Annotated in this window: 52 protein-coding genes (2 of these 52 only partly in view); 31 read left to right on the top strand and 21 right to left on the bottom strand. The window is 62.7% G+C overall.

Annotated features, from left to right (window positions below; genetic code table 11):
• From C816_RS01640 to C816_RS01655, 4 genes are all read left to right on the top strand, one after another.
• Window positions 1–982 carry the 3' portion of an ABC transporter ATP-binding protein gene (locus C816_RS01640; RefSeq protein ID WP_016320659.1) on the top strand. Its footprint begins 140 nt before the window's first position, so the window shows 982 of its 1,122 coding nt (coding positions 141–1,122); its start codon lies off the left edge, out of view; its stop codon occupies window positions 980–982.
• Between the two features lie 125 nt (window positions 983–1,107).
• A complete protein-coding gene (locus C816_RS24110) occupies window positions 1,108–2,430 on the top strand; it encodes a hypothetical protein (protein WP_016320660.1) in 1,323 nt (440 codons plus the stop codon).
• 80 nt (window positions 2,431–2,510) lie between these two features.
• Window positions 2,511–3,059, top strand: a complete 549-nt coding sequence (locus tag C816_RS23330) for a hypothetical protein (protein ID WP_016320661.1) — start codon at window positions 2,511–2,513, stop codon at window positions 3,057–3,059.
• A 1-nt stretch (window position 3,060) separates the two neighbouring features.
• Window positions 3,061–3,831 carry an HAD family hydrolase gene (locus C816_RS01655; protein WP_016320662.1) on the top strand — a complete coding sequence of 257 codons (771 nt, stop codon included), beginning with the start codon at window positions 3,061–3,063 and terminating at the stop codon, window positions 3,829–3,831.
• A gap of 50 nt (window positions 3,832–3,881) precedes the next feature.
• Here C816_RS01655 and C816_RS25295 read toward each other — a convergent pair whose 3' ends face one another.
• The 4 genes from C816_RS25295 to C816_RS22220 all read right to left on the bottom strand — a co-directional run bounded on the left by C816_RS25295 (window position 3,882) and on the right by C816_RS22220 (window position 7,592).
• The gene (locus C816_RS25295) at window positions 3,882–4,007 is read right to left on the bottom strand and encodes a hypothetical protein (RefSeq protein WP_016320663.1); all 126 of its coding nucleotides are present in this window, start codon (window positions 4,005–4,007) and stop codon (window positions 3,882–3,884) included.
• 10 nt (window positions 4,008–4,017) lie between these two features.
• The gene (gene feoB, locus C816_RS01660) at window positions 4,018–6,021 is read right to left on the bottom strand and encodes a ferrous iron transport protein B (RefSeq protein WP_016320664.1); all 2,004 of its coding nucleotides are present in this window, start codon (window positions 6,019–6,021) and stop codon (window positions 4,018–4,020) included.
• Window positions 6,018–6,248 carry a FeoA family protein gene (locus C816_RS01665; protein WP_016320665.1) on the bottom strand — a complete coding sequence of 77 codons (231 nt, stop codon included), beginning with the start codon at window positions 6,246–6,248 and terminating at the stop codon, window positions 6,018–6,020. Before C816_RS01665 ends, feoB begins: the two co-directional genes overlap by 4 nt.
• Window positions 6,249–7,415: 1,167 nt before the next feature.
• Complete coding sequence (locus tag C816_RS22220; protein WP_016317937.1) at window positions 7,416–7,592, bottom strand: DUF4177 domain-containing protein; 177 nt, start codon at window positions 7,590–7,592, stop codon at window positions 7,416–7,418.
• A 486-nt stretch (window positions 7,593–8,078) separates the two neighbouring features.
• On the opposite strand from C816_RS22220, the gene C816_RS25505 reads away from it, so the two are divergent.
• The 4 genes from C816_RS25505 (at window position 8,079) to C816_RS01680 (ending at window position 14,069) form a co-directional block, all read left to right on the top strand.
• Window positions 8,079–8,270, top strand: a complete 192-nt coding sequence (locus C816_RS25505; protein ID WP_155978913.1) for a 4Fe-4S binding protein — start codon at window positions 8,079–8,081, stop codon at window positions 8,268–8,270.
• Between the two features lie 461 nt (window positions 8,271–8,731).
• Complete coding sequence (gene thrS / locus C816_RS01670; RefSeq protein WP_016320666.1) at window positions 8,732–10,492, top strand: threonine--tRNA ligase; 1,761 nt, start codon at window positions 8,732–8,734, stop codon at window positions 10,490–10,492.
• Window positions 10,493–10,870: 378 nt separating this feature from the next.
• The gene (locus tag C816_RS01675) at window positions 10,871–11,878 is read left to right on the top strand and encodes a TAXI family TRAP transporter solute-binding subunit (RefSeq protein ID WP_016320667.1); all 1,008 of its coding nucleotides are present in this window, start codon (window positions 10,871–10,873) and stop codon (window positions 11,876–11,878) included.
• 160 nt (window positions 11,879–12,038) lie between these two features.
• Window positions 12,039–14,069 carry a TRAP transporter permease gene (locus C816_RS01680; RefSeq protein WP_016320668.1) on the top strand — a complete coding sequence of 677 codons (2,031 nt, stop codon included), beginning with the start codon at window positions 12,039–12,041 and terminating at the stop codon, window positions 14,067–14,069.
• 254 nt (window positions 14,070–14,323) lie between these two features.
• Here C816_RS01680 and C816_RS01685 read toward each other — a convergent pair whose 3' ends face one another.
• From C816_RS01685 to C816_RS01695, 3 genes are all read right to left on the bottom strand, one after another.
• On the bottom strand, window positions 14,324–14,872 hold the full coding sequence (locus C816_RS01685; RefSeq protein WP_016320669.1) for a sporulation initiation factor Spo0A C-terminal domain-containing protein: 549 nt from the start codon (window positions 14,870–14,872) through the stop codon (window positions 14,324–14,326).
• A 231-nt stretch (window positions 14,873–15,103) separates the two neighbouring features.
• On the bottom strand, window positions 15,104–16,303 hold the full coding sequence (locus C816_RS01690; protein WP_016320670.1) for a dicarboxylate/amino acid:cation symporter: 1,200 nt from the start codon (window positions 16,301–16,303) through the stop codon (window positions 15,104–15,106).
• A 110-nt stretch (window positions 16,304–16,413) separates the two neighbouring features.
• The gene (locus tag C816_RS01695; protein ID WP_016320671.1) at window positions 16,414–17,709 is read right to left on the bottom strand and encodes an L-cysteine desulfidase family protein; all 1,296 of its coding nucleotides are present in this window, start codon (window positions 17,707–17,709) and stop codon (window positions 16,414–16,416) included.
• Between the two features lie 93 nt (window positions 17,710–17,802).
• Between C816_RS01695 and C816_RS23340 the strand changes: the two genes are divergently transcribed.
• A complete protein-coding gene (locus C816_RS23340) occupies window positions 17,803–17,973 on the top strand; it encodes a hypothetical protein (protein WP_155978868.1) in 171 nt (56 codons plus the stop codon).
• Between the two features lie 84 nt (window positions 17,974–18,057).
• On the opposite strand, the gene C816_RS01700 is transcribed toward C816_RS23340, so the two are convergent.
• Window positions 18,058–19,209 carry an AfsR/SARP family transcriptional regulator gene (locus C816_RS01700; protein WP_016320672.1) on the bottom strand — a complete coding sequence of 384 codons (1,152 nt, stop codon included), beginning with the start codon at window positions 19,207–19,209 and terminating at the stop codon, window positions 18,058–18,060.
• A 282-nt stretch (window positions 19,210–19,491) separates the two neighbouring features.
• Here C816_RS01700 and C816_RS01705 point away from each other — a divergent pair, with 282 nt between their 5' ends.
• From C816_RS01705 to C816_RS01770, 14 genes are all read left to right on the top strand, one after another.
• Window positions 19,492–20,460, top strand: a complete 969-nt coding sequence (locus C816_RS01705; protein WP_016320673.1) for a transglutaminase-like domain-containing protein — start codon at window positions 19,492–19,494, stop codon at window positions 20,458–20,460.
• Between the two features lie 101 nt (window positions 20,461–20,561).
• Window positions 20,562–21,605 (top strand): type II secretion system F family protein, encoded by a 1,044-nt coding sequence (locus tag C816_RS01710; RefSeq protein ID WP_016320674.1) that lies wholly within the window; start codon window positions 20,562–20,564, stop codon window positions 21,603–21,605.
• A 4-nt stretch (window positions 21,606–21,609) separates the two neighbouring features.
• A complete protein-coding gene (locus tag C816_RS01715; RefSeq protein ID WP_016320675.1) occupies window positions 21,610–21,933 on the top strand; it encodes a hypothetical protein in 324 nt (107 codons plus the stop codon).
• Window positions 21,930–22,412: a DUF4860 domain-containing protein gene (locus C816_RS01720; protein ID WP_016320676.1), complete on the top strand. Its 483-nt coding sequence runs from the start codon at window positions 21,930–21,932 to the stop codon at window positions 22,410–22,412. The genes C816_RS01715 and C816_RS01720 overlap by 4 nt, the downstream gene beginning before the upstream one ends.
• On the top strand, window positions 22,409–22,948 hold the full coding sequence (locus C816_RS01725) for a hypothetical protein (RefSeq protein WP_016320677.1): 540 nt from the start codon (window positions 22,409–22,411) through the stop codon (window positions 22,946–22,948). Before C816_RS01720 ends, C816_RS01725 begins: the two co-directional genes overlap by 4 nt.
• A complete protein-coding gene (locus C816_RS21455) occupies window positions 22,941–23,375 on the top strand; it encodes a hypothetical protein (RefSeq protein WP_016320678.1) in 435 nt (144 codons plus the stop codon). The genes C816_RS01725 and C816_RS21455 overlap by 8 nt, the downstream gene beginning before the upstream one ends.
• A gap of 20 nt (window positions 23,376–23,395) precedes the next feature.
• Window positions 23,396–24,454 (top strand): type IV pilus twitching motility protein PilT, encoded by a 1,059-nt coding sequence (locus tag C816_RS01735; protein WP_040654759.1) that lies wholly within the window; start codon window positions 23,396–23,398, stop codon window positions 24,452–24,454.
• A 223-nt stretch (window positions 24,455–24,677) separates the two neighbouring features.
• Window positions 24,678–25,175 (top strand): flavodoxin, encoded by a 498-nt coding sequence (locus tag C816_RS01740; protein WP_016320680.1) that lies wholly within the window; start codon window positions 24,678–24,680, stop codon window positions 25,173–25,175.
• A gap of 23 nt (window positions 25,176–25,198) precedes the next feature.
• Window positions 25,199–25,933 carry a carboxymuconolactone decarboxylase family protein gene (locus C816_RS01745; RefSeq protein ID WP_016320681.1) on the top strand — a complete coding sequence of 245 codons (735 nt, stop codon included), beginning with the start codon at window positions 25,199–25,201 and terminating at the stop codon, window positions 25,931–25,933.
• A gap of 821 nt (window positions 25,934–26,754) precedes the next feature.
• Window positions 26,755–28,506: an ABC transporter ATP-binding protein gene (locus C816_RS01750; protein WP_016320682.1), complete on the top strand. Its 1,752-nt coding sequence runs from the start codon at window positions 26,755–26,757 to the stop codon at window positions 28,504–28,506.
• Window positions 28,499–29,296, top strand: coding sequence for a YlmH family RNA-binding protein (locus tag C816_RS01755; protein WP_016320683.1), 798 nt, complete (start codon window positions 28,499–28,501; stop codon window positions 29,294–29,296). The genes C816_RS01750 and C816_RS01755 overlap by 8 nt, the downstream gene beginning before the upstream one ends.
• Window positions 29,297–29,452: 156 nt before the next feature.
• A complete protein-coding gene (locus C816_RS01760) occupies window positions 29,453–29,665 on the top strand; it encodes a DUF4177 domain-containing protein (protein ID WP_016320684.1) in 213 nt (70 codons plus the stop codon).
• Window positions 29,662–29,877, top strand: coding sequence for a DUF896 domain-containing protein (locus C816_RS01765; protein ID WP_016320685.1), 216 nt, complete (start codon window positions 29,662–29,664; stop codon window positions 29,875–29,877). The genes C816_RS01760 and C816_RS01765 overlap by 4 nt, the downstream gene beginning before the upstream one ends.
• Window positions 29,878–29,880: 3 nt before the next feature.
• Window positions 29,881–31,128: a 5-bromo-4-chloroindolyl phosphate hydrolysis family protein gene (locus C816_RS01770; RefSeq protein ID WP_016320686.1), complete on the top strand. Its 1,248-nt coding sequence runs from the start codon at window positions 29,881–29,883 to the stop codon at window positions 31,126–31,128.
• Window positions 31,129–31,296: 168 nt separating this feature from the next.
• On the opposite strand, the gene C816_RS01775 is transcribed toward C816_RS01770, so the two are convergent.
• Entirely contained in the window at window positions 31,297–31,740 is a 444-nt protein-coding gene (locus C816_RS01775) for a DUF2178 domain-containing protein (RefSeq protein ID WP_016320687.1), read from the bottom strand.
• Complete coding sequence (locus C816_RS01780; protein ID WP_016320688.1) at window positions 31,727–31,942, bottom strand: helix-turn-helix transcriptional regulator; 216 nt, start codon at window positions 31,940–31,942, stop codon at window positions 31,727–31,729. Before C816_RS01780 ends, C816_RS01775 begins: the two co-directional genes overlap by 14 nt.
• Window positions 31,943–32,191: 249 nt before the next feature.
• Here C816_RS01780 and C816_RS01785 point away from each other — a divergent pair, with 249 nt between their 5' ends.
• The gene (locus C816_RS01785; protein WP_242832127.1) at window positions 32,192–33,181 is read left to right on the top strand and encodes a metal ABC transporter substrate-binding protein; all 990 of its coding nucleotides are present in this window, start codon (window positions 32,192–32,194) and stop codon (window positions 33,179–33,181) included.
• 83 nt (window positions 33,182–33,264) lie between these two features.
• The gene (locus tag C816_RS01790; RefSeq protein ID WP_016320690.1) at window positions 33,265–34,653 is read left to right on the top strand and encodes a DUF1576 domain-containing protein; all 1,389 of its coding nucleotides are present in this window, start codon (window positions 33,265–33,267) and stop codon (window positions 34,651–34,653) included.
• Between the two features lie 68 nt (window positions 34,654–34,721).
• Here C816_RS01790 and C816_RS01795 read toward each other — a convergent pair whose 3' ends face one another.
• From C816_RS01795 to C816_RS01815, 5 genes are all read right to left on the bottom strand, one after another.
• On the bottom strand, window positions 34,722–35,969 hold the full coding sequence (locus C816_RS01795) for a tetratricopeptide repeat protein (protein ID WP_016320691.1): 1,248 nt from the start codon (window positions 35,967–35,969) through the stop codon (window positions 34,722–34,724).
• Between the two features lie 29 nt (window positions 35,970–35,998).
• Window positions 35,999–37,612: a hypothetical protein gene (locus C816_RS01800; RefSeq protein WP_016320692.1), complete on the bottom strand. Its 1,614-nt coding sequence runs from the start codon at window positions 37,610–37,612 to the stop codon at window positions 35,999–36,001.
• 394 nt (window positions 37,613–38,006) lie between these two features.
• Complete coding sequence (locus C816_RS01805) at window positions 38,007–38,549, bottom strand: rubredoxin-like domain-containing protein (RefSeq protein ID WP_016320693.1); 543 nt, start codon at window positions 38,547–38,549, stop codon at window positions 38,007–38,009.
• A 353-nt stretch (window positions 38,550–38,902) separates the two neighbouring features.
• On the bottom strand, window positions 38,903–39,919 hold the full coding sequence (gene iolG / locus C816_RS01810; RefSeq protein WP_016320694.1) for an inositol 2-dehydrogenase: 1,017 nt from the start codon (window positions 39,917–39,919) through the stop codon (window positions 38,903–38,905).
• Window positions 39,920–39,938: 19 nt separating this feature from the next.
• Entirely contained in the window at window positions 39,939–40,724 is a 786-nt protein-coding gene (locus tag C816_RS01815; protein ID WP_016320695.1) for a TIM barrel protein, read from the bottom strand.
• A gap of 212 nt (window positions 40,725–40,936) precedes the next feature.
• Between C816_RS01815 and C816_RS01820 the strand changes: the two genes are divergently transcribed.
• Window positions 40,937–41,974 (top strand): LacI family DNA-binding transcriptional regulator, encoded by a 1,038-nt coding sequence (locus tag C816_RS01820; RefSeq protein WP_016320696.1) that lies wholly within the window; start codon window positions 40,937–40,939, stop codon window positions 41,972–41,974.
• Between the two features lie 38 nt (window positions 41,975–42,012).
• Window positions 42,013–42,240, top strand: a complete 228-nt coding sequence (locus C816_RS01825; RefSeq protein ID WP_016320697.1) for a hypothetical protein — start codon at window positions 42,013–42,015, stop codon at window positions 42,238–42,240.
• 56 nt (window positions 42,241–42,296) lie between these two features.
• Here the strand turns inward: C816_RS01825 and C816_RS23345 are convergent, their stop codons facing one another.
• From C816_RS23345 to recQ, 3 genes are all read right to left on the bottom strand, one after another.
• Complete coding sequence (locus tag C816_RS23345) at window positions 42,297–42,452, bottom strand: hypothetical protein (protein WP_155978870.1); 156 nt, start codon at window positions 42,450–42,452, stop codon at window positions 42,297–42,299.
• 36 nt (window positions 42,453–42,488) lie between these two features.
• On the bottom strand, window positions 42,489–44,558 hold the full coding sequence (locus C816_RS01830) for an elongation factor G (RefSeq protein ID WP_016320698.1): 2,070 nt from the start codon (window positions 44,556–44,558) through the stop codon (window positions 42,489–42,491).
• Between the two features lie 234 nt (window positions 44,559–44,792).
• Window positions 44,793–46,616, bottom strand: coding sequence for a DNA helicase RecQ (recQ, locus tag C816_RS01835; RefSeq protein WP_016320699.1), 1,824 nt, complete (start codon window positions 46,614–46,616; stop codon window positions 44,793–44,795).
• Window positions 46,617–46,825: 209 nt separating this feature from the next.
• Here recQ and C816_RS01840 point away from each other — a divergent pair, with 209 nt between their 5' ends.
• Together C816_RS01840 and C816_RS01845 are read left to right on the top strand one after the other, a co-directional pair.
• Window positions 46,826–47,203 carry a BlaI/MecI/CopY family transcriptional regulator gene (locus C816_RS01840; RefSeq protein ID WP_016320700.1) on the top strand — a complete coding sequence of 126 codons (378 nt, stop codon included), beginning with the start codon at window positions 46,826–46,828 and terminating at the stop codon, window positions 47,201–47,203.
• Window positions 47,200–50,412, top strand: coding sequence for a M56 family metallopeptidase (locus C816_RS01845; RefSeq protein ID WP_016320701.1), 3,213 nt, complete (start codon window positions 47,200–47,202; stop codon window positions 50,410–50,412). The genes C816_RS01840 and C816_RS01845 overlap by 4 nt, the downstream gene beginning before the upstream one ends.
• A gap of 258 nt (window positions 50,413–50,670) precedes the next feature.
• Here the strand turns inward: C816_RS01845 and C816_RS01850 are convergent, their stop codons facing one another.
• The 3 genes from C816_RS01850 to C816_RS01860 form a co-directional block, all read right to left on the bottom strand.
• A complete protein-coding gene (locus tag C816_RS01850) occupies window positions 50,671–51,738 on the bottom strand; it encodes a hypothetical protein (protein WP_016320702.1) in 1,068 nt (355 codons plus the stop codon).
• Window positions 51,739–51,894: 156 nt separating this feature from the next.
• Window positions 51,895–53,019 carry a PTS sugar transporter subunit IIC gene (locus C816_RS01855; RefSeq protein ID WP_016320703.1) on the bottom strand — a complete coding sequence of 375 codons (1,125 nt, stop codon included), beginning with the start codon at window positions 53,017–53,019 and terminating at the stop codon, window positions 51,895–51,897.
• 37 nt (window positions 53,020–53,056) lie between these two features.
• The gene (locus tag C816_RS01860; RefSeq protein ID WP_016320704.1) at window positions 53,057–54,211 is read right to left on the bottom strand and encodes a pyridoxal phosphate-dependent aminotransferase; all 1,155 of its coding nucleotides are present in this window, start codon (window positions 54,209–54,211) and stop codon (window positions 53,057–53,059) included.
• A 219-nt stretch (window positions 54,212–54,430) separates the two neighbouring features.
• Here C816_RS01860 and C816_RS01865 point away from each other — a divergent pair, with 219 nt between their 5' ends.
• On the top strand, window positions 54,431–55,090 hold the full coding sequence (locus C816_RS01865; RefSeq protein ID WP_016320705.1) for a vitamin B12 dependent-methionine synthase activation domain-containing protein: 660 nt from the start codon (window positions 54,431–54,433) through the stop codon (window positions 55,088–55,090).
• On the top strand, window positions 55,080–57,253 hold the 5' portion of the coding sequence (locus tag C816_RS01870; RefSeq protein WP_016320706.1) for a homocysteine S-methyltransferase family protein. 181 nt of this gene lie beyond the right edge of the window; 2,174 of the gene's 2,355 nt are visible here — the first part of the coding sequence; it begins with the start codon at window positions 55,080–55,082; its stop codon lies beyond the right edge, outside the window. Before C816_RS01865 ends, C816_RS01870 begins: the two co-directional genes overlap by 11 nt.

Genomic DNA, 57,253 nt, shown 5'->3' on the forward strand with positions numbered 1-57,253 from the left:
CGTGGTGTCCGGCCTGGAGAAGCCCCAGAACGGCATCATGACCATCGACGGCGTGGAGATGATCAATGCCGACGACGCCTACTACGCCGAACCCAGCAAGCGCGGGCTGAACCTGGTGTTCCAGTCCTACGCCCTGTGGCCCCACATGACGGTGTACAACAACATCTCCTTCGGCCTGAAGATCCAGAAGATGAGCCACGATGAGATCGACCGCCGGGTCATGGACTCTTTGAAGATGATGCGCATCGACATGTACAAGGACCGCTATCCCACCGAGCTCTCCGGCGGCCAGCAGCAGCGCGTGGCCATCGCCCGCGCCGTGGCCTCCAGTCCCAAGCTGCTGCTGCTCGACGAGCCCCTGTCCAACCTGGACGCCAAGCTCCGCATCGACATGCGCGCTGAGCTGCAGCGTCTCCACAAGGAGCTGGGCACCACCATCATCTACGTCACCCATGACCAGGTGGAGGCCCTGACCATGTCCACCAAGATCGCCCTGTTCAAGGCCGGCGAGCTGAACCAGGTGGCCACGCCCATGGAGCTGTATAACAACCCCATCGACCTGGAGGCCGCCGACTTCATCGGCAACCCCCGCATTAACCTGATCTCCGGCAAGGCCGAGATGAAGGGTGGCGATCTGGTGGTCAAGAGCGAGCTGGGCGGCCATACCTTCCCCGCCGACCACCTCACCACCGAGCAGAAGCCCGCCAGCGGCGAGTTCGACTGTGTTCTGGCCGTTCGCCCCGAGCAGATTCTCATCTCCCGGGAGCCCGTGGAGGGCGCCCTTCCCGTCAGCGTGTACGCCAGCCAGCCCGCTGGCTCCGAGACCATCGTCACCCTCAAGGCCGGCGAGGAGGAGTTTTTGTCCAAGGAAATCGGCCAGGTACACTATGACATCGACCAGAAGGTGTGGGCGATTATTGACCAGAATAAGATCAACGTGTATAATAAGGAGACCAGCCGCCTGATTAAGCGCGCGGTGTGATCCCCCGGCTATCCGGATCAAAGCGCTCCCGAGCGGCGGGGAGTACCGCCGTCCGGCCCCGCTTGATTATACAACTCCGGCGCCATTCCCCAATCACTGTGCAAAAATGAAAGGAGAAGAACCCGATGAAGAAGAAGTTATTGGCACTCTTACTTGCGGCTGTCATGGTGCTGAGCCTTGCGGCCTGCGGCGGCAAGTCCGACACGCCTGCCGCTGACAACCCCGGCGCCTCCCAGCCCGCCGATGGCGGCAGCGGAGACAATGCCGCCGAGCCCGCCGCCGGGCAGTTCGGCTACGACCGCGCCACCGGTACCGAGGTCTACGGCCCCTACTGGGATGAGTGGAGCGACATGACCGACGAGGAGCTCTATGAGCTGGCCAAGGCGGAGAACAACCCCATCAACGTCTACGCCACCTCCTCCAAGATGATGAAGGTTGTGGACAGCTTTAACGAGAAGTGGCCCGGTCTGGAACTGGTGATCTCCGACCTGGACTCCGACGAGGTTCTCAGCAAGGCCGAGATTGAGAACCAGACCAACAACATCACCGCCGACGTGCTCCAGACCAAGGACGTCAACGGCGACGTGTTCTTTGAGTATTACAGCAAGGGGATTCTGGAGCCCTTCTATCCCCGCGACATCTGCTCCCACATCGAGGAGGAGAACCTGAAGTTCAGCTTCCCGCTGTATGCATCCCAGGCTTTCTGGTACTACAACACCGAGGCATTCCCCGACGGACAGCCCATCACCAGCTGGTGGCAGATCATTGAGAAGAACCCCGACGGCAGCCAGAAGTACCGCATCTTCGCCAAGGAAATCGGCCAGGAGACCGCCTACCTCAGCCTGTTTGCCAGTTTTATCTCCAATGCCGAGGAGATGGAGCAGGCCTATAAGGACATCTACGGCACCGATCTGGAGTATACCTACGATGCCTCCAGCTTCCCCTTCGAGGTTCCCGCCAACAACGCCGGCGTGGAGTACCTGTGGCGCTTCACCCAGGCCAAGATGACCTTCATCGGCGACGGCGACGAGCTGGTGCTGGCCGTCCATAACTCCACCAAGGATGATCCCGCCCTGTGCCTGGCCTCCGCCGGCAAGATCGAGAACCGCGAGGAGTCCGGCTACAACATCGCCTGGTGCACCAACCTGACTCCCTACACTGCCCTGCTGAACACCGAGTCCATGTTCATGGTCAAAAACTGTGACAGCCCCGCTGGCGGACGTCTGTTCATCCGCCACGTTATGGGCGGCGTCGACGGCGAGAGCGGCGGCTTCAAGCCCTTCACCAAGGAAGGAAACTGGCCCCTGCGTGACGATGTGGAGGACAAGAAGAATCCCGTCTCTCTGCACGATCTGGGCGCCCGCGCCAACGATCTGGACGCCATCTACAGCATCTTCCCCGACGTGCAGGATATGTGGACCTACTGGCGTGACCAGGCTCCCAAGTAAGTAAGACATTCGCCGCGAAAGAGCGGCTCCGCCGGGCGGGCGGCCCATCGGCCGCCCGCCCATTTCCAAGAGGAGGAACTATGCTGGGCAGAGGCAATCCCATTCAGGAAAGTCAAATCGACGAAAAGATCGGCCGGGCGGCGGACAGCTTCTGGTCCGCCTTTCAGATGATGGAAAACGGCAGGGTGAAGAGCACGCTGATGCTGTACTCCTTTTGTCTGTGCTGGGTGTTTGCCGCTGTTCACGGCGCGGCCATCGCCCTTTTGATCGGCCCGCTGCACACGCTGATGGCGGGGGCGCCGGTTTTCCTTGAGAATCTGGTCACCGCCCTGGTTCCCGCGGTGCTGGGTACGGCGGTGTGCAGCCTGACCTGGCGTCTGCCCGGCGACAAACGAAAGCTGCCGGCGGCCTATCTGTGGCTGACGCTGCTGATGCTGGCCTGCCTGATCGCCCTGCTGGTCCTTCTGAACGGAGAGCGGGGGGCGCAGATCCTGGCTCTGCAATTTTTCGGGATGTTCGTGCTGGTCCCCCTGGTTCTGGGGGATGGGCTGTCGATCCTCCTGTTTTACCGATACTGGAAACATAAGCCCCCAGTCAAAGACATGGCGGAGCTTAGGAAAGGGCCGTAAGATGATGATTGATACTGTATTGTTCGATATGGGCGGAACGCTGGAGGACATCTTTACGGACGACGAGAGCCGTGAGGCCTCCGCGCGGGAAGTCCTGCGCATTTTGAAGGAGAAGGGCATCGCTGTATCCGACGATCCGGCCTCTGCCCAAAAGAAGCTGGCGGACGGCTGGGACCGCTACGCCGCCTACCGGGGCCCCACGGACCGGGAGCTGAAGCCGGAGGAGATCTGGGGACAGTATGTCCTGACGGATTTCGGCCTGGACCAGGAGACCGTGGCCCCCTTTGCCGAGGAGCTGGCCCACATGTGGGAGGTCACCTACTACCACCGCACCCTCCGCCCCCGTGTGGCGGAGATGCTGGCCGGGCTGAAGGACATGGGGATGAAGCTGGGCGTCATCAGCAACACCGCCAGCCTTTACCAGGTGTTCGACATTCTGGAGGAGTACGGCATTCGGGATTATTTCCAGGATGTGACGCTGTCCTCCGTCACCGGCTACCGCAAGCCGGATAAGAACATTTTCATGGTCTCTCTGAATCAGGTCCGGTCGGACCCGTCCACCTGCGCCTACGTGGGCGACACGGTGTCCCGGGACGTGATCGGCCCCCAGCGCATGGGCTTTGGCATGACATTCCACATCAACTCCAAGCTGACAAAGTGCAAGGACGTGGACGTGCCCAAGGAGATCCGGGCCACCTATGAGATCGACGACATCTACCAGGTCTATGCCATCCTGCGGGACCTGGAGAAGGAACAGCACAAAGCTGTGTGACAAGGAGAATAAACGCCCTCCCCGGCCGGGGAGGGCGTCTTTTTGCCTGTTTAGGACCGGCGGCATCCGGTGCAGCGGGCACAATCCCCGCCGCAGCCGCCTCTGCGGCGGCGGCAGGCGCGCAGGGCCAGGGCCAGCCAGAGGCCCAGGGCCGTTAAAATCAGAATTTCCAGCATGGACGCCTCCTCACAGCAGCAGGGCGATGCGGTACACCAGCAGGGAGACCGCCCAGGCCACGGCGCACTGGGCCGCGGCCACGCCGGCGGCCTTCCAGCCGGAGCCCAGCTCCCGCTTCACGGCGGAGATGGCAGCCACACAGGGGGTGTACAGCAGGGTGAAGGCCAGGAAGCTGGCGGCGGTGACGGGGGAGAACAGCGTCCCCAGGGCAGCAACGGTGACATCCGTGCCGGAGCCGGTGAGGATGCCCAGGGTGGAGATGACGGATTCCTTGGCGATGAAGCCGGTAATCAGGGCGGTGGATACCCGCCAGTCCCCAAAGCCCAGGGGGGCGAACAGGGGAGCGATCCACGCCCCCACGGCGGCCAGCAGGCTGTGGGAGCTGTCGCTCACCAGGTTCAGTCGGGTGTCGAAGGTCTGGAGAAACCAGACGATGATGGTGGCCACGAAGATGATGGTGAAGGCCCGGGTGAGAAAGTCCTTGGCCTTGTCCCAGCAAAGCTGCCATACGCTGCGGGCGGAGGGAAAGCGGTAGTTGGGCAGCTCCATGACAAAGGGCACGGGGTTCCCCCGGAAGGCGGTGGCCCCCAGCACCTTGGCGGCGGCGACGCCCACCAGGATGCCGCCGAAGTACAGCAGGATCATCACCAGGGCGGCGCGGCGGGGAAAGAAGGCGGCGGAGAAGACGCCGTAGATGGGGATCTTGGCGGAGCAGCTCATGAAGGGCGTCAGCAGGATCGTCATCCGGCGGTCCCGCTCCGAGGCCAGCGTCCGGGTGGACATAATGGCCGGTACGGAGCAGCCAAAGCCCACCAGCATGGGCACGATGCTGCGGCCGGAGAGGCCGATCTTCCGCAGCAGCTGGTCCATGAAGAAGGCCACACGGGCCATGTAGCCGGTGTCCTCCAGAATGGAGAGGAAGAAGAACAGCACCACAATGATGGGCAGGAAGCTGAGCACGCTGCCCACACCGGCGAACACCCCGTCAATCACCAGACTGTGGACCACCGGGTTGAGGCCGTAGGCCGTAAGCCCCGCGTCCACGGCGGCGGTGAGGGCGGCGATGCCCGCCGACAGCAGGTCCGAGAGCCCCTGGCCCACCACGCTGAAGGTCAGGTAGAAGACAGCCAGAATAATGCCGAAGAAGATGGGCAGGGCCAGGTACTTGTTGGTCACCACCCGGTCAATGGCCTCGCTGCGGCGGCGTTCCCGGGACTCCTGGCACTTCACCACCGTGCCGGCGCACACGCCCTCAATGAAATCGTACCGCATGTCCGCCAGGGCGGCGTTGCGGTCCATGCCGTGCTCCGCCTCCATCTCCTGAACGCTGTGCTCGATAAGCTCCAGCTCGTTCTGGTCCAGCCGCAGCCGCTCCCGCACGTCCCCGTCGTCCTCAATGAGCTTGGTGGCGGCAAAGCGCAGCGGGAGACCCGCCGCCTCCGCGTGGTCCTCGATCTGGTGGACCACCGCGTGAATGCACCGGTGGACCGGGCCGGGGGAGCAGAAGTCGTAGACCGCCGGAGGCGTCCGGTTCCGGGCCGTGGATACGGCTGTGCGGATCAGCTCCTCCACGCCCTCGTTTCTTACGGCGGAGATGGGGACCACAGGGATGCCCAGGGCGGCGGACATGCCCTTGACGTCGACGGTACCGCCGCCGGCGGTGACCTCGTCCATCATGTTCAGGGCCAGCACCATGGGGATGCGCATCTCCAGCAGCTGGAGGGTCAGGTACAGGTTCCGCTCGATGTTGGTGGCGTCCACAATGTTGATGATACCGTCGGGCTTCTGGTTCAGGATAAAGTCCCGGGTGACGATCTCCTCCGGCGTGTAGGGCCGGATGGAGTAGATGCCCGGCAGGTCCACCACCGTGCAGTCCTTCTGTCCCCGGACGGCGCCGGACTTCTGGTCCACCGTCACGCCGGGGAAGTTGCCCACGTGCTGGTTGGAGCCGGTGAGCTGGTTGAACAGGGTGGTCTTGCCGCAGTTTTGGTTGCCGGCCAGGGCGAAGATCATGATTGCCGCACCTCCACCTGGATATTCCGGGCGTCCTCCTTCCGCAGGGACAGGGCGTAGCCCCGCACCCGCAGTTCGATGGGGTCGCCCAGGGGGGCGATTTTCTCCACCCGCACCGCGGTCTTGGGAATCAGTCCCATGTCCAGCAGGCGGCAGCGCAGGGCCCCCTGGCCGCCCACGGCGGTGATGACGGCCTCCTGGCCCAAGGGCAGCAGATCCAAGGTCATGTCAGTCCCTCCTATAAGGTCAGAGGGCTGTTAGAAAAATGGCAAAACACAGTCCTGGCGCGTTTTTTTCCGCCGAGACTGGGCTGCGTTGTCCTGAAATCTGCCATTCCGCCAGTTTTCAAACGGCCCCTGGAATTTACTAAGAAGCTGTATCAATCGGAAAAGTGTGCAGATTGGCGAGGAAAAATTTCCGCTAAGATGCGTGTTTTTGCCCATTGATACAGCTTCTGATTTTATTAAGCGTACCATGGAACACAGTGTGCGTCAAACTGGGAATTGTCAGAAAAACGGAGAAAGTTCGACGTCTTTTTCGTATAGTCCGATAGTTTTCCCGTTTTGCCGCCGGAGGGAGGCGTCCTCTTCATGGATTTTATGCGGGTGTGATATGCTCTCCATGGGGGAGACAAGGAGAAGAGAGATTCTGTGAAAACTACACGATGAGGGGCGTTTTTTGGCCATAAGCAATCAAGTGGAAGCTGAATGAAAACTGTGCCCAGTAAGGGAATATCTTGTTGGGAACGGGAGGTTAGGCCCTGTTTGAAAAAAGACAAAACGCCCAAACGGTGGATCTTGATCCGCCACTCTGCGATAAATTTTCTTGCCGGGCGTCAGCCCGCCTGCAAAAATTTGCCTTGATTGGCGAAAACATCTCTCGCCGTTGGGTATTCCGCCATTTTTCAAACAAGGCCTAAAGCGGCAGTTAAGTACTGCTCTAATTACAATAAATACTATAAAGAGACGGCAGCCAAATTCAATTATACTTATTCAGTGTAAACTGGATAATTGCCAAATACGGCTGAATGATCTGGACTGGAAATTGCAGGATGCAAAGCAAAAATGTGAGTTATTGAAAGAACGTAGGATACCAATTGGGGTCATGGAACCTGTCCGAGGTGGTAGATTGGCAAACGTACCGGAGCGTTATGAGTCAAAAATGAGAATCATTCGTCCGGAAGAAAGTACGGCTGCCTGGGCGTTCCATTGGGTGCAAACTATACCGGATGCCGTTATTGCTGTGATAGTTGTCCGGCTGGTTTGGATATTCCAAAACGCCTGAACTTATATAATGATTTGTGCATTGCGCACTCTATGGCAATGACCTCCCAAGAGAACATTTGTCAAGGGGGATTTCACCCAAAAGATGAAGTCCCCCCGATAAACTGGAATTTATTCAATTTCCTTTTTTAGAAAAAAGAAACCATCCATGCGCTGAACAAGTTCCCAACCATCAGCTCCCAATTCATTTAATTGTGTTTCAAACTCCTGCGCAACCTTTTCATATTGCTTTGTACTTACAGCTAAAGCAGTTGCGATTGTTAGTACTTTATACTCATATTTTTTCACTTGAAGATACCTCCATGCAAATACCGATTTGTTACAAGCCAAGTATACCACCAATGGGAATGACATTCAACCCTCATTTACAGGTGCTGATAGTAGTAGCAAGCAATGCCCCGGTATATACCCGGCGCAGCTTGTTGGGGGCCGATGGCCCCCAAGCTCCCGGTGCATCGGTGCAGCTCCGCCCGATGCACAAGCCGCCGATGGCGTCTGCTGGCCTGTCCATACTGGGCAGAGAAGGGACGCCCGGCCTTCCTCGGAGAATGCACGGCTGCCGGAGGCAGTACCACCGCCCGCTTCCGAGTGGTGAGTAAGTGCGCTCTTAGCAGAGGGCCGACAAAGAGAACGGAGCGCCCAGGTCATCCCCGGACGCTCCCCCCTTCGGTTCCCTCCTGCTGGTCGATCACCGCCTTTCCGGCCTATGCCATTCTGCCACAAATGAACCGCAGTCAATGTAATGTAGTGGCCTGGTGAAACCACCCTTTATGCATTACATCACAGTTAAAGAAACTACAACCCTCGGCTTGTATTGCCTGCAATGCCTGTGAAACGGTGTGCCCCCAAAGATTGAAAATTCCTCGGTTGCTCCGTGAGTGTATGAACCAATTAAATAAGGAAAATGAAGGCAGTTTCACAATAATTGCCAAAGGAATACGTTCAAAGTTGGCATTTCAACAGTGAACGGGAATGATAGAGGTCATAAAAGAGATCTTCTGAGATATTATCCGGTGTCAACATCAACCAGAGATAGCCTTGATTACCTGGTACTTGCTGGCGGAAAGCCCGTTAAGCTGCGATTTATCAGTATTCGCCTGTAATTCACACGAAACCTTGACATTTCCCCCGTAGAATGATATAGTACCACCTGAAATCAGCGTTGACGGAGAAGAAACCGCGATGCGCCGCGCAGAGAGGGGCCCGTTTGGTGCGAGGGCCCTGCGGCAGGCGGCGGCTGTACCACTCCCGAGCCGCCCGGGATGACCGGGACGTCTGCCGCACGTTACAGCGGATACGAGCGGCGGCCTCCTCCGCGGGGCCGCAAGCAGGGTGGAACCGTGGAATGCGACTTTCGTATCCCACCCCTGAGAACATCAGGGGCGGGATTTTTTTATCCATTGCCCCAGAATACAAGGAGGACTACCATGAGCGAGGAAAACAATCTCTATACCTTTGACAACGAGACTTACCGCAAGACCTACTGGCACACCTGCTCCCACGTGCTGGCCCAGGCCATGAAGCGGCTCCACCCCGAGGTGAAGCTGGCCATCGGCCCCAGCATCGACAACGGCTTCTACTACGACTTCGACACCCCGGAGCCCTTTTCCGAGACCCAGCTGGAGGAGCTGGAGGCCGAGATGCGCAAGATCTGCAAGGAGAAGCTGAAACTGGAGCGGTTCGAGCTGCCCCGGGAAGAGGCCGTGAAGTTCATGGAGGAGAAGGGCGAGCCCTATAAGGTGGAGCTCATCAACGACCTGCCCGAGGACGCCGTCATCAGCTTCTACAAGCAGGGCGAGTTCACGGATCTTTGCGCCGGACCCCACCTGGACTCCACCGGCCGCATCAAAGGCAACGCCATCAAGCTCACCGCCTGCAACGCCGCCTACTGGCGGGGCGACTCCAGCCGGGAGACCCTCCAGCGGATCTACGGCGTGGCCTTCCCCAAGAAGGACGAGCTGGATGAGTACCTCCAGCGCATTGAAGAGGCCAAGCGCCGGGACCACCGGAAGCTGGGCAGGGAACTGGGGCTCTTCATGATGGCCGAGGAGGGCCCGGGCTTCCCCTTCTTCCTGCCCAAGGGCATGGTGCTGAAGAATACCCTCCTGGACTACTGGCGGCAGTGCCACAAGCGGTACGGCTATGTGGAGATCGCCACCCCCATCATCCTCAACCAGGACCTCTGGCACCGCTCCGGCCACTGGGACCACTACAAGGACAATATGTACACCACTGTCATTGACGGGGAGGACTACGCCGTCAAGCCCATGAACTGTCCCGGCGGCATGCTGGTGTACAAAAGCGAGCCCCACTCCTACCGGGATCTCCCCCTGCGCATGGCGGAGCTGGGTCTGGTGCACCGGCATGAAATGAGCGGCGCGCTCCACGGCCTCTTCCGGGTCCGCTGCTTCACCCAGGACGACGCCCATATCTTCATGACCCCGGACCAGATGAAAGACGAGATCAAAAATGTGGTGAAGCTCTTTGACGAGATCTACTCCACCTTTGGCCTGACCTATCAGATCGAGCTTTCCACTATGCCCGAGGACCACATGGGCGACGAGGCCGTCTGGAAGTTCGCCGAGGACACGCTCCAGGCCGCCATCACCGAGATGGGCAAAGACTTCATCATCAACGCCGGAGACGGCGCTTTCTACGGCCCCAAGCTGGACTTCCACCTGTCCGACTCTCTGGGCCGCACCTGGCAGTGCGGCACCATCCAGCTGGATATGCAGATGCCCGAGCGTTTTGAGCTGGAATACGTGGGCGAGGACGGTGAGAAGCACCGGCCCATTATGATTCATCGGGCCCTCCTGGGCTCCATCGAGCGGTTTATCGGCGTCATCACCGAGCACTTCGCCGGGGCATTCCCCACCTGGCTGGCCCCCGTGCAGGTGAAGGTCCTCACCGTCACCGAGCGGGCGGACGGTTATGCCGCCGAGATCGCCGCGGGGCTGGACAAGGCGGGCTTCCGGGCGGAGACCGACGCGCGCAACGAAAAGATCGGCAAGAAGATTCGGGAGGCCACCCTGGAGAAGACCCCCTATATGCTGGTGGTGGGCGACCGGGATATCGAGAACAAGACCGTCTCCGTCCGCCACCGCAGCGGCGAGGACCTGGGCGCCATGACGATGGACCAGTTCTTGGAGCTGCTGGGCAGGGAAGTGGATACCAAGGAGCGGAAATAACAAAAGCGAATCTTGAAGAGGCGCGGGCAAATTGCCCGCGCCTCCGTCTATCCAAAAACCAAAACAAAAGCGCTGAGCGGGAGTGGGGGACTGCGAGGGGGCTGGAGCCCCTTTGCGCGGAATCGAATGTCTGCGGCGCAGTTTTCAAACGGTTGTCAAAAAAGGGAGAAATTTCCTGCTCTGAGAGGGACGGACGGGCAAAATTTGCAGGATTTCTGTGACAGTAATGCAAAACGGGAAGTAAAATGAAGGAATGACAGTGCAAACTTGCAGAAAAGGACTGAAAAGTCAAAAATGTACTTGAAAAATGAAGGAGTACAAGTTATAATATTCAGCACAGGCAAGTCTGTGTATCAAAATAGGAAAAGAGGATTTGAGATGAAAAAGATTCTGTCTCTTCTGCTGGCCGTCATGATGATGGTCACCGTGCTGGCCGCCTGCGGCGGCGGCAATTCCGGCAGCGGCGACGCCGGCAATGGCGCGGCCGCCGTGGATACCAACACCGTGGCCGTGGGCGCCGTGGTCATCGCCCGGGACGACGTGCCCGAGGACGACATTTACGCCTTTGTGTCCACGATCTTTGAGAACAAGGACGCCATCACCGAGCAGCACGCCAAGGGCGGCGAGCTGGACCTGGACTTCGCGTCCTCCGTCACCTCCGTGCCCTATCACCCCGGCGCGGCGAAGTACTTCGCTGAAAAGGGCAAGGACGTGGCCTCCGTGAAGGACGGCGCCGGCACGGGCAGCTCCAAGGCCCTGACCTTCGGCACCGGCGGCGAGTCCGGCACCTATTACGGCTTCGGCGGCGTGCTCTCCAGCTATGTCTCCAACAACACCGGCGTCTCCGTCACCGCCGTCACCTCCGGCGGCTCCAAGGCCAACATCGAGGATCTGGCCGCCGGCGATGTGCAGCTGGCCTTTGTCCAGTCCGACGTGATGAGCTACGGCTACAACGGCGAGCGTCTTTTTGACAGCAAGGTGGATAATTTCTCCGTAGTGGCTGCGCTGTACATGGAGCAGGTCCAGATCGTCACCACCAATCCCGACATCAAGTCCGTGGCGGATCTTGCCGGCAAGTCCGTTTCCATCGGCGACCGGGGCTCCGGCGTTTGGTTCAACGCGGTGGATGTTCTGGGCGCCTACGGCATTGATCCCGACACCGGCATCAGCCCCGTCTACCAGGGCTTCAGCGACAGTGCCGACAGCCTGAAGGACGGCAAGATTGACGCCGCATTTGTGGTGGCCGGCGCGCCCACCACCGCCATCGTGGACCTGGCCACCGCCAAGCCCGTGTATCTGGTGAGCCTGGACGAGGAGCACACCAGCAACCTGCTGGCCGCCTCCCCCTATTACAGCGCCTATACCATTCCCGCCGGGACCTACTGAGCGGGGGTGCTCAGGGAGCGTTAAGATTCCCAGTCCGGAAGGGATTCCATCCGGCAAGGGCCGCATTTCGCGGCCCTTGCTGTGTTGAAAGGGCGGCGAAGCCTCCGCTTTACGCCTTTTCAAAACAGCAAGAGAAATTCGATCAAGGAGGTTTCACCCAATGAGCGAGAAAGACAAGAACGCCCTGCCGGACGTGGAGACCGGCACGGCGGCGGAGATGGATGAGGTCATGCGCAAGTATGACCGGGAGTCCGCCACCCGTATCTGGGAGGGAGTGCCCAAGACGGTGGTCAGCGTGATTACGGCGCTGTTCTCCCTGTACTGCATCTGGTCCACTCTGTGGAGCACGGCGGACCTTCCCATCCGCCTGTCGGCCTTTTTGGGGCTGATTATCATCATGGGCTATCTCAACTACCCCCTCCGCAAAGGACACGTGACCCCCAACTCCATGCCCTGGTACGACATCGCGCTGATGGTCCTGGGAGCCGGGTCCTTCTTCTATTACTGCCTGAATTACAGAAACCTGGTCATGGTCATTACCAGCGCCGCCAAGATTGACCCCTGGGGCGAGAACGCCATCGACGGGGCGTGGCTCTATATTGCCCTGGGCATCATAGGGATTCTGTGCCTTGCGGAGCTGTGCCGCCGGTGCGTGGGCCTGCCCATCCTCTGCGTGGTGGGGGCGCTGATGATCTACACCTTTGCCAGCGGCCAGAGTCTGGCCCGGGTGATCTATACCCTCTTCTACGGCACCTCCGGCGTCATGGCCACGCCCATCCAGGTGTGCGCCAAGTTCATCGCCGTGTTCATCATCTTCGGCTCCTTCCTGGAGCGCACCGGCATCTCCAGTTTTTTCATCGACCTGGCCAACTGCGCAGCGGGCTCCTCCTCCGGCGGCCCGGCCAAGGTGGCGGTGATCTCCTCCGCCCTGTGCGGTATGGTCTCCGGCTCCTCCGTGGGCAATACGGTGACCACCGGCTCCGTCACCATCCCCATGATGAAGAAGACCGGCTATAAGGGCGAGTTTGCCGCGGCCGTGGAGGCCGCCGCCTCCACCGGCGGGCAGATCATGCCCCCCATCATGGGCGCCGCCGCCTTCCTCATGGCGGAGTATATGGACACCACTTATGCCACCGTGGCGTTGAAGGCCATCCTCCCGGCCCTGCTGTACTTCACCGGCATCTTCCTCTCCGTCCATCTGGAGGCCAAGCGGCTGGGGCTCCAGGGCGTCCCCCGGGACCAGCTGCCCAGGTTCCGGCTGCTGATCCGCAGCATCTATCTGCTGATCCCCCTGGTGGTTCTGGTTTGGCTGGTGTCCACCGGCGCCCGGACTCTCCAGTTTTCCGCGGCCATCGCCATTGTGCTGACCATTCTGGTGAGCCTGCCCCATATCTTCCGGGACAGCCGCGCCCAGCACGGCGAGGGCTTCGCCGTCCACGCGGTGAAGGAGACCGCCGCCATGATCGCCTCCTCCCTGGAGGCCGGCGGCCGGGGCTGTATCACTGTGGCGGTGGCCTGCTCCATGGCCGGCATGGTGGCCGGGTGCATCACCGTGACGGGTCTGGCGTCCAAGCTGGTCAGCGCGGTGGTGAACATCAGCCGTATGATCCCCAACGAGGCGCTGGCCCTGTTTATCGCCCTGTTTTTGACCATGCTGTGCTGCATCGTGCTGGGCATGGGCGTGCCCACCACCGCCAACTACTGCATCATGGCCTCCACCTGCGCCCCCATTTTGATTACCCTGGGCATCGGCAAGATCCCCGCCCACTTCTTCGTCTTTTACTTCGGCATCGTGGCGGACATCACGCCCCCCGTGGCCCTGGCGGCCTACGCCGGCAGCGCCATTGCCAAGTCCAACCCCATGAAGACCGGCGTCAACGCCACAAAGCTGGCCATTGCCGCCTTCATCGTGCCCTATATCTTCGCCTTCAATCCCGCCATGCTTCTGGTGGATACCGGCCCGGTGGACGTGGTGGTGATTGTCGTCACCTCGCTGGTGGGCCTGTTCGGCATTGCGGCGGCCCTCAACGGCACGCTGTTCCGCAGAATCAATCCCCTGTTCCGCGTCCTTATGGCGGTGGGCGGATTGAGCATGATGTTCCCGGGGTTTGCCAGCGACATCATCGGTCTGGTGCTGGTGCTGGGCGTTGTGGCCCTTCAGAAGATGGGCGCCCAAAAGGCCGCGGCCTGACAGGCCGGAGGGCTGAATCCCAGAAAGAGAAAGCGCCGCCTGCTGAAAGCAGGCGGCGCTCGGCCTGTCAAAAAACGGTGGAGATTGATTCAACGGGAAGGAGGGGTGTGTGCGGGGAACCCAGGAGGGGTTCCCTGCGCTGTTTCAATTAGGGACTTTCAGAACTTTTTGAGGTTCTGGAAATCCTGCTCAGCTTGCCGAAAAGTATTTTCGGCAAGCTGAGCGCCGCCTGCTTTCAGCAGGCGGCGCTTCCTTTATTCAAGCCCACACAGTAGCCCGCCGGAGAGATAGAGGTTTTTGAAGATCTCCGGAGGGACCTCCTTGTCGCAGAGAAAGGCGACAATCTGTTCCACCAGCACCCTGTCCGCCGTAATGGCGGGAAAGGCGGCCCAGATCTTGGGGTCTCCGATGTGGCTGATAATTCCATATTTCTCACTGACTTGGTCAAAGATGATCTCATAGAGCTGCGGAGCGGCGGCCTGTTCCCACAGATACCGGGCCAGGGCGCAGATAAAGCTGTCCAGCGTGGGTTTTTCCACCAGCTCCCGGTGGTAATATTCCTTCAAGAGGGGCCGGCTCTCCGGCTTGGCCCAGATGTCGTCCACCGCCCGAGCCATGGAGCGGTAAATACTTTTCGGATTGCGCTTGTCTCCGATGCCGACCAGCTGCTCGCACAGCTGATCCATATTGACCGGCATGGGCTGCGCTTTGACGGCCTCCATGATTGCGTAATTGAGCAGGCCGTAGCCCTCCCAGCTTCCGTGGTTTGCAAGCTCCGACAGAATCCGTGAGAGATTTTTCATCCCTGTCATCCTTTCTCTATCTTTGGATGTATACAGAATATGACAAATTTCCCCAGTTTTCCGCACTTGTGACGGTATATGACAGTATCTGACAAAAATTGACACAGCCGCGGGCCTGCCGGTCGGGAGATGGACGGAGAGGACACGGGCCCGCCGCGGCTGGCGGGCGGATGGGGGCAAAAAATCCCCCATTCCCGGGCCGGAGCCCGAAAATGGGGGAGTCGCGCAGAATCAGAGCTCCACTGTCTGGATGGATTCTTTCTTGATGCCGTGCTTTTCGGCGTAGCCGGTGAGGATCAGGGTCAGAGCGCCGTCGCCGGTGACGTTGCAGGCGGTGCCGAAGCTGTCCTGGAGGGCGAAGATGGCCAGCATCAGGGCGGTGCCGTCGCTGTCAAAGCCCAGAATGCCGGTAATCAGGCCCAGGGAGGCCATGACCGTGCCGCCGGGGACGCCGGGGGCGCCGATGGCGAAGATGCCCAGCAGCAGGATGAAGAGCACCATGCGGCCCGCGTTGGGCAGCTCCCCGTAGAGCACCTTGGAGACGATCATCACAAAGAAGGTCTCGGTGAGGGCGGAACCGCACAGGTGGATGTTGGCGAACAGGGGCACGCCGAACTCCACCATGTCGGAGCGGAGCACGGAGCTCTTGCGGGCGCAGTCCAGGGCCACTGCCAGCGTGGCGGCGGAGGACATGGTGCCAACGGCGGTGAGGTAGGCGGGGCCGTAGTGCTTCACCACCTCAATGGCGCTGTGGCCGGAGTAGGCGCCGGCGAAGCCGTAGAGGACTGCCATCCAGATGTAGTGGCCCGCCATGACGATGACGATGGCCAGCAAAAAGGCGGGGAACTGCTTGGTGATGGTGCCGTCATAGCTCAGGCCGCAGAAGGTCAGGGCGATGAAGAAGGGCAGGACGGGAATGACCACCTTCTTCACAACGCTGAGGACGATGTTCTGGAACTCCTGGAGCACCACGGTGATGGTCTTGGCCTTGGTCCACACGGCGGCCAGGCCGATGAGCACGGAGAACACCAGGGCGCTCATGACGGGCATGATCTGGGGAATGTCCAGCTGGAAGGCCACGCCGGGCAGCTCCTTCAAGCCCTCCATGCTGGAGGCGATGGGCAGGAAGGGCACCAGCACGTAGCCGGCCGCCATGGACATCAGCGTGGCCAGCACGGTGCTGACGTAGGCGGCGACGATTGCCACCATCAGCATCCTCGTGGCGTTGGAGCCCATCTTGGTGATGGAGGGGGCGATGAAGCCGATGACGATCAGGGGCACGCAGAACATGATGAGCTGGTTCAGGACGTACTTGAGCGTCACCACGATGGTCATGACGCTCTCCGGCAGGAACAGGCCCAGCACAATGCCCACCACAATGCCGATCAGCAGCTTCAGGGGCAGGCTCATTCCCTTTTTCTCAGCGGTCATAAAAAATCCTCTCTTTCTGTGTCAACACACACAACACAAATTTTGCTCCGCGGATCTCTGTTCCAGCATACGCGCGGCGGAGCCCGCGCATACGCGGAGCGGGGGAGATTTTACGCCTTGGGGGGCTGTCCGGTCATGATGCGGATGATCTCCCGGTCCGTCTCCCGCATGCCCAGGCGGCCCAGGCGGCCGATGTTGGCGATGGTGTTCTCCACGCCTTTGGAGACAATGCCCTCGCCGCCGTAGAACTGCTGCTGGCTGCGGTACATATGGTAGCCCAGGAGGCCCGCGTCCACCGCGGCGGCGATCTTGGCCGCGCAGGAGGGCTTGGCCCCGTCGCAGATCATGCCGGAGATGGTGGCCAGGGCGTTGACCAAGGTGTGGGCCACGGTCTCAAAGTCTCCGCCCTGGAGCCAGGCGATGGCGGCGCCGGCGCCGCACCCGGCGCTGACGGCCCCGCAGTAGGCGCTGAGGCGGCCGATGCCGGTCTTCATGTGGATGGTCAAAAGGTCGCTGAGGGTGACGGCGCGGAGCATGGTCTTCTGGCTCACGTTCAGTTCCTTGGCGTACTCGATGACGGGCACCGAGGCGGTGATGCCCTGGTTGCCGCTGCCGGAGACGATGATGACCGGCATCTCGCAGCCGCTCATGCGGGCGTCGGACCCGGCGGCGGCCATGGCCCGGGCGCGGATTTTGATGTCGTCCCCGTAGTGCTGCCGGAGGACCTTGCCGATGTTGGCGCCCCAGTCGTGGGCCATGCCCTCCTGGGCGATGGCGTAGTTGTAGTCGATCTGCCGCTGGACGATCTCCCGCACGTCCTCGATGTCGCAGGTGTTCACAAAGTCCACGATGGCCTCCACGGACATGCAGCTGCGGTCCGTCAGGCCGCCGGTATTGTCCTGGGACACCACGTTTCCGGCCTCCAGCAGAGTCTGGCCGCTGCGCTCAATGAGGACGATGTTGGTGTGGTAGTCCGCGATGCGCAGGCGGACGGTGTCCTCGCCGGCGGTGAGGGTGAGGATGATGTCAAAGACCACGTCCCCCGGCGCGGGGGCCACCCGGACCTCATGACTGTCCAGATAGGCTTTGATCTCCGCTTTCTGCGCATCCGTCACCTGGGAGATGACCTCCAGGATCTTCCCGGCGTCTCCGGCCACGGCGCCGGCTGCGGCGGAGGCCTCAATGCCCTTGAGTCCGCCGGTGTTTGGCACCACCACGCTTTTGACGTTTTTAATGATGTTCCCGCTGGCCTCCACCAGGATTTTGTCCGGCAGACGGCCCAGGACTTCCCGGGCCTTGGCGGCGCCGTAGGCGATGGCGATGGGCTCCGTACAGCCCATGGCGGGCACCAGTTCCTCCCGCAGGATCTGCACGAAATGGTGATAGCGCTGGTCCGTTTTGTCCATAGTTCTCCTCCTTTTCAGCGATTGCGTCTCCCGGAGGGAGACGCCTCCATGGTAGCATTTGGGCGAGGGGGTTGTCAAGGAATTAGGCCATGTTTGAAAAATGTCAAAACGCCCAAGCGACGGATCTTTTTCCGCCGCTTTGCGTTGATTTTCCTTGCCATACTCAGAGTATGGCGGCGTCAAATTGCCTTGACCGGCAAAAAAAATCTCTCGCCGCTGCGTATTTTGCCATTTATCAAAACAAGGCCTGGGAATCAGGAATGATTTCCCCATTTCGCGCCGCCTCCCTGGCCGGCCCGTTTGCCGGGAGTTCTGCTGGCTGCAGTCATATGAACAGGACAAAACTGTTCAGCCGGGCGGCAGGAGCTGGACGAAGGAGGTGATGCGGACGGGAGCGTGGGGGTAACGGCGGGTGAAGGAGCGCACCAGGCGGGCGCAGACAGCCCGGCTGGCATCGTAGTCCGCCTGGGGCAGCAGCAGGACGAACTGGGCCGCGCCGCAGCGGGCGGCGGCGTCCCCCCGCCGCAGGCCCTCCCGGATCACCTCCTCCAGGTGGTCCATGGCCCGGTCCAGACTGCGGCGGGGCAGGGAGTCGTCCCCGGCGGCGGTGAGCAGGGCGATGTGGACCGGCCGGCCGTTCCGGCCCGCCATCCGGGCGGTGCTGTGGCAGATGGTTCGGAAGGCGTCGAAGCCGCACAGCAGGGTGCCGGACCGGGGAGGCTCCAGCAGGGTCTCCAGCAGCGTGGCGGGGGAGACCGCCCTTGGGTCCCGGTCCCCCAGGGCCTCCTGGTACAGGTCCCGCAGGTCCTGGGAGGGCAGGACTCCCAGCCGGGAGAGCAGGTGCCCGTGGAGAGCGTCATAGGCCTGAACGGCCTCCTGGCAGCGGTCCAGATGGAGCAGGGCCTCTATGCGAAAGCGGCACAGGTCCTCCCGGCAGGGCTCCAGGGTGCAGGCGGCGGCGCTCAGGTCCGAGATCTCCTGCCAGCGGCCCCCTTCCGCTAGGGCGGTAAGAGCGGTCAGAAGGGTCTCCAGGTACTGCCGCCGCAGGGTCTCCGCCTGGGCGTCTGCCCAGGGATGGCCGGCGAGGAACGGGAGGAAGTTCCCCCGGTACAGGGCCAGGGCCTCCAGCCGCGGTTCCAGGTCCTCCGACGCCAGCAGGCGGGCGAAGTCCTCCGCGTCCAGAACCAGGGGGGCCTCCGGGTCCCACTGGCAGCCGCCCTCCCGGCTGAGGATCAGGGCCCTTCCGCACCCCGCCCCCAGCTGGTCCAGGGCGGAGCGGGCCCGATGGAGGATGGCCTTTAGGGCGTTGAGGGACCCGGCGTCCTGCCCGGCCCAGAGCAGGTCCGACAGCTCCCCGTAGGAAACGGGGCGGGCCCGCTCCCAGATCAGGAAGGCCAGCAGCAAAAAGAGCTTGCGGGAGCGGCCGCCGGTGAGCGCCGCCTCCCCCCGGCGGATGGAGAAGCCCCCAAGGGTCTGTACGCGCAGGATAGGAGTGTCCATGGGGATGCCCCCTTTCAGTTTGTTCAGATAAGGTTGAGACAGGAAACGAGGCTTCCGGCGTTCTCTGTAAAGGGGTTCCCATCTCCGTTTCCTCATCAGATTAGCACATTTTTTTCTGCCGCGCAACAGGTTGGTTACATGAAAAAGAAAAAAATGAAAAAAATTTTCGAAAAAGTACTTCCATTTTCCGGAGGCATGTGCTATACTGTCCCTAGATTAGAAGCGTGGGCCGTGCTTGAATGGCCCCAAGGTATGTATTTGGGCAAAAATGAGGTATCAATTATGAAGATTTTCAGAAGGATCGTCCCACTGGTGCTCTCGGCGGTTCTGCTGGCGGGCAGCGCCTCCGCTCTTGGCGCGGGAGGAACTGTCAACAATACGCGGCTGGCTGAGGTGACTCTGGCGGACGCGGCGGTGCCCCTGGCCGGGGCGTCGAACACGCTGCTGCTGCCGGTGGCCTCCGGCACCTCCGTGAAAAAGAACTCCAGGGCCATCATCGACTACTCCAATACACAGGACGGCTATGTGATGGTCCAGTTCACCGCGTCCACGTCCAAAAAGCTGAAGGTGCAGGTTTCCGGCCCCACCCGGGATAAGCCCTACTACGACCTGAAGCCGGGGGAGTGGACCACCTTCCCCCTGTCCGACGGCAACGGCACTTACAAGGTGACGGTGTTTGAGAACACCACCGCCCAAAAGTACGCTGAGGTGGTATCGGTGACCTTTAAGGTGACGCTGAGCGACGAGTTCGCTCCCTATCTGCGGCCCAATCAGTATGTGGACTATGAGAACGCCACAAACACCCTGGCCAAGGCCAAGGAGCTGGCAGGCAGTGAGACCGACCCCTTGAAGCTGGTGGAGAAGGTCTATACCTTTGTGGTGAACAATCTGACCTATGACCGCCAGCTGGCGGCCACGGTCCAGAGCGGCTACCTGCCGGTGCTGGACAATGTGCTGGCCGCGAAAAAGGGCATCTGCTTTGACTACGCCAGCTTGATGACGGGGATGCTCCGCAGTCTGGGCGTGCCCTGCAAGCTGGTGGTGGGCTACGCCGGCACTACCAATCCGGCCTACCACGCCTGGATCAGCGTCTGGACGAAGGAGACCGGCTGGATCGACAACGCCATCTATTTTGACGGCAGCACCTGGCACCGGATGGACCCCACCTTTGCCTCCTCCGGCAAGAGCAGCAGCTCGATTTTGAAGTTCATCGGCGACGGAAGCCATTACAAGGAGACCAGCCTCTACTGATTGTATAAAATTCAGGGAAAATTACCCTTTACGGATTCCGGATTTTCCGGTACAATGAGAGCATAGTTTTTGATGCGCGTCAGCGCGGATTGGAGCGTTTCATGAAGAAGAACGGCATTTCCCACGGGGAGTTGTCCACACTGTGCCTGGAGCTGTCCATGCTGCTCCACGCCGGCGTGGGAACGGGGGACGCGCTGTCCCTCCTGGCGGAGGAGAGTGATCCGGAGTACAAGACCATGCTGCTGGACATGGCGAAGGAGGTGGACGGCGGCGCCGCCCTCTCCGGCGCCATGCGGGGGGCGGAGGGCTTCCCCGTCTACGTCTGCGGCCTGGTGGAGGTTGGCGAGCGGGCCGGAAGGACCGAGGAGGCCCTGGCGGCGTTGTCCCGGTACTATGAGAGCCGCGCCCGCCTGGACCGCCGGGTCCGCAGCGCCCTGCTGTACCCGGCGGTGATGCTACTTTTGATGCTGGTGGTCATCGCGGTGCTGCTGGTGAAGGTCCTGCCCATCTTTGACGATGTGTACGCCTCCCTTGGCGGGCGGCTCACCGGCGTGGCCGGGAGCCTTCTGACCCTGGGCCGCTGGCTGGACGGCGCCATGCCGGTGCTGTGGGTTCTGCTGGTCCTGGCGGCGGTGTTTCTGGCGGTCTTTGCCGCCGTGCCCTCCTTCCGGGAGAAGCTGACCGTCTCCTGGCGCAGGAGCCATGGAGACAAGGGCGTGGCCCGGAAGATGAACGACGCCCGTCTGGCCCAGGCCCTGGCAATGGGCATGGCCAGCGGCATGCCCATTGAGGAGGCAGTGGAACTGGCCGCCGGACTGATGGAGGAGACCCCCGTCGCCAGAGAGCGGTGCCTGGACTGCCGTGCCCGCCTGGAGGGCGGCGAGCGGTCCAGCGCGGCCATGAAGGCCAGCGGACTGCTGCCCGGCGGCGCCTGCCGCCTTCTGGAGATGGGCCAGCGGGGCGGCGCGGGCGACGCCGCCATGGAGAAGATTGCCGCCGACCTCTCTGAGGAGAGCGAGGCCGCTCTGGAGGAGAAGGTGAGCCGGGTGGAGCCGGCCCTGGTGCTGGTGTGCTCCATCCTGGTGGGTTTGATCCTTCTCTCGGTGATGCTGCCCTTGATGCACATCATGTCCGCCATCGGGTGAGCCCATGAGAAAGAGGAAGAATCCCTGGCTGGGGATGCTGCGGGGGCTGCTGCTGCCGGCCATCGCCGCGGCGGTGCTGGTGATGTTCGCCGCCGCCCTGGACAGCCTTTCGGACGGCCGGGACGCCGAGGACCTTAGGCAGCTGGAGGAGGCCCTGCGCCGCAGCTGCGCGGCCTGCTATGCCGCCGAGGGGGTCTATCCCCCCAATCTGGAGTATTTGGAGGACCACTACGGCATCCGTGTGGATGAGGAGCGGTACGCGGTGTTTTACAGCGCCTTTGCCGAAAACCTCATGCCGGACATCACCGTGGTGGTGCGTGAGTCATGAGAGAAAAGCAGGTAAAACATCATATCGACGGACTGGTGGCCCTGTTGCTGTTCGGGGTCTTCGCGGCGTGCGTGCTGGTGGTTTTGCTTACCGGGGCGGACGCCTACCGCCGTCTGACGGAGCGGGACCAGGCGGCCTATGAGCGCCGCACCGGCGTGCAGTACATCGCCACCCGGGTGCGCCAGGCGGACCACGCCGGCGGCGTTGCCGTGGAGGACTTCGGCGGCACAGACGCCTTGATTCTGGGGGCGGACGAGACCTACGCCGCCCGGGTCTACTGCTACGACGGGTGGCTGATGGAGCTCTACTGCCTGGCGGAGGAGCCCATGGAGCCCCAGGACGGGCAGAAGATCATGGAGGCGAGGGCGCTGGAGCTGTCCCTGGAGGACGGGCTGCTGGAGGCCTCCCTCACCGCCGCCGACGGCACGGAGGACACCCTGCGGCTGTCCCTCCGGAGCGGAGAGGAGGCGGTTTCATGAGGAGCAAGGCGCCGTTGATTCTGATGGAGCAGATGGTGATGCTGCTGGTATTTGCCCTGGCGGCGGCCCTGTGTTTGCAGGCCTTCGTGAAGTCCGACAGTCTCTCCTCCAGAAGCGAGGCCCGGGACCGGGCGGCGGTGCTGTGCCAGAACGCCGCAGAAACCGTCCGGCACTACGGCGGCGACGCCCAAAACGCCCTCTCCAGGGCCGCGGAGGACCTGGGCGCGGCGTACAGTGAGGAATTTGTCACCTTCTCTCTGGACTACGATGAGAACTGGACTCCCATTCCCGCCGGGGACTGCGGTATGGAGCGGCCCGCGCCGTATTACCGGCTGTCCGTTTCCGCCAATCCTCCGGACCCCGCCGATCCGCTGACCGTGCCCTCCCGGGCGGACACCGACCTGTCGGACCCGGAGTTTCCGGGCCTCCAGCGGGCGGTGGTCTGCGTGATCACCGGCAATGGAAATGCGGACCAGATGCTGGACACCCTGTTTTCCATCAACATCGCGTGGCAGGAGGTGAGCGGCCGTGACTGAACGGAAGAGAGAGGTCTTCTCCCCCCCGGCGGTGGGCGGCATCTCGCTGCTGGTGGCCTTCGCTGTGCTGTGCCTGACGGTATTCGCATTGCTGAGCCTCACCACGGTCCAGGCCGACGCCCGCCTTGCGGAGGCCTCCGCCCGGGCGGTGGAGGAGTATTACGCCGCCGACTGCGCCGCCCAGGAGATTCTGGCCCGGCTGAGAAACGGCGAGACGCCGGTGGAGGCGGAGAGCCACAGCTATGATTCCTGGCACCGCGGGACACGTTATACATATGCCGTTCCCATCTCCGACAGCCAGGAGCTGGATGTGGAGGTCATCGTGGACGGAGAGGAGTACGAGATCCTGCGCTGGCAGGCGCAGTACACCGGAGAGTGGGAGACCGTGGAGGGGCTGGACCTCTGGGACGGCACGCTGTTTGAATAATGGATATGGAGGTCCGGAACTTGGAACTGTTGGATTACCTGAGATTTGCGGTGGAGGCCAAGGCCTCCGATTTGTTCATCGTGGCCGGCGGCCCGGTGTGTGTCAAGCTGGAAAAGCGCATGACTCCCGTGGGCGGTGAGCGGGTTTTCCCCCAGGAGACGGAGCGGCTGATTATGGCCCTCTACCAGCAGGCACAGCGGTCCCCGGACCGGTTTCTCAGCCGGGGGGACGACGACTTCTCCTTTTCCGTGGGGGGGCTGGCCCGGTTCCGGGTCAACACCTACCGCCAGAGAGGATCCCTGGCGGCGGTGGTGCGGATTGTGGCCTTTGACATCCCCAGCTGGGAGGAATTGTCCATTCCCGCCCAGGTGATGGACCTGGCGGAGGAGACCCACGGCATGATTCTGGTCACCGGCACGGCGGGCAGCGGCAAGTCCACCACCCAGGCCTGCGTCATCGACCGGATCAACCACACCCGGGAGGCCCATATCATCACCCTGGAGGACCCCATTGAGTACCTCCACCGGGACATCAAGAGCATCGTCAGCCAGCGGGAGATCGCCATTGACACGGAGGACTACCTCTCCGCCCTGCGGGCGTGTCTCCGGCAGGCGCCGGACGTGATCCTGCTGGGGGAGATGCGGGACCAGGAGACCATCCACACCGCCATGACGGCGGCGGAGACCGGTCATCTGCTGATCGCCACCCTCCACACCAAGGGGGCGGTGAACACCATCGGGCGAATCGTGGATACCTTCCCGGCGGCCCAGCAGGACCAGATCCGCACCCAGCTGAGCATGGTGCTGCGGACGGTGGTGTCCCAGCAGCTGCTGCCAGGTGTGAACGGCGACCTGGTGCCGGCCTTTGAGATCATGCACACCAACAACGCCATCCGCAGCCTGATCCGGGAGGGGAAGGTCCACCAGATCGACAACGCCATCGCTGCCGGAGGCCGGGAGGAGGGCATGATCTCCATGGATCAGTCCATCCTGAACCTGTACAAGGCGGGAAAGATCACGGAGGAGACGGCCTTGAATTACGCGGACAACCCAGAGCAGCTGCGCCGGCGGCTGGGATGAGAGACGAATTATTTGACGGAGGAGCGGCCGCCTGCGCGGCGGCTCCTCTTTTTTATGCCGGCCAGCCGTCGGTATTCACCGGCCAAAAGCCGGGCCCGGCAGCTGAAAAAAACCTTGACTTTGAGCGCGCTCCAGGTGGTATGATCCCAGCAGGCAGAGGGCGGCCGCCCTGTGGAAAGGCGGGGCCGGCGTCCTACGATAAACACGGGAAGGAGCTTTACGGATGAGCAAAACACTGGTAGCCTATTTCTCCGCCAGCGGCGTGACCGCCCGGGCGGCGAAAACCCTGGCGGAGGCGGCGGGGGCCGCTCTTTATGAGATCAGGCCCCAGACAGCCTACACCGCGGCGGATCTGGACTGGACCGACAGGCGCTCCCGCAGCAGTGTGGAGATGAACGACCGCGCCTTCCGTCCGCCCCTGGCGGACCGGAACGCCCCGGTAGAGGGGTGCGATACCGTCTTTCTGGGCTTTCCCATCTGGTGGTACACGGCGCCCACGATTGTCAGGACGTTTCTGGAGAGCTACGACTTCTGCGGCAAGACCGTCATCCTCTTCGCCACCTCCGGCGGCAGCGGCTTCGGACGGACCGCGGAGGACCTGCGGTCCAGCGCCCCCGGCGCAGTCATCCGGGAGGGGAGGCTGCTGAACGGCAGGCAGACGGCGGAGAGCATCAGGGCCTGGGTGAACAGCCTCGAGGCGCACGGCAGCGCCGCCCTGTAGTTTGAAATGGAGGGATTTGAATCATGGTAAAACAGACGGCGGGCAGAGATCAGCTGGGGGGCTTTGCCCCCAAGTTCGCGGAGCTGAATGACGATGTGCTCTTCGGCGAGATCTGGAGCCGGGAGGGAGCGCTGTCCCTGAAAATGCGCTCCATCCTCACAGTCTCCGCCCTGGTGAGCAAGGGACTGATAGACAGTTCCTTCCACTACCACCTGCTCAGCGCCAGAGAGAACGGCGTCACAAAGGGCGAGATGGCGGAGATTCTGACCCATCTGGCCTTTTACGCCGGGTGGCCCAACGCCTGGGCGGCCTTTCGGGCGGCGGTGAAGGTCTACGGGGACGGCGACGGCGCGGACGGCGGCCTCTTCGGCCTGGGCGAACCCAACGAGGCCTATGCCAGGTACTTCACCGGCAATTCCTATCTGAATTCCCTGACGGGCCCTGGGGATGGGCTGTTTCTGGCCAATGTCACCTTTGAGCCCGGGTGCCGAAACAACTGGCACATCCACCGCGCGAAGAGCGGCGGCGGACAGATATTGCTCTGCACCAACGGCCGGGGCTGGTATCAGGCCTGGGGACAGGAGGCCCGGCCGCTGCTGCCCGGCAGCGTGGTGGTCATTCCCGCCGGGGTGAAGCACTGGCACGGCGCGGCCAGGGACAGCTGGTTCAGCCATGTGGCCCTCGAGGCTCCGGGCGAGAGCTGCTCCAACGAGTGGTGTGAGCCGGTGGACGATGAACAGTACGGAAAACTGGATTGAGAAGCTGTGCCAGGAGAACATTTGTCAAGGGGGATTTCACATTGTGGTGAAATCCCCCTGCTAAACTGGAAGTTGTAAGAAAGTGAGTTTTCATGAAACGATTGTCTTTCAAATCGCAATGCTATGTTTCTCTGGCTATTTTGGCATGCATTTTTGTGTTCGGAGAATTTTTCAAAATAGGCATACTCAATAACATTGGGTGGATTATCATTGGACTGCTCTTTTTGGTAAATCCTGTATGGCCAAAATCCGCAGATTGGAGAAGCCATGATGAATTAAAGAAAGGCATCCGCATTGGAAGTGTGCTGGTAATAATCGTGTTCGGATTTTTAATTCACTATGGTGTGTAACTTCCGATTTGCCGATTTGTCACGAGCCGAGTATACCACCAATGCAAATGACATGCAGCCCTTGTTTATAAGCGCTGACAGCGGCAGCAAGCAATGCGCTGGGCCGGTGCCGCCTGCTGGCGGCCGATGGTCCCCGGGCCCCCGGCGCACCGGCGCAGCTCCGCCCGATGCCGGCGGATGTCAAACGTTTCCGGTGCGGTTCAGACAGAAAGGCTTCCGCCAGGATGTGTGCTTTTGCCGATTGGTACAGGTTCTGAAAAAGAGGGACTGAGACAGACGGTCTCAGCCCCTCTTTTTGTTCAATTCGGAAGACGGTCATGGGGAGAAGTTGGCGGCGGTTTTGGACGCCGGCGCCCGCCGGGCCGGGAAAAGCGGACAGTTTGTTTACCGTTCGTCGGGTATATCCGTTGCACTGAGATGGAAACTGTGGTATCATATGCTTTGTATCGATATGTGATAAGGAGTATTGCCATGACCACCCGGGAATTTCAGCAAAAATCCACATTGCAGATATTTCTCTCCTATTTCAAACCCCACCGACGGCTTTTTCTCATGGATCTTGGCTGTGCGCTGATGATCTCCCTCATCGACCTGGCCTTTCCCTACATCTCCCGCTGGTGCATGTACGAGCTGCTGCCGAAAAGTGCCTACCAAACCTTCTTCGCCGTCATGGCGGTGGTGCTGGCGGCCTTCGTCCTGCGGGCGGCGCTGACCTATGTCATTTGCTACTGGGGCCACACCTTCGGCATCCTGGTGGAGGCGGACATTCGCCGGGACCTGTTCCGCCATATGCAGGAGCTGAGCTTTGACTACTTTGACCGCAACCGCACAGGCCAGCTCATGAGCCGCCTGACGGCGGACCTCTTCGACATCACCGAGCTTGCCCACCACGGACCGGAGGACGTCTTCATCTCCGGCGTCACCATCGCAGGGGCCCTGGCCATCATGTTTACGATTCAGTGGCGGTTGGCGCTGGTGATCGCCGTGATCCTGCCCATTTTCTTTGTGGTGGTCTGGATCTGCCGGAGGTCCATGCAGGAGGCATCCCGGCGTGTAAAGCAGCGCACCGCCGTCATCAACGCCGACATCGAGTCCGGCCTCTCCGGCATCCGCACCGCCAAGGCCTTTGCCAACGAGGAGACGGAGCTGCGCAAGTTCGAGACCTCCAACGACAGCTTCAAGACCTCCAAGCGGCAGTTCCACAAGGCTATGGGCCGGTTCAACGCGGTGATGGAGTTTTTCCTCTGCATCCTCTCCGTGGCGGTGATTGCCGCCGGAGGCGTCTTCATTATGCGGGGGCAGATGGACACCGTGGACCTCATCACCTTCAGCCTGTATATCACTACCTTCGTCAACCCCGTCCGCAAGCTCTCCACGTTTGCCGAGCTTTTCGCCAACGGTACGGCGGGCTTGGGCCGCTTCATTGAGCTGATGCGCACGGAGCCCGCCATGCGGGATGCCCCGGACGCCAGCGTCTTAGGCCGGGTGGAGGGCCGTATCGACGTGGACCACGTGAGCTTCGCCTACCAGGAGGACCTGGACGTGCTCCACGATGTGGATCTCCACATCCGGCCCGGCGAGACCGTGGCGGTGGTGGGGCCCTCCGGCGGGGGGAAGTCCACCCTATGCCAGCTGATCCCCCGGTTCTACGACGTGACCGGCGGCGCCATCCGCATCGACGGTCAGGACGTGCGCCAGGTGACCCAGGAATCCCTGCGGCAGAACGTGGGCGTGGTGCAGCAGGACGTGTTCCTCTTCGCAGCAAGTATTCTGGAGAACATCCGCTACGGCCGCCCCGGGGCCTCCGAGGAGGAGGCGGCCCAGGCCGCCCGGCTGGCGGAGATTTACGACGACATCGTTGCCATGCCCGACGGCTTCAACACCTACGTAGGGGAGCGGGGAGCTCTGCTCTCCGGCGGGCAGAAGCAGCGGATCTCCATCGCCCGTATCTTTTTGAAAAATCCGCCGGTGCTGATTCTGGACGAGGCCACCTCCGCCCTGGACAGCGTCACCGAGGCCAAGCTCCAGGAGACCTTCGAAAAGCTCTCCCAGGGCCGCACCACCATTATCATCGCCCACCGCCTCTCCACCGTCCGCAATGCCGACCGCATCGCCGTGGTGGAGGAGGGCCGCATCGCCGAGCTGGGGAGCCACGAGGAGCTGATGGCAAAGGACGGGGCCTATGCCGCCCTGGTCCGCACACAGGAGCTGCGCCATGGATAAGGGGCGGCTGCTGGACCGCCTGGGGGCCGCCGGGGAGGACCGGCTGGTTCTGGCGAAGATCCTGGACCGGGCGGAGCAGACCCGGAACCGCAATGTCCCCGCGGCCACGGATTTTCTCTCTCCCACCCAGCTGGCCCAGGCGCTGGAACTGCTGCGTCTGGCGGGCTTTCCGGAGACAGGATACGCCGCCCTGGGGGGCTATGAGACGGCGGAGCGCCGCCTGCTCCTCTTTCTCCCCGACTGGCTGGAGGCGGAGGAGGCGCAGACCCAGAGCCCCATCCGGTGTCTCCGGGCCGCCTTTCGGGAGGAATATAAGCTGACCCACCGGGATTTTCTGGGCAGTCTCATGGGTATGGGCATTGTCCGTGAGAAGGTGGGGGACATCCTGGTGGGGCCGGACAGCGCCGATTTGATCGTGCTGGACACTGTGGCGGATTTTCTGCTCCAGAGCTGGGACAGCGCCGGCCGGGCGAGGCTCAGCGTCTCCGCCATCGAGCCGGACAACCTCCACATTCCGGCGGTGAGCTGCAGGGAGGCGCGGGACACCGTCTCCTCCCTGCGGCTGGACGCCGTGGCCTCCAGCGGGTTCCGTATGGCCCGGGGGAAGGCCGCCGCCCTCATTGAGAGCGGGAAGGTCCAGGTGAACTGGCGGGAGTGCGTGAAACCGGACAAGCTCCTCACGGCGGGAGACACGGTCTCCGCCCGGGGCTTTGGGAAGCTTGAACTTGCCGAAGTGGGCGGCGTGACAAAAAAGGGCCGCACGTCCATTGTGCTGAAAATATACACTTGATGAATGCGGAGTCCGGGATTGGATGGAGAGGGGATCTCACCGGAGGCGGAATGAATCGGAATCCGTCCGGCGGACACGCTAAAGAGACGTTAAGGCCTGGTCACAAAAGGAAAATATGCCGGAAAACCGTGGGTTTGGGCTTGAAGGGAGCGCAGTATGCTGGAGTATGCATTTGAGACGGTTGCCGCCGACAGAGGATTTTTTGTCGGCAAGACGAAGGGCCATCAGGAGATCATCGCGCGCCGTGCCGCAGAGGGCTGGCGGTATGCGGGCTGGATTCCCACGCAGCAGGTAAACGGGAGCATAGCTTTAATGGATCTGGTTTTCGAGCGGGAACAGCCGGAGGGCTGTCAGGAGGATGGAGTATGAATCAGCAGCAGATCGAGCGCATCAATGAACTGGCCCGGAAGGCCAAGACCACGGAGGGACTGACGCCGGAGGAAAAAGCGGAGCAGGCCGTTCTCCGCCGGGCCTACATCGACTCCGTGGTGGGGAATCTGAAGGGCCAGCTGGACAACACCGTCATCGTGGACGAGAAGGGGCGCCGGCGGAAGCTGAAAGAGAAAAAAGAGGAGGAGTGAACCGTGGCAGATCAGAGAAAGAACAACGACGACAGCTGGTTTCCCTGGGCGCTGATTATCTTCCTCTTTGTAATCAAAGCGTGGCCCATCGCTTTGGTTATGCTGTTTATCAAGCTCTTTGCGGAGGACGAGAAAAAGGACCGCGCGGCGCCCCCGCCCCTGCGCAAGCCCGTTCAGACCCAGCGGGAGCAGCCCATGGTCAAGCGTGCGGTCCGGGAGGGAGCCTCCTGGCAGGGGGACCCGGTGTCCAACCGGGCGGCGTACAAGCGTCCGGCCCCGGAGGGAAAGGCCCGGACCGCTATGAAGAGGGCTGCCAGGTCTCCCAAGCTGAAAAAATCCAACGCCTGGCTCTTGAAGATCGCCGGCGCGGCGCTGGCCCTGTTCGGCGTCATGGTGACGGGCGCTGCCTTCGAGGACATGCTCTATTTGTTCGATACGGTGCGCTGGTGGCTGCCGCAGATGCTCCAGGGCCTGGCCTTCCTGGCGGGGGGCGGGGCCATGCTGTTCAGCGGCTTTTCCATGGACAAGAGCCTCAAGCGCTACGCCAAGTACCTCTCCGTCATGGGGGAGCGGGAGGCGGTGCCGGTGGAGGAGCTCTCCCGAACCCTGGGCTACGCTGAGAGCCGGGTGGAGAAGGACCTCCAAAAGATGATTGACCGGGGGTACTTCGGCGGCCAGGCCTACCTCAATGTGGAGCTGGGCTACCTCTTCCGCAGCGGCAAGGCCGGCGCGGTATGGAGCCAGAGGCAGCGGGAGGCGCGGGCCGCCCAGACCCCGCCCGCGCCCAAGGAGGCGGAGGAGGGGTACTCCGGCATCCTGCGCAACATCCGCCGGGCCAACGACGACATCGCCGACCCCGTCCTCTCCGCCAAGATCGACCGGCTGGAGGAGATCACCGCCAAAATCTTCCGGGCGGTGGAGGAGGACCCCAAGAAGCAGGATATGATCGATACGTTCCTGAACTACTACCTGCCCACCACCCAGAAGCTGCTGGACTCTTACGCCGAGTTTGAGGCTGCCGGGGTGGAGGGAGAGAACCTGCGCCAGGCCAAGGAGCGCATCGAGTCCACCATGGACGCCATCGTCAAAGGTTTTGAGCACCAGCTGGACGAGCTGTACAAGGCCGACGCATTGGACGTGGACAGCGACATCCGGGTCATGGAGCATATGCTCCGCCGGGACACCGCCACCACGGAGGACGACTTCGGCCTGGGCGGCGGCGCCGCCGTGCAGAGCCAGGAGGAGACGTAATCGCCGGAGACGGCTGAAAAGCGGTCAGGTTTCGGGCCGCCATTTTCAAAGGGCGGTGGGGTCCGGGGCAAAGCCCCGGCGGGTTTGGGCGGAGCCCATTCACTGCATTGGAAGGAAAAGAGGGGCGCGGGGGAGATTTCCCCCGCGCCCCCTTGCGCTCGGATATGCTCAGTATTTTTTAGACAGCCGGCGGTAGAAGAACACCCCCGCCCCATACTGTACGATAAGATACGCCGCCAAAAACAGGATAACCATGCGGGCATTTTCCACCAGCTCCAGAGCCTCTAGCACGCCGAACACCAAAATGGACGCGGCGCACAGCGCCATGCCCAGAAGCCACGCGTACCGGCCGGAGCGGTCCCGAAGCATGGTCTTCCGCTCATCCCGCAGCTCGATCTGCTCTTCCTCCAGCTTCTCCCGGTACGCCGCCTCGTTTTCCGGCCGGGTCCACTTCCGGTACCGGACCAGCTGCAAGACGCCGGAGCTCAGCATCCCCGCGCCGAATCCCACGCTCAGGCTGCTGAGGCGGGTCTCCCACAGCAGCCCCGCCAGCAGGAAGACCAGGCCCAAAAGGGCATAGGCCAGGCCGCACCAAAAGTTACTCTTTTTCATCAGAACTGCTCCTCTCATGGATGAAAATTTCCTCAATAGGCAGGCCGAAAAAGTCCGAGATTGTGAAGGCCAGCTCCAGCGAGGGGTTGTACTTGCCGTTTTCAATGGAGCTTACCGTCTGCCGGGACACCCGGATGGCCCGGGCGAACTCCTCCTGGTTCAGCCCCCGGGCTTTTCGCAGCTGCTCCACTCTGTTTTCCATGCAAACACCTCCTGCAAAATGTAAAGGATCCTTTACGATATTTATACCACAGAGACAGAGAAATGTCAAGGGTCCTTTACAAATGGCGGAGAAAAGTTTTTGGCGGGACGGCCAGGGGCCGTTCTACGGGCTCATTCCGCCGGCCCGTATGGATGTCCGAGATAAAACAACGGTTGTTTTTTGGCGCCGGGTGTGGTATACTTCTATTTGAAAATGATTCTCAAATTGGAGGAGAGTGCCTTGAGACGAATGATCGCGCTGGCGCTGCTGTGCGCTTATCTTCTGACGGGCTGTGCCCCGGCGGGCCGGGAGCCCGCGGACCCGGACAAGCTCCGGATTGTGGCCGCCGTCTTCCCGGCCTATGATTTCGCCCGCGCCGCCGCCGGGGATCTGGCCCAGGTGACGCTGCTGCTGCCCCCGGGGGCGGAGAGCCACTCCTATGAGCCCACCCCCGCGGACATCCTGGCCGTGCGGGACTGCGACCTCTTTGTGTACCTGGGGGGCGAGTCGGACCAATGGGTTGACACCATATTGGACAACGTGGACTTTCAGGGCCGCGCCCTGCGGATGGTGGACTGCGTGGAGCTGCTGGAGGAGGAGACCCGGGAGGGGATGCAGGAATCCCCCGGTCATGACCATGACCACGACGGCCATGAGGACCACGCCCACGGCCCCGGAGAGGTGGTGGGCATGGATGAGCACGTCTGGACCGCCCCCCGGAACGCCGCCGCCATCACCCGGGCGGTGGGAGAGGTCCTGGCGGAGCTGGACGGGGAGCACGGAGAGACCTACCGGGCCGCCGCCGGGGACTACGCCGCCAGGATCGAGTCCCTGGACGGAGAATTCGCCGCCTTTTTTGCCGGGCTGGACCATCGAACCATCGTCTTTGGGGACCGCTTTCCCCTGCGGTATTTCGCGGAGGCCTACAATCTGGACTACTACGCCGCCTTCCCCGGCTGTGGGTCCCAGACGGAGCCCTCGGCGGCCACCGTGGCCTTTCTCACGGGAAAGGTGGAGGCGGAGGAGCTGGGGACGGTGTGGTATATTGAGTTTTCCAACCACCTTGTGGCGGACAGCATCGCCGAGGCCGCCGGAGCCTCCACAGCCATGTTCCACACCTGCCACAACGTCTCCCGGGACGACCTGGAGGCGGGGACCACATACCTCTCCCTGATGGAGAGAAATCTGGAGTCCCTGCGGGCGCATATGGGCCAACCGGCGGCGCAGCTATTACGTTAAGAATCCGACAAAGTTTTTCTTGCCTGGCGAACCATTTTCCCCTATAATAGAAAACAAGAAGGATATAAAGAGGGGGAAACGGAGTGCAGAACCGCTACGAGAAAATATTTCCCGGCACCATTGCCGTCTCCGGCATCATAATCCTGCTGGGTGTCCTGCTGGATGACCCTATAAAGATTCCCGTCGGGATGTACCACATCGTCACCATGCAGGACCTGCTGATTACCGACTACGTGTCCATCGGCGGTGTGGGAGCGGCGCTGGTGAACTCCGGCCTGGTGATGATCCTATCCATCTGTCTCATCAAGCTGTCCAAGGACCCCTTTAACGGCTTCACCATGGTAGAGATGGGCCTGATGGCGGGCTTTTCCCTGTTCGGCAAGAATATATTGAATATCTGGCCCATTATTTTGGGCACCTGGCTGTACGCCCGGTATCAGAAGGAGCCCTTTTCCAAGCACGCCTCCGTGGCGCTGCTGGCCACGTCCCTGGCGCCCCTGGTGAGCTACATGGCTCTGGGAAGCATCCACGCCAGCCTGCCCCTGGGCATCTTTACCGGCGTGATCATCGGCTTTATTCTGCCCTCCCTGTCGGCCTACACCTACAAGGTTCAAAACGGCATGAATCTCTACAACATGGGGTTTGCCTGCGGCCTGTTCGCCATGATGATTGTGCCCATTCTCACCGCCTTCGGCGACCACCCGGACTCCGCCATGTACTGGGCCACGGAGTACAACAGCACCTTCGCCATCATCCTAGGGATTATCTGCGCTGCCTTCATCCTCACCGGCTTCTTCGGTGCGGGAATGCCCTTCTGGGCCGTTTGGGCCGGGTACCGGCGGCTGCTGTCCACCACCGGCCGGGCCCCCAGCGACTACCTCCGGATGTTCGGCGCGGGGCCGGTGCTGGTAAACACCGGCGTCAACGGCCTGATCGGCATGGCGTATATCTTCATCGTGGGCGGTCAGCTCAACGGCCCCACCCTGGGGGGCATCTTCACCATCATGGGCTTCTCCGCCTTCGGAAAGCACGCCCGAAATATCATTCCCGTCATGGCGGGCATTGCCCTGGGGGCCTATGGAATGCACTACACCCCGGACTATCCCGCCCTCCAGCTGGCGGGCCTCTTCGGCACCACCCTGGCCCCCATCTCCGGCCACTTCGGCTGGCCCTTCGGCATTCTGGCGGGGTTCATCCACTCGGCGCTGGTGCTCCAGACCGGCGGCCCCGTGGCGGGACTGAATCTCTACAACAACGGCTTCTCCGGCGGACTGATCGCCATCGTCCTCTATCCCACGGTCACGGCCATTGTCCGCCACCGCAACCCCAGGCTGCGGGACCAGGACTACTACGACCTGTTTGAGGAGAGCGACCCCATCGACGTCTCCCGCTGGCGCACCGAGCAGGTGGAGGAGGACCGGCAGGAGGAGCCGATCCTGGAACAGGACGCCCCGCCGCCGCAGGCGGAGTGAGTTCTCAAGGAAAGAAGTGCCCGGAGCCTTTGGCTCCGGGCACTTTGCTTATGCGCTTTTCAGATTTTTCACCGCCGGACCCATTTGCCGAAAAGGGTCTTCTTGTAGTGCAGCAGCTCCTCCTTGGCCTTGCTGAAATTCTCGGCCTTCTGGAGGTACTCCACGCCTTTTTTGATGTCCTCCGGCGCGCCGCCCAGACCCCGGGCATAGATGTACCCCCGCATGTAGTCCGCCTCCCGGTTCTTCCAGGTCACGGCGCTCAGGTACTGGAGAGCCTTTCCGTAGTCCTGGGGCGTGCCCCAGCCGTTGAAGGCGCACTGGGCCAGGTAGAACGCGCCCCAGGTGCAGTTCTTTGCGTCATAGGCGGCGGACAGGTGCTGGTACGCCTTGGCGTAGTCCTGCTGCACGCCGTCGCCCAGGAGGTACGCCTCTCCCAGCAGATTGTTGGCGCCCCGGTGCTTCGGGTCTCTGGACAGCTCCTTCTCACAGCAGGAGACCGCGTAGGCCGCGTCCTTCTCCACGCCCTTCCCCTCGGAGTAGAACCAGCCCACCTTATACCAGCTCTCGCCGTTGTTGGCCTCGGCGGACTCCTTGAACCAGTGGAGGGCCTCCTCGTACCGCTCCGCCTTCCGCAGCTCCTCACCGTAGATGAACTGATGGGTGGGATAGCCCAGCTCCGCGCCAATCTTCCACAGGTCCTTCGCCTTCTCCGGCTGGGGGGCGATGATGTCCTCGTCGCCCTTGGTGTAGTACTGGTTGAGGTTGTTGGCGGCGAAGTAGACGCCGCCCCGGAAGGCCTTCCAGAACCAGTCCTCGCACTTGGAGATCTGCTCTTTCAGATACGCCTTGAACTCCGCCTGACTGGGGAAGGAGTCCTTGCCCTTGTTCTGAATGCGCAGAAAGTCCCACCAGAAGTAGCTGTTGCCCACCACGTACTGGCAGAAGGCGTCGCCCTCCTTTGCCAGGGCTTCCACTTCGTCAAAGGCCTCCTGGAAGGAGGCGAAGGGCATCTTCTTCTCCACCGACGGGGTCAGCTCACCGCTGCGAAGCGCCACCAGCACCCCCAGGGCGCTGCCCTGCTCCACGGACTTGTGGAGGAGCTCTGTGGCTTTGGCGTCGTCCACCGGGAAGCCGTGCCAGCCCCAGACGTACTGATAGCCGCAATAGCACCGGGCCAGCACGCAGCTGGCGTCGCCGTCTCCGGCGGCGGAGGCCTTTTCCAACAGGGCAAACGCCTCTTTGCCCCGCCCTGTGCGGACGTTATAGTAGATGTCCTCCAACGCCTGTTTTACTTCCTTGCTCAAAACCGCTGCCATGATTGGAACGCTCCTTTTCTATCGATTCTCTATTTTGGTTTTTTGACCCGCTTCCAGTCCCCGCCTCCCGGCAGGTACCGGCCGCGGGGATAACCCGTCAGCCAGGCCGCCGCCTCACGGGGCGGCATTTTTGTGATGTAAAACTCCAGGTTCGGCCCGCCGGGTCTGGCGGCCTCCACGGTACAGCGGGCGTCGGACCGGTCTCCCGCCGTCACTCGAATCCACAGGTATCCCTCCGGGCGGGTCAGGTCCACCAGCTGGTACGTGCCGTCCACGATGCCTTCCGCCGCCACCTGGATGTCCTCCTCGGTGAAGTTGGTGTGGTTCTCGGCGGCGCCGCTGGCGCAGACCAGGGACAGCCTCGCGTGGGACTGCCGGGGCTGGGGCCTGGTGAACTCGGAGGCCTGATACAGCCGCCGCAGATCCCAGCCGCCGAGATCCGGAGCCTCCCGGCGGAGCCAGGCCGTCAGCACGGCCAGGGTCTCCCGGCGGTCCGCCGATCTGGCCAGGGCCAGGTTCTCCTCCCCCGGCCTGGGAGCCAGCTCCAGAAGAAGCAGGACCTTGCCGCCCTCCTGGACGAGGCAGTCCAGGGAGCGGAGAGTCCGGCCCTGGGCCTCCAGAGGGCGGGTGGGCGTCAGTTCGAAGCCGGATTCCGCGCCGTCCAGACAGCGGTCCAGCAGCTCCTCCACCAGGGAGGCGGTCACACGGGAGGTCACCTCTCCGCCCCGGCGCCGCAGGATCATGTCCTGGGGGCCGCCGCTGAGGGCCTCCTGCCGGACCTCCTTCGAGGCCCGAAGGGCCTGCCGCTGGCGGAAGCCCCGCTCAAAGTCCTCCCGGGCGCTCTCGTCCATGGTCCAAAAGTCCATGTTCTGACCGTTGCTGCCCCAGGCGGCCTCCGGCACCTGCAGGCGAAGGTACTCCGCCGCAGCCTGGAGGTCTTTGAGACTTTTAAAGCTGGTGACGGTCCGCTGCCAGCGGTCGTCGATGAGCACCAGCTCCATGTCCCGGCGGGTGCGGACGCCGGTCTGGGTGTGGTGCTGGTGGATCTCGTTGACGACGAAGATGCCCCGGATACGGTCGATCCGGTTCACACTGTCTCCCAAGACCCACTCCCGGCCCACGCCCACGGGGCCGAACCACCGGCCGTTCTCCCGAAGGTCGGCGTCCACCATGGCGAAGAGCTCCTCCACCGGCGGAGCCTCCTCCGGGTAGGGCAGCTGGCTGCGGATGGATTTTGCCAGGGCGCTTTTTGCCGGGAAAAAGGCATCCCGGATGGCGGCATAGGCCAGGTAGAGCCCGCCAATCACCAGCAGGGGACCGCCGATGCCGCAGAAGGCCAGGGTGGCGTAGTCCCCGGTGTCCCAGTAGGTCCGGTCCTGCTGCAGGCCTATGGGGAGCAGATACAGCAGCGCGCCGCCCGCCGCCAGCACCAGCAGCGCCCAGATCAGCCAGGTGAGCCGCTTCCGGGTGCGGCTGAGGCAGTAGCCCTCCGCCTGGCCGTGGGGGTTGTTCCTCTGCTGGAGCCCCATCAAAAGCAGGATGACGGGGATGGCAAAGAGGCGCAGCGTCACGGCCAGCAGCACATAGACCACCGCATTCCAGGGCCAGCGCAGAAAGCCGCCCTTGTTCTCCTTAGATGCCATATGTACCTCCTCCTCCGCCCTGGAGGGCGGGAGCTGATGTGTTAATTTTACCAGCAGAGCGGGTGTTTGTCCAGCCCCGGCGGGGGGTGACTTTTGCGGTTCCGGCAGGATATGCGCAGGTGGAAATATGTTCAGCTCGGCGGCTTGGAAGCCCGTTAAGGGTCTTTGCCTCTTGGAACGGATTCTTCGTTTTTTTATTCAAAGCTATGAAAAATGGTCTTTTTTTGATAACTGTGCAGTTAAAATATGGGCGTAATTTACTGGAGCTGCACCGGTGAAAGCTGAAAAAGTGAATACCGGGCGGGAGTAGTACAGTGACTTGCACATCATGCATAAAAGAGGGGAACGGGTCTCCCCGTTCCCCTCGAAAAGTGCTGAAATTGCAGTGTTCGGCTTACTTGAAGTAACGCTCCAACAGGCCCTTGAACGCCTTGCCGTGTCTCGCTTCGTCCCTGGCCATCTCATGAACAGTGTCGTGGATTGCATCGAGGCCCAGCTCCTTGGCCTTCTTGGCGATGGCCATCTTGCCGGCGGTGGCGCCGTTCTCGGCCTCGACCCGCATCTCCAGGTTCTTCTTGGTGCTGTCGGTCACAACCTCGCCCAGGAGCTCGGCGAACTTGGCGGCGTGCTCGGCCTCCTCATAGGCGGCCTTCTCCCAGTACAGTCCGATCTCAGGATAACCCTCGCGGAAGGCCACGCGGGCCATGGCCAGGTACATGCCAACCTCGGAGCACTCGCCAACGAAGTTGGCCCGCAGGCCCTCGATGATCTCGGGGTCCACACCCTGAGCCACGCCAACCACATGCTCGGCGGCCCAGCTCATCTCGCCCTTCTGCTCGCTGAACTTCTCGGGGCCGACGCCGCACTGGGGGCACTTCTCGGGGGGATTCTCGCCCTCGTACACATAACCGCAGACCTGGCAAACCCACTTTTTCATATAAATGATCCTCCTTAGACTTAAAAATAATGATTTTTGGGAAGTCTTTCCTTGTAATGGACTGGGACAAGTATATCAGGATGTTCGGAAAAATGCCAGTTGCATTTGCAACGATTTGAGAAAATAGCGAGAAATTTCATGGTTTGTTCAAACATGTGTGTCCGGTTCATAAAAATGCAATCGCGGAGAGTGAAGTAAGTGGCCGAAATGTGGAGAAAAAGGGTGAAATCACAGACTTTCGGACGGGAGGACATCGGGTGCGCAGCGCTTTTTGTTTGAGGGCGCGGAATGCCTGCTCTCTGCGCCCTGACGGGAGCGGGGGATAGCGAGATTTCGTCTGCCGCAAGGGCCGCTCACTGGATTTCCGAGATCTTGACCGGCCGGCCCTCCTTCAAGGATTTCGCGGCAGCAGCGGCAATCAGGATGGGATAGAGGCCGTCCTCGCCGGTGACCGGGGTCTCCGTGCCGTTGATGACGGCGGCGGCAAAGGCCTTCTGCTCGGCGGCGAAGGCACCGGTGTAGCGGTCCCACATAATCTTATAGCAGGCGCCGGAGACGGTGCCGTCGGCGCCATAGAGGGTGGCGTTGTTGGGAGTGTCGTTGACATCCATCACCGCGCCCCGGTCGCCAAAGACCTCCACCCGCTGGTCGTAGCCGTAGACGGCCCTGCGGCTGTTGTCGATGACGCCCATGGCGCCATTCTCAAATTTCAGGGCGACCACGGCGGTGTCCACGTCTCCGGCCTGGCCGATGGCTGGGTCCACCAGCACTGCGCCGTAGGCGAAAACCTCCGTGACCTCGGACCCGGCCAGGAAACGTGCCATGTCGAAATCGTGGACCATCATGTCGTAAAAGATGCCGCCGGAGACCTTTACGTAGTCGATGGATGGGGGCTCAGGGTCCCGGGAGCTGATTTTGACCAGGTTGACATTGCCGATCTTTCCCGCCCTGACGGCCTCATAGACTGCCCGATGGTTGTGGTCAAAGCGGCGGTTGAAGCCCACCTGGAGCTTTACGCCCGCCTTCTTCGCCGTGTCGATGACCTCTTTTACCCGCTCGATCCGGTAATCCACCGGTTTTTCCACGAATACGTCCTTCCCCGCCTGCGCCGAGCGGATGGCGTACTCCGCATGGAGGTCTGTGGGAGAGCAGACGACGACGGCCCGGATCTCGGGGTCCCCCAAAATGGCGTCCGCGTCGCTGACGATGTTGGGGATGCGCAGGCGCTGGAGAAATGCCGCGGTCTCCGCGCTCATGTAGGGGTCGGCGACGGTTTTGATCTCCATCTCAGGGACGAATTTCGCAATGTTCTCCGCGTGGACCCTGCCGATGCGGCCCGCGCCGATAATGCCGATCTTGATTGTCTCCATAATCGTTTCTCCTCTCGATTCAAAGCCGCATAATGGCCTTCACCGCCTCGGCGGTGGTGGTCTTCGGTATCAGCTCGAAGCCTGCCAGGCCGGCATAGCCGGTCTCCTCCAGACAGCGGAAGACCTGGGCGTAGTTGATCTCGCCGGTGCCTGGCTCGTGCCGCCCCGGCGCGTCGGCCACATGGATGTGGCCGAATTGGTCCCCGAAGGCCCGGATGCTGTCGCAGATGCTGCCCTCGTTGAGCTGCATATGATACGCGTCATAGAGCACCTTGAGCATGGGGGAGCCGATAAGCCGGGTGATCTCCGCTGCCATACGGGTGGAGGTCAGGAAGTTGCCCGCGTGGTCCGTTGTGATGTTCAGCGGCTCCAGGTTCATCAAAACGCCGCTCTCCTCTGCGAGCTTCGCGCACTCCTTCAAAGTGTCGAACATGGCGCAGAGCTTTACCGTGCCGCTGAGCTCGTCATAGGCATTGATGACAGCGCCGCCCTCTCCCAGGCCGTTGGAGTGGATGGTGAGAGAGCGGGCGCCCACCTTTTTTGCCGCCTCCACGGACCGGCGGAGGAAGGCCAGATACGCCGCCTTTTGGCTGGGGTCGATAAGGGACAGCTCCGCGTCCCCGTTAAAGCCGGCGATGCCCACCCCGGCCCGCTCCGCCGCCGCCCTGACGGCATCCAGGTCCTTGTCTGTCCAGCTCCAGAACTCCACGAACGCAAAGCCGTCGTCCTTCGCCGCCTGAAACCGATCCAGGAAGGGGAGCTCGTGGTACATCGGCTCGATACATGCTGATTTTTGAAACACCATATTCCGATCCTCCCTCGAAATTGTGCTATGCACATATTGAAGTTATACACATCATAGCACGTTTCATGCAATTGTCAACAACGGAAGAAATGATTCTCTAAAATTCATAAAACTGCCCAAAAAACCAAGGAGTTTTTTTGCGGATTGACAGAAAAGCCTTTTCCGTATACAATAGTATCAAAATTGTGCAAAGCACAACAGGAGGCGTTTTGATGGGAAGCAGGCCGACGATCCAAATGGTGGCGGAGCTGGCGGGGGTCTCCCGCGGAACGGTGGACCGGGTCCTGAACGAGCGCCCCCACGTAAACGAGGCGGTCCGCCAGCGGGTGCTGGCCGCCATGCGGGAGCTGGGCTATCTCTCCCCGCGGGAGGCCTACCGGCGGCAGGCCGATGCCGCCCTCCGTCCTCTGACGCTGGGAGTTCTGCTGCCCAACTGGGAGGGACAGTTCCGGGACGAGGTGACCCAGGGCCTCCGCCAGGCCTGCGAGGAACTGGAGGCCTCCAGCGTGCGGGTGCTGATCCGCCGCTGCGAGACCGATCTTCCCCAGGAGGCGGCGGAACTGCTGGAGGCCATGCGGGGCGAGGGCGCGGAGGGCTTCGCCGTATGCGCCGTCAACGACCCGGCCATTCAGGGCTGGATCGCCGCCAGGATGGCGGAGGGGATTCCCTGTGTGACCTTCAACTCCGATCTGCCGGAGAGCGGCCGGCTGTGCTTCGTGGGGCAGAGCATCCGTCAGGCGGGCCGCGTGGCCGCCGGACTGCTGTACAAGTGCGCCTCGGGCCGGGGGCCCATTCTGGCCACCGCCGGGAATCTGAAATTCGACGGCCACCGCCAACGGCTGGACGGCTTTTTGGAGCGGCTGGAGGAGCTGGGCTTTCCGGCGGAGCAGGTGATGGTCCGGGAGACGTTCAACGACTATGAGACGACGCTCCGGGTGGTGGGAAAGGCGCTGGAGGAACAGCCGGAGCTGCGGGGGGTCTATATGGCGAACCTCAGCGTTTCCGGCTGCTGCGCCGCCATCGCCCGGGCTGGAAAGAGCGGCCGGGTCCATGTGGTCTGCCACGACATTAACGAGAGCGTCCGGCAGCTTATCCGCTCCGGCGCCGTGGATTTCACCATCCCCCAGGATCTGCGGCGGCAGGGATACGCCCCCCTCCTGCTGCTGCGGGATCACCTCCGGAAGAAGAGCCCCCTGGGTCCTGGACGGCAGCAGATCCACATCCTCTGCGCGGAAAATCTGGAGGACTGACGGCGGGGAGTGGATATAAAGAAAGACGGCGGTTTCAAATGACTTCAAAACCGCCGTCTTTCGGCTCTGTTGGAGGTTCGGTAAAGTTCCGCTCCGGGGCCCTGTTCGCCGGAAATATCGCGGTAACGGTCATCTATGGAATTGGTGCGCTGCTGGGGTTCACAATGGCCGGGAGCTATGCCGATTTGATGATTTGGGCGAGCTGGCGCCTTGTTTGCGCCGCGCTGGCAATTGCTGCACTTGTGAAAAAATATTGCGAGAAGTGAAATAGAGAAGAGGACACCCGCGCCGGATAGGGCGGGTGTCCTCTTGTTTTCAGATTTTACGCCTCCGCCAGCGCCTTGGCCTCGGCGATGGCCTTCTCCTGGGCCGCCGGCGGGCAGTCCGTCCCCGCAAAAGCGCCGCTTTTGCGGGGGCCCTGATTTAACTTGAATCGTCCGAAGTGAATTCGGCCGATTTCAAGATTTTTGCTTTGCAAAAATGCTTGGACGCCGGACTCCCGGCGAGGGAGTGATTACTGCTCCGCCAGCGCCTTGGCCTCGGCGATGGCCTTCTCCTGGGCCGCCGGCGGGCAGTCCTCGTAGCGCACAAAGTGGAAGGTGAAGCTGCCCCGGCTCTGGGTCATGGCCCGGAGGTCGATGGCGTAGGTGCCCATCTCGCCCATGGGGACCTCGGCGGAGATCACCTGGTCGCCGTCGCCGGTGGGGTCCATGCCCATGACCCGGCCCCGGCGCTTGTTCAGATCGCCGATGACGTCGCCCATGTAGCTGTCGGGCACCGTGACCTTCAGCTCTCCCACGGGTTCCAGCAGAACGGGGTTGGCCTCCGGCAGGGCGGCCTTATAGGCCAGCTGGGCCGCGGTCTTGAAGGCAATTTCGGAGGAGTCCACCGGGTGATAGCTGCCGTCGTACAGCACCGCTTTCAGGTTCACCACCGGGTAGCCCGCCAGGGGGCCGTGAAGGCAGGCCTCCCGGAGGCCCTTCTCAACGGCGGGGAAGTAGTTCTTGGGCACGGAGCCGCCGAAGACCTCCTCGGCAAACTCCAGATCCTCCACCTCGGGGTTGGGCTCGAAACGAATCCACACGTCGCCGAACTGGCCGCTGCCGCCGGTCTGCTTCTTGTGGCGGCCCTGCTTCTGCACGGTCTTGCGGATCTTCTCACGGTAGGGCACCCGGGTGGGCTTCAGCTCCGCCTCCACATTGAAGCGGGTCTTCAGCTTGCTCACCAGCACGTCCACCTGCATGTCGCCGGCGCCGGAGAGGACCATCTGGTGGGTCTCGGCGTTGTTGACCACGGAGAAGGAGGGGTCCTCCTCGTTCAGGCGGCCCAGGCCCTGGGCGATCTTGTCCTCCTGGCCCCGGGTCTTGGGCACGATGGCCACGGAGTAGCAGGGCTCGGCGAAGGGAATGGGCTTAAGGCTGACCACCTTGCGCTCGTCGCACAGCGTGTCGCCGGTCTTGATGTCCATCTTGGCGATGGCGCCGATGTCGCCGCAGGTCAGCTCCTTGACCTCGCTGGTCTTCTTGCCCCGCATGGTGTACAGGCGGCCCAGCTTCACCTTCTCGCCGGTGCGGGCGTTGACCATGGGCATGTCCGGGGTGATGGAGCCGGAGAGCACCTTCACGAAGGAGTACTTGCCGTACTGGTCGGAGACGGTCTTGAACACGAAGGCGGTGGGCACGCCGCCGGGGGAGACCACGAACTCCTCGCTCTCGCCGTCGGCCTTGGTGGCCTTGTGGTAGTTGCCCTCGGCGGGATTGGGCAGCAGGTCCACGATGTTGTCCATGAGCATGAGGCTGCCCAGGCAGCTGACGGCGGAGCCGCACAGCACGGGGAACAGGCTCAGGTCCCGCACGCCCTGGCGCAGGCCCTGGATCATCTCGGCGTAGGTGAAGTCCTCGCCGCCGAAGAACTTCTCCATGAACTCCTCGCTGGTCTCGGCCACGGACTCCTTGAGAGCGTCGTTGAACTCGGTGACGACCTCCTCCTTGTCGGCGGGGAGCTCGATCTCTGCCCGCTTGAGATTCTGCATCTCATAGGCCCGCTTGTTCAAAACGTCGATGATGCCGGTGACCTTCTTGCCGCCGTCCCAGATGGGCACCACGATGGGGGCGATCTTCTTGCCGAAGCGCTGGCGCAGGGCATCGAAGGTGGCGTTGTAGTCGCTGTTCTCTTCGTCTGTCTTGGAGATATAGATGAAGCGGGGCATATTCCGCTCCTCGCAGTATTTCCACGCCTTCTCCAGGCCCACGGAGATCCCGTCCTTGGCGGAGCAGACGATGATGGCGGCGTCGGCGGCCCGCAGGGCCTCCATCACCTCGCCGGCGAAGTCAAATGCGCCGGGGGTGTCCAGCACGTTGATGCGGCAGCCCTTGTACTCCAGGGGCGCGGCGGCGGTGGAGAGGGAGATCTGGCGCTTGGTCTCCTCGGGGTCGTAGTCGCAGACGGTGTTGCCGTCGGCGGCGCGGCCCATGCGGTCGATGGCGCCGGTCATGTAGAGCAGGCTCTCGGCCAGGGCGGTCTTGCCGCTGCCGCTGTGGCCCAGCAGGCAGACGTTGCGGATGTTCTGTACAGAATAGCTCATAGTCGTTTCCACTCCTTATGTTTGATGCTGTCCTCCCGGCCCCGCGCGGCGGCGCGGAGCCGCAGCAAGTTCCCTCCGGCGAATGGCCGGGATCGCTCAATATATGAATTATACAACATTCCCCGGGCTAATACAACAAAAATTTTAGCACTTTCCCCATTTTTGGCGGGAGGGAGAAATAGGGGCGGATTTTGAGACGCGGACCTCTGGCCTGGCCGGCTTTGCGCCCCGGCGCTATTGGCCGCAGAAGTCCTCGATCTCCTGAAGAAACGCCTTGCCGTAACGGCCGGCCTTGGCGTCTCCCACGCCGCTGACCGCCCGCAGCTCCGCCGTGGTCCGGGGCTGGACTGCCGCCATTTCCCGCAGCGTCCTGTCGGAGAACACCACGTAGGCCGGAACGCCCTGCCGCCGGGCGATCTGGGCCCGCAGGGCCCGGAGACGGCCGAAGAGCTCCGCCTGGCCGCCCTCCAGCTCCGCGGGGATCTGACGGCGCCCGGCCGCGGCGGGCCGCTCCTCCTCCGCCGTCCGCATATACAGCGCCGGGCCGTTTTGGGCGATGTCCTCCGCCCGCTCTCCCAGCAGCAGCACGGGATACTGCCCCGGCGAGAGGGTCAGAATCCCCTCGTCCAGCAAAAAGCGGATGCGATCCCGCACCGCCTTTTGGGTGAGCTCCCGCAGCGCGCCGTAGCTGGCCTCCCGCTCCATGTGGTATTTCCGCACCCGGTCGGTGTCCGCGCCGCAGAGGGTCTCCGCGATAACGCCCGCACCGAAGTGCTGCCCCGTCTCCGCGATGCATCGGACGATGGCCTGGGCCTCCCGGCCCACCTCCACCTCCTTGAAGTTGTGCAGGCAGTTGTAGCAGGTGCCGCAGTAGTCCGGGGCGTCCTGGCCGAAGTACCGCAGGATGTGCTGGCGGAGACAGTGCCGGGTGCGGCAGAAGCCGGTCATCTGCCGCAGCCGCTGGAGGTCCCGCTCCCGCAGCCGCTCCGCCGCGGCCTCGTCAATGCCCTCCCGGGCCTCTGCGTGGGTGATGAGGTACTCGTTGGTCCGCACGTCCTGGCCGCTGTACAGCAGCACGCAGGTGGAGGGCAGTCCGTCCCGTCCTGCCCGTCCCGCCTCCTGGTAGTAGCTCTCCATGTCCTTGGGCATGTTGTAGTGGACCACATACCGCACGTCGGACTTGTCAATGCCCATGCCGAAGGCGTTGGTGGCCACCATCACCGCCGCCCGGTCATAGAGGAAGTCCTCCTGGCTCTGGCGTCGCTCCTCCGCCTCCAGCCCCGCGTGGTAGCGGGCCGCCGGAATTCCCCGGTCCCGCAGGAACTGGCACACCTCCTCCACCGCCTTGCGGGTGGAGCAGTAGACGATGCCGCACTTGCCGGGGCGGCCCTTCACCAGCTCCAGCAGGGCGGCCTTTTTGTCGGCGGGCTGGCGGACCTCGAAAAACAGGTTCTCCCGGTTGAACCCGGTGGCCGCCCGCAGGGGGTCCCGGAGGGCCAGCAGGCGTTCAATGTCCTCCTTCACCTCCGGCGTGGCGGTGGCGGTGAAGGCCCCCACCACGGGCCGCCGGGGCAGGGAGGCCGCGAAGGCGGGGATATTTAAGTAGGAGGGCCGGAAGTCCTGGCCCCACTGAGAGATGCAGTGGGCCTCGTCCACCGCGATCAGGGAGATGTCCGCCGTCTCCGCGAAGGCGCGGAATCCCTCGGTCTCCAGCCGCTCCGGGGCCGCGTAGATGATCTTGTACCGCCCCGCCCTGGCCCGGTCCAGGGCCAGCAGGTACTGGCGGAAGGTGAGGCTGCTGTTCAGAAACGCCGCCGGGATGCCCATCTGCACCAGGGCCGTCACCTGGTCCCGCATCAGGGACACCAGGGGAGAGATCACAAGTGTGATCCCCGGTAGCAGCAGAGCCGGAATCTGGTAGCAGATCGATTTTCCCGCCCCGGTGGGCATGATGGCCAGGGCGTCCCGCCCGGACAAAAGGGCGTCGATCACCGCCTCCTGCCCGCCCCGGAAGGCGTCGTAGCCGAAATAGGTTTTTAGAGCTTCCTCTTTGGTCATGGCTCGTCCTCTCTTTCTCTCGGGATCATTGTACCACGCTTTTGAAAATTCCGCACGGGGATTTTCCCTCCCCTTGAAAATTTTTCAAACGGTCTCTTGACATTACTACAAGCGTGTAGTATGATGACGTTGTACTACACCGGTGTAGTAAATCGCCGGACCGGAAAAAGGGCCCTTTTTCCGGTCCGGCGAACAGGGAGGTACTGTGTATGAAATTCTTTCAGAGCCTGTCCGAATCCGAGATGGAGATTATGCGCTATGTATGGGACTCCGGCGAGGCCGTGACCACGTCCATCCTGCTGGGGGTCTTCGCCCACAAGGGCTGGAAGGCCCAGACCGTCTCCACCTTCTTGACGCGCCTTGCGGACAAGGGCGCGCTGCGGGTGGAGAAGCGGGGCAAGGCCAACGTCTATTTTTCCGCCCTGACGGAGGCGGAGTACTACGAGCTGGAGGCCCGGCACCTGGTGGACTCCAAGTACCACGGGTCCGTGCTGGACTTTTTGGCGGCATTTTACGGCGGCAAAGGGATCAGCGCCCAGGAGGCCGATGCGTTAAAGCGCTGGTTTGACAAGGAGGCGGGAAAATGATGAACACACTGGCCGGTATGGGCCTTGCGGGCAGTGCCGTGCTGGCGCTGTGGCTGCTGGCCTCCCGGGTCTTGAAAAACCGCCTGCCGGCCCGGTGGCACTACCGTATCTTAAAAACGGGCCTCTTTTTCTTCCTGGTTCCCGTGGGGCGCGTCCTGCCCCTGGCGGGGCGGGCCCTGTCTGCCCTGAGACCGGCTCCGGCGGCCGCCTTGCCCGCCCCGGCGCCGCTTGCGCCCAATATCCCCGTGGCGGTGCTGCCCCAGATCCCCGGGGCGGGGCCCGCCGCCCCCGCGCAGCCGCCGGTTCCCGCGCCGGAGCCCTTTGCCGTGACCGCCGAGACCCTCCGTCTCCTGGCGGTGATCTGGGCCGTGGGCGCCGCCGGGACGCTGGCCTATAAGGCGTATGTCTATCTCCGGCTCCGCCGCCGGGTGTTCCGGCAGAACCGGCCTGTGTCCTCCCGTGAGGCGCAGCTGGTCTTCTGGGCCTGCAAGCGGCAGCTGGGCGTCCGGCGACTGGTGGACCTGCGGGAGAATCCCGGGGCTTCGTCCCCCTTTGCCGCGGGGCTGCTGCGGCCCATGGTGGTGATCCCCGCCGTGTCTCTGGAGCGGGAGGAGATGCGTTATCTCTTCCTCCACGAGCTGACCCATATCAAGTGCGGCGATCTGTGGGTGCGTCTGGCGGCCATGCTGGTCCAGGCGGTCCACTGGTACAATCCCTTTGCGTATCTGCTGTGCCGGAGCGTCCAGACCGTCAGCGAGCAGAGCTGCGACGAGCGCGTGGCCTGCCCCCTGTCGGCGGAGGAGCGGTATGTTTACGGCAATGTCATTTTGAAATTAGCTGCCAATGCGGCGGCGGGGAGCGGCGACTGGGCCGCCTCGCTGTCCACCCATGAGTCCATAGAAAGGAGACTGACCCGTGTGCTGAAAACTGAAAAATTGAAGGGAGGCAGACGCCTGCTGGCCCTGGCGCTGGCAATCGCCATCCTGGCCTGCGGCGGCGGGGCCGCCCTGGCGGCCCGGAATCCCCTGCCGGTGTCCAAGGAGGCCGGGGAGACCCCGCGGACCGTTCCCACCGTCCAGACGGGGGACACGGAAAAGAGCGGCGGAAACGCGCCAGGCGGGACTGCGGCCGCCCCTGTCACAGCCTCTGGGGAGAGGGGGGAAGCGCCGGACATCACCCAAATGAGCAGATCCGCCTCAACCAACGGCACGCCCAGCGAGGCTTTTTTGAAGGAGTTGCGGGCGCACTTTGCCGCTGTCTATCCTGACAGCGGTGTAACGGAGAGTACGCCGGTGCTGTTTGGAGACCATGAGCTGATTCTCAAGCGGGGGGGCACCCTGCTGCCGGACGAGGACTTTAACTCCTACATCGTGAGCCATGGCCCCCTGTATGGGGACGGAGAGGTCAGAATCAGCAAGTGCTTCCTCACAAAGGCTCCGGAGGACCTGGATACGCTGCGGCTTGGAGAGGAGCTGCGGGAGGAGTATCTGGTTGGGAACAAAGAGGCGTATCTTGCCGGCATTTCAACAGCGGGCGCCAATGAGCTGGATCAGCTGGTGAACGGCGAATATCCCAGAAACAGCAGGGGCGAGACCTATGGCTCTTTCGCCGCCGTCCTGGAGAACTACGTAGGCTACGCTCCCGACCTGGAGTGCATCGGCTGTTTCCCTTACAGGAATTCCCCTCTGGGATATATTCGCCGCGCGGATACAACGGCGCTGCTGTTTCTGCCGGAGGAGGAGTGCCCCCACGAGGCCGGCGTGCCGCTCTACAACGCCGAGGGAGAGGTGACCGGCAAGTGGAAGGACATCAAATGCAGCGGGCACCCAGACCCCATCCTCAGGATGAGCGCTGAGGAGGCCAGAGCCGCCCTGGCTGCGGAGGCCGGTTCCGCGCCCACCTACGGCGATCCCAGCGCCAATGTTGTGAACCTGATCCGGGCGGCGTTCAAGGACGAGGGCGCGACCATGGAGACTCCTGTGCTCTTTGGCAGCGCGAAAGTGATTCGCAGCCGGGGAGGGACACTGTATCCGGACAGCGACATCAACGCCTACCAGATGAATGACGACGGCATCCACAAGGTGTTTCTGGACAGGAACGGACGGCTGCAGGACGAGTATCTGGTTGGCAACAGGGATGCGGTTGATCCCCGGGAGATCGGTCTTCTGAGCAGTTTGACCCCGGACGGAGACTACCCCAGAAACAGCAGGGGCGAGAGCTACGGGCACATGAATCTTTATGCCTATGTGGGCTACTGGCCGGACCTGGAGTATCTTGCCGAATATCCCTATGAAGGCCGCCCCGCCGGGTACATCTACAGCCGGGACGACGCAGACTCTCCTCTGAACAGGTACGACCCGAACGCCGCGCAAAAGCCCAGAACGCGGACGGACACCGCCGATTATAAGAGGTGGCGGGCGGAGAATTCCAGCCCCACCGCCGTCCCGCTGTATAATTCTGAGGGGGAGATCATCGGTACATATGACTTTGGAAGGGGAACCAGCGTGGACACCTCCGGCATGGACATCGAGGAGGCGAAGACGGCCCTGGAAAACGCCGCCGCCCCCACCTACGACAATCCCAGCGAGGAGACCCTGGCGAAGATCCGGAAGGCGTGGGACGCTGCAACGGATTGCCCGATTTTGTTTGGAAATAGGGAGCTGATCCTCAGCCGCGGCGGCACCCTGCTGCCGGACGACGATCCCTCCTCTTATGTCGGGGTGGGCAGCGTCTTGTATAAGTGCTTTGTGGGAAAAGATGGAAGCAGATACGAGGAATACTGGGTAGGCAACGTGGACGCTCTTAAAGAGTATAAAAAGAAGGCACTGGGCCAGTTGGTGAACGGCGAGTATCCCCGAAACAGCAAGGGGGAGACCTACGGTCCGGACCCCTTCACCAGCTTTGTGGGTTACTCTCCGAACCTCATTGCCGCCGTGGGTGAGGACAATGTGGAAGGCTACATCCGGGAGCGGGACGAGCCAGGCTATGAATTCCTGCAGACCAACGACTGGAAGAGCTACACTGCCCTGCGGAAGGCCAATCCCGGCCCCCAGCCCATCCCTCTCTATGATTCCGAGGGTGAGGTCATCGGCACCTTCATGTACGGCGGCGGCTACGGCCTCGAGGAGCTGGGGCTTGCCGAGGGCATAAGTATGGAGGAGGCAAAGGCGGCGGTAGCGGCGCTTTTTGAAGCGGAAGATGCGCAGTAAATCCATATTAAAATTAGATGAAGAGGCCCCAGCCTGACGGCTGGGGCCTTTCTATGGCTTTCTTTTGACACCGGCGGAATGCTGCGCATCCGTTAGCGGCTTTGCCGCTTACGGATGCGGCGTGCCCCCTGCGGGTGCTGCGCTGCTTTTGCGCGTGGGAAATATTTCAGGCCGCGCTCTGCGCGGTATTACGGAGGCTTTGCAGGGGCGTTGCCCCTGCACCCCACAAGCTTTTTGAAAAAAGCTTGAGCAAAAACTTTATCCTAAGTAGCTCAGAAGTCTTCCCGTCTCAATAGCCGCCAGCTCCCGCACGCCGTCAAAATCCACATATGGATTATAGACCGCCTCCAGCTTGTCGTGGTTCGCCTTTGCCTCCTTTAGCGCCGCCACGGCTTCCTCCCGCAAAAGGGTCGCCATCCGGGCCTGAAACCGCAGCCGCGTCTTGCCCCCTGTCTCGGTCATGGCGTCCAGCCGGATACGGCGGTAGGGTTTCTTTCCGTAGTCCATTCCGGGCCGGGAGGTGACAAACGCCAGCCCCAGCCCGGGGATCAGCAGATGCTCGATCCGGTTCAGATCCTCCGGCGAGGGGCAGACGACGGTGTCCCAGCCGCCTGCGGCCGCCGCGGCGTGGAGCCGGGCCAGCCCCTCCCCCGCCAGCTCCCAGCTGTCGATGAACTCGTAGACCTTGGGGCACAGGGCGTCCACGCTGTCAAACCGCCAGACATACCCCTTGTGGGTGATGCTGCCCAGAAAGCGGCGGGTGGTCTTCCCCCGCTCCCCGCCCCGGCGGCGCAGCTCCCGGGAGATGATGCCGGAGATCCGGCGCTCCGCCCGCTCCCGGTCAAACCCGGCCCGCACAGAGGCCACGGCGTCCAGCTCCACCTGCCGGGCGGCTTTCAGGCTGTGGTAGGCCCGGACATAGGCGGCCTTGTAGGCGTGTGTGTGGGTCTTGACGGCCTCAGCGTCCGCCTTGGCGGCAGTGAGATCGTAGAAACGCCCCAGATCCACGTACCGGTCCACCGCGGCCGGATATTGGGGCTCGACGACGTGAGGCGACGTACCGTCCACCACCGCGCAGCGGATTTCCGGCAGCACCACGCCGTCCAGGGAGTCCGGGTCTCCGGAGCACCACAGCCGCTCCACAGCCGTGCCCGCCGCCTCCATGGCCCGGGCCACCTCCCGCATAAAGGTGTTCTTTCCCACGCCGGGGCCGCCCTTCAAGACCATGAGATCGTATGTATCCTCAATGTCAACCATCTCCGGGAACAGATTGCGGAACCCCTCGCCGCTGTTTGCCCCCACGAAAAAATCTGTGATCTGCGCCATAAGGATGCCTCCCTTTTGAATTTCACTCTCAGGATATGCGAAAACACTTTGACCTGACAGCGATTTGTGCGAAAAACCCCGCGCCTTAAAAAGGCGCGGGGCGCAGTTTGATGAAAGGCCGCATGGCCCATTCATTATAGGGAGGCACGAAGACCCTTACAGATTCAGCTTGTAATCGCCCTCCTTGATGAGGCCCTTTTTCCGCATGAGCTCCGACACCAGCCAGGCCACGGCGGCGGGAATGACCACCGCCACCAGCACCAGGCCGATCCAGTCCAGAGCGCCGGCGGAGAGGGCGGCCTCCCCCTGGGCCAGGGCGTCCTCAGAGGGGCTCAGCCAGCCGGTGACAACGCCGATGGGGCCCACCAGGCCGCAGGTGCCCATGCCGGAGGAGATGGCCGCGCCGTTCATCTTCATGCGGAAAATACAGGTGGCCACGGGGCCGTTGACAATGGAGGCAATCACAGGCGGCACCCAGAGGACGGGCTTTCTCAGGAGATTCGGCACCTGGAGCATGGAGGTTCCCAGGCCCTGGGAGGTGAGGCCGGCCACGCCGTTCTCCCGATAAGAGGCTACGGCGAAGCCCACCATATGGGCGCAGCACCCGGCCACGGCGGCGCCGCCCGCCAGCCCCACCAGATGAAGGGCGGCGCAGATGGCGGCGGAGCTGATGGGCAGGGTCAAAATTACGCCGATGATGGCGGAGACCAGGATGCCCATCAGGAAGGGCTGCTGGTTGGTGGCCCACATGATGAGGTCCCCCAGCCAGCTGGCGGCGGCGCCGATGGGCGGCGCGATGAGGGAGGCCATCAGCACGCCGGAGAGGATGGTGACGGTGGGGGTGACGATCAGGTCTACCGGGGTGCGCTTGGACACCAGCTTGCCCAGGAAAATGGCGATCAGCGTCACCACGAACACCGCCAGGGGGCCGCCGGTGCCGCCCAGGGAGTTGGCGGCGTAGCCCACCGCCAGGCAGGAGTAGAGTACATAGGGCGGCGCCTTCATGGAGTAGGCGATGGCCCCGCCCATGGCCGCGCCCTGCACGGCGTAGGCGAAGGTCTTGGAGTCCACCAGCAGGGCGAACTCCTGGCCCCAGAGGGTGTAGTTCAGGTCGAGGAGGTACACGCCGACGGTGTTGAAGATGGTGCCGATCAGAAGCGAGGCGAAGAGGCCGTGGGCCATGCCGCCCAGGCCGTCGATAAAGATGCGCTGGGCTGTGAAGGAGATGTTCTGCTCTGTGCAGTATTTCCGAAAGCCCGTCAGTTCCTTTGTGTTGTCCATATGTTGTTCCTCTTTTTTTCTCCCAAAATGCGTATTTTCAGAGTTTTTTCAGCCCTTCCAGGCGGTTCAGGGCCTCCAGCAGGGTCTCGTCCCGCTTGGCGAAGTGGAGGCGGATCAGGTGGTTCACCGGCTCGCGGAAGAAGCTGGAGCCGGGGACAGCCCCCACGCCGATGTCCCGGGCCAGCATCTCGCAGAATTGGAGGTCGCTGTCATAGCCGTACCGGGAGATGTCCAGCAGGACGTAGTAGGCCCCCTCCGGCACGGTGTGGCTGAGGCCCAGGTCGTCCAGACCCTTGAGGAACAGCTCCCGCTTGCGGGTGTACTTGGCCAGAAGCTCATCGTAGTAGTCCTGGCCAAAGCGCAGGCCGGGGATCACCGCCTCCTGGAGAGGGGCGGCCGCACCCACGGTGAGAAAGTCGTGGACCTTCTTGATCCGCTCCGAGATCTCCGCCGGGGCGATGGTGTAGCCCAGCCGCCAGCCGGTGATGGAGTAGGTCTTGGACAGGGAGGAGCAGGAGATGGTCCGCTCCCACATGCCGGGAAGAGCTGCGAAATAGATGTGCCGGTGGGGCGCATAGACGATGTGCTCGTACACCTCGTCGGTGATGACATAGGCGTCGTACTTCGCCGCAAGGGCGGCGATGATCTCCAGCTCCTCCCGGGTGAACACCCGGCCGCAGGGGTTGGAGGGGTTGCACAGCACCAGCGCCTTGGGCCGCCGGCGGAAGGCGTCCTCCAGCGCCTCCGGGTCGAAGCGGAACTCCGGCGGCGTCAGGGGCACGTAGATGGGCTCCGCCCCGGAGAGGATGGTGTCCGCGCCGTAGTTTTCGTAGAAGGGGGAGAAGACGATGACCTTGTCGCCGGGGTTGGCCACGGTCATCATGGCGGCCATCATGGCCTCGGTGCTGCCGCAGGTGACGGTGATCTCGCCGTCGGGGTCGATGGGCCGCCCCATGAAGCGGGACTGCTTTTCCGCCAGGGCCTCCCGGAAGTTCTGGGCGCCCCAGGTGACGGAGTACTGGTGGACGTTCTCCCCGGCGGTCTGGGCCAGCCGGTCCAGAATGGCCTGGGGCGGGTCGAAGTCCGGAAAGCCCTGGGAGAGGTTCACGGCGCCGTACCGGCTGGAAATCCGGGTCATGCGCCGGATCACCGAGTCGGTGAAATGGGCCGTGCGGGTGGAAAGGACCTGCATTTCGGTTTCCTCCTTTTGGTCAGAATCAATTTGACCAGGATATTTTACAGTTCCCGCCCCTTTCCGTCAAGTCCCGAAAGAAGCCGCCGGAGCGGCGCGCTTCCGGAAATGGGGCCTGCAATATTGACGCGGAGGCGGAAAGGGTGTAAAATTCTCAGCAAAACGCACAGAGGCGCACCTCTTTGCGCCTGTATTTTCTGCGGAAGGGCGGGATGGAATTTGAGCGCCCATTTGATTGAGGAGACCCTGCGGTACCTGGGCGCGGCGGACGCGCCGGAGGCGCTGCGGCGGCAGGTGGCCGGGGAGGCGGAGGCGCTGTCCGCCCAGTTTCGGCCCCGGTACGTCTACCGGGTGTGGGATCTGGACGTTCGGGAGGACGGCGTCTGCCTGCGGGGAACCGCTGTGGTACTGCGGGGAAGCGCCGCCTTTCGGATGCTGGAGACCTGCGGGCAGGCGGCGCTGCTGGCCTGCACCCTGGGGGCCCGGTTCGATCTGTCTCTTGCGGCCGTCCAGGCCAGGGACATGTCCCGGGCGGTGATTCTGGACGCCTGCGGCAGCGCCCTGACGGAGCAGGGCTGTGACGAGGCGGAGAGGGAGCTGGCCGCCCGGTTTCCGGAGCGGTATCTCACGGACCGCTTCAGCCCCGGCTACGGGGATCTGCCGCTGGCCTGCCAGGGGGACATCTGCGCCGCCCTGGACGCTTCCAGGCGGCTGGGGCTCACGGTGACGGAGAGCTGCCTGCTGAACCCGGTGAAATCCGTCACTGCCGTCATCGGACTGTCGGACCGGCCCCAGATGGCCCGAATCCGGGGATGCGCATACTGTCAGATGCGGGAGCGCTGCGCGCTCCGCAAGGGAGGAAAACACTGTGGGAACTGATCTCTTTCGTGACAAGATCCTGATTTTGGACGGAGCCATGGGCACGGTGCTTCAGCAGCGGGGCCTGCCCCCCGGCGGACAGCCGGAGCTTTTGAACCTGACGGACCCGGCGCTGCTGGCCTCCGTGTACCAGGAGTACGTGGAGGCCGGCAGCCAGGTGGTCTACGCCAACACCTTCGGGGCCAACGGCTTGAAGCTGGCCCGCTCCGGTCACGCCGTTTCGGAGGTCATCGCCGCCGCCGTCTCCACGGCGAAGGGGGCCGTGGCGGGCAGGGCTCTGACGGCCCTGGACGTGGGCCCTCTGGGGGAGCTGCTGGAGCCCATGGGGAGCCTGACCTTTGAGCGGGCCTATGACCTGTTCCGGGAGGTGATGACCGCCGGCGCGGCGGCGGGGGCGGACCTGGTGGTCATCGAGACCATGACAGACCTCTATGAGGCCAGGGCGGCATTGCTGGCGGCCAAGGAGAACACCGCCCTGCCGGTGCTGGTAACCATGTCCTTTGAGGAGAGCGGCCGCACCTTCACCGGCTGCACCGTGGCCTCCATGGCCCGGACGCTGGAGGGCCTGGGGGCCGACGCCATCGGGCTGAACTGCTCCCTGGGGCCGGACCAGCTGGCGCCGCTGCTGCGGGAGCTGTGCGAGAACACCCGCCTGCCGGTGGCGGCCAAGCCCAACGCGGGCCTGCCGGACCCGGTGGACGGACGCTACGGCATGGGGCCTGAGGAATTCGCCGCCGCTTTGGCGCCGTGTCTTGCGGCGGGGGTCACCATCTTCGGCGGGTGCTGCGGCACCTCTCCGGCGTACATCCGCCGGCTGAAAGCGGCGCTGGAGGGGGCGCGGCCCGCTCCCCGGCGGTATCAGGGGGGGAGCTTTATCTGCACGCCGGTGAGCCCGGTGCGGCTGGACGGCGTGCGGGTCATTGGCGAGCGGGTGAACCCCACCGGCAAAAAGCGCTTTCAGCAGGCCCTGCTGGAGGAGGACCTGGACTATATTCTGGACGTGGCCGCGGCGCAGGAGGAGGCCGGGGCGGACATCCTGGACGTGAACGTGGGCTGTCCCGGGGTGGACGAGACGGCCATGCTGCCCCGGGTGGTGAAGAAGCTCCAGAGCGCGGTGTCGCTGCCGCTGCAGCTGGACTCCTCCGATCCGGACGCCCTGGAGGCGGCACTGCGGGTCTATAACGGCAAGGCGGCGGTGAACTCCGTCAACGGCGAGCCCGAGGCGCTGGCGCGGGTGCTGCCTATTGTAAAAAAGTACGGGGCCTCCGTGGTGGGCCTCACCATGGACCAGGACGGCATCCCCCAGACGGCGGAGAAGCGGGTGGAGATCGCAAAGCGCATTCTGGACGCGGCCCTGGCCTGCGGCATTCCCAGGGAGGATGTGTGGATCGACTGCCTGGCCCTCACCGTCTCGGCGCAGCAGGAGCAGGCGGGGGAGACCCTGAAAGCGGTGCGGACCGTCCGGCGGGAGCTGGGCCTCCAGACGGTGCTGGGGGTGTCCAACATCTCCTTCGGCCTGCCGAACCGCGCTCTGGTCACGCAGAGCTTTCTGACCCAGGCCCTGGCGGCGGGGCTGACGCTCCCCATTGTCAACCCCAACCAGCAGGAGATGCTGGACGCCGTGGCGGCCTTCCGGGTGCTCTCCGGGGAGGACGCCCAGTGCCGGGACTACATCGCCCGCTTTGCCGCCGCCCCGGTCTCCCGTCCCGCCCCGGCCCCCGGCGGGACAGTGCCGCTGGAGGAGGCCGTGGCCCGCGGCCTGCGGGCCGACGCCGCCCGTCTGGCGGGGGAGCTCCTCCAAACGGAGGACGGCATTACCCTGGTGGAACGCCGCCTGATCCCTGCCTTGGACGCCGTGGGGGAGGGCTACGAGCGGGGGACGGTGTTCCTGCCCCAGCTCCTCAGCGCGGCCCAGGCGGCCCAGGCGGTGTTTGAGGCTGTCCGGACCTCCATCGCGGAAAAGGGCGGCGCGCCGGTGAAGAAGGGAAGGCTCATTGTGGCCACGGTCCGGGGGGACATCCACGACATCGGCAAGAACATTGTCAAGACCGTGCTGGAGAACTACGGCTACGAGGTCGTCGACCTGGGCCGGGACGTGCCGCCGGAGACGGTGGCGCAGGCCGCGGCGGACCGGGACGTGGGCCTGGTGGGCCTCTCGGCCCT

The organism is Oscillibacter sp. 1-3 (assembly GCF_000403435.2).
Lineage (GTDB): Bacteria > Bacillota > Clostridia > Oscillospirales > Oscillospiraceae > Oscillibacter.

Coding starts and splice junctions, on each gene's coding strand:
- C816_RS01795 (WP_016320691.1), bottom strand. CDS start 35,969: ATGGCAGCGGTTTTGAGCAAGGAAGTAAAACAGGCGTTGGAGGACATC.
- C816_RS01785 (WP_242832127.1), top strand. CDS start 32,192: ATGATCGCGCTGGCGCTGCTGTGCGCTTATCTTCTGACGGGCTGTGCC.
- C816_RS01850 (WP_016320702.1), bottom strand. CDS start 51,738: ATGGCGCAGATCACAGATTTTTTCGTGGGGGCAAACAGCGGCGAGGGG.
- C816_RS01725 (WP_016320677.1), top strand. CDS start 22,409: ATGAGGAGCAAGGCGCCGTTGATTCTGATGGAGCAGATGGTGATGCTG.
- C816_RS01760 (WP_016320684.1), top strand. CDS start 29,453: ATGCTGGAGTATGCATTTGAGACGGTTGCCGCCGACAGAGGATTTTTT.
- C816_RS01775 (WP_016320687.1), bottom strand. CDS start 31,740: ATGAAAAAGAGTAACTTTTGGTGCGGCCTGGCCTATGCCCTTTTGGGC.
- C816_RS01800 (WP_016320692.1), bottom strand. CDS start 37,612: ATGGCATCTAAGGAGAACAAGGGCGGCTTTCTGCGCTGGCCCTGGAAT.
- C816_RS01675 (WP_016320667.1), top strand. CDS start 10,871: ATGAAAAAGATTCTGTCTCTTCTGCTGGCCGTCATGATGATGGTCACC.
- C816_RS01705 (WP_016320673.1), top strand. CDS start 19,492: ATGAAGATTTTCAGAAGGATCGTCCCACTGGTGCTCTCGGCGGTTCTG.
- C816_RS01815 (WP_016320695.1), bottom strand. CDS start 40,724: ATGGTGTTTCAAAAATCAGCATGTATCGAGCCGATGTACCACGAGCTC.
- C816_RS01680 (WP_016320668.1), top strand. CDS start 12,039: ATGAGCGAGAAAGACAAGAACGCCCTGCCGGACGTGGAGACCGGCACG.
- C816_RS24110 (WP_016320660.1), top strand. CDS start 1,108: ATGAAGAAGAAGTTATTGGCACTCTTACTTGCGGCTGTCATGGTGCTG.
- C816_RS01840 (WP_016320700.1), top strand. CDS start 46,826: ATGAAATTCTTTCAGAGCCTGTCCGAATCCGAGATGGAGATTATGCGC.
- C816_RS01845 (WP_016320701.1), top strand. CDS start 47,200: ATGATGAACACACTGGCCGGTATGGGCCTTGCGGGCAGTGCCGTGCTG.
- C816_RS01690 (WP_016320670.1), bottom strand. CDS start 16,303: ATGACCGCTGAGAAAAAGGGAATGAGCCTGCCCCTGAAGCTGCTGATC.
- C816_RS01665 (WP_016320665.1), bottom strand. CDS start 6,248: ATGACCTTGGATCTGCTGCCCTTGGGCCAGGAGGCCGTCATCACCGCC.
- C816_RS01805 (WP_016320693.1), bottom strand. CDS start 38,549: ATGAAAAAGTGGGTTTGCCAGGTCTGCGGTTATGTGTACGAGGGCGAG.
- C816_RS01820 (WP_016320696.1), top strand. CDS start 40,937: ATGGGAAGCAGGCCGACGATCCAAATGGTGGCGGAGCTGGCGGGGGTC.
- C816_RS01745 (WP_016320681.1), top strand. CDS start 25,199: ATGGTAAAACAGACGGCGGGCAGAGATCAGCTGGGGGGCTTTGCCCCC.
- thrS (WP_016320666.1), top strand. CDS start 8,732: ATGAGCGAGGAAAACAATCTCTATACCTTTGACAACGAGACTTACCGC.
- C816_RS01750 (WP_016320682.1), top strand. CDS start 26,755: ATGACCACCCGGGAATTTCAGCAAAAATCCACATTGCAGATATTTCTC.
- C816_RS01715 (WP_016320675.1), top strand. CDS start 21,610: ATGAGAAAGAGGAAGAATCCCTGGCTGGGGATGCTGCGGGGGCTGCTG.
- recQ (WP_016320699.1), bottom strand. CDS start 46,616: ATGACCAAAGAGGAAGCTCTAAAAACCTATTTCGGCTACGACGCCTTC.
- C816_RS01695 (WP_016320671.1), bottom strand. CDS start 17,709: ATGGACAAAACGGACCAGCGCTATCACCATTTCGTGCAGATCCTGCGG.
- C816_RS23330 (WP_016320661.1), top strand. CDS start 2,511: ATGCTGGGCAGAGGCAATCCCATTCAGGAAAGTCAAATCGACGAAAAG.
- C816_RS01655 (WP_016320662.1), top strand. CDS start 3,061: ATGATGATTGATACTGTATTGTTCGATATGGGCGGAACGCTGGAGGAC.
- iolG (WP_016320694.1), bottom strand. CDS start 39,919: ATGGAGACAATCAAGATCGGCATTATCGGCGCGGGCCGCATCGGCAGG.
- C816_RS01765 (WP_016320685.1), top strand. CDS start 29,662: ATGAATCAGCAGCAGATCGAGCGCATCAATGAACTGGCCCGGAAGGCC.
- C816_RS01685 (WP_016320669.1), bottom strand. CDS start 14,872: ATGAAAAATCTCTCACGGATTCTGTCGGAGCTTGCAAACCACGGAAGC.
- C816_RS01780 (WP_016320688.1), bottom strand. CDS start 31,942: ATGGAAAACAGAGTGGAGCAGCTGCGAAAAGCCCGGGGGCTGAACCAG.
- feoB (WP_016320664.1), bottom strand. CDS start 6,021: ATGATCTTCGCCCTGGCCGGCAACCAAAACTGCGGCAAGACCACCCTG.
- C816_RS01855 (WP_016320703.1), bottom strand. CDS start 53,019: ATGGACAACACAAAGGAACTGACGGGCTTTCGGAAATACTGCACAGAG.
- C816_RS25295 (WP_016320663.1), bottom strand. CDS start 4,007: ATGCTGGAAATTCTGATTTTAACGGCCCTGGGCCTCTGGCTGGCCCTG.
- C816_RS01755 (WP_016320683.1), top strand. CDS start 28,499: ATGGATAAGGGGCGGCTGCTGGACCGCCTGGGGGCCGCCGGGGAGGAC.
- C816_RS01830 (WP_016320698.1), bottom strand. CDS start 44,558: ATGAGCTATTCTGTACAGAACATCCGCAACGTCTGCCTGCTGGGCCAC.
- C816_RS01710 (WP_016320674.1), top strand. CDS start 20,562: ATGAAGAAGAACGGCATTTCCCACGGGGAGTTGTCCACACTGTGCCTG.
- C816_RS01825 (WP_016320697.1), top strand. CDS start 42,013: ATGACTTCAAAACCGCCGTCTTTCGGCTCTGTTGGAGGTTCGGTAAAG.
- C816_RS01720 (WP_016320676.1), top strand. CDS start 21,930: ATGAGAGAAAAGCAGGTAAAACATCATATCGACGGACTGGTGGCCCTG.
- C816_RS01700 (WP_016320672.1), bottom strand. CDS start 19,209: ATGGACACTCCTATCCTGCGCGTACAGACCCTTGGGGGCTTCTCCATC.
- C816_RS01860 (WP_016320704.1), bottom strand. CDS start 54,211: ATGCAGGTCCTTTCCACCCGCACGGCCCATTTCACCGACTCGGTGATC.
- C816_RS01740 (WP_016320680.1), top strand. CDS start 24,678: ATGAGCAAAACACTGGTAGCCTATTTCTCCGCCAGCGGCGTGACCGCC.